At 40.5% G+C, this 57,671-nt stretch carries 64 protein-coding genes (1 of these 64 only partly in view); 35 read left to right on the top strand and 29 right to left on the bottom strand.

Translation table 11 applies throughout. From position 1 onward, the window contains the following. Positions 1-37 precede the first annotated feature (37 nt). The 4 genes from ACWIUE_RS06370 to ACWIUE_RS06385 all read left to right on the top strand — a co-directional run bounded on the left by ACWIUE_RS06370 (position 38) and on the right by ACWIUE_RS06385 (position 888). On the top strand, positions 38-178 hold the full coding sequence (locus ACWIUE_RS06370; RefSeq protein WP_454135878.1) for a hypothetical protein: 141 nt from the start codon (positions 38-40) through the stop codon (positions 176-178). A gap of 73 nt (positions 179-251) precedes the next feature. Continuing rightward, positions 252-596, top strand: a complete 345-nt coding sequence (locus tag ACWIUE_RS06375) for a hypothetical protein (RefSeq protein WP_454135879.1) — start codon at positions 252-254, stop codon at positions 594-596. Between the two features lie 11 nt (positions 597-607). Further along, positions 608-748, top strand: a complete 141-nt coding sequence (locus ACWIUE_RS06380; RefSeq protein WP_454135880.1) for a hypothetical protein — start codon at positions 608-610, stop codon at positions 746-748. Further along, a complete protein-coding gene (locus ACWIUE_RS06385; RefSeq protein ID WP_454135881.1) occupies positions 742-888 on the top strand; it encodes a hypothetical protein in 147 nt (48 codons plus the stop codon). Before ACWIUE_RS06380 ends, ACWIUE_RS06385 begins: the two co-directional genes overlap by 7 nt. Before the next feature lie 85 nt (positions 889-973). Here the strand turns inward: ACWIUE_RS06385 and ACWIUE_RS06390 are convergent, their stop codons facing one another. From ACWIUE_RS06390 to tig, 9 genes are all read right to left on the bottom strand, one after another. After that, the gene (locus tag ACWIUE_RS06390; RefSeq protein ID WP_454135882.1) at positions 974-1,357 is read right to left on the bottom strand and encodes a hypothetical protein; all 384 of its coding nucleotides are present in this window, start codon (positions 1,355-1,357) and stop codon (positions 974-976) included. 51 nt (positions 1,358-1,408) lie between these two features. Next, a complete protein-coding gene (locus ACWIUE_RS06395) occupies positions 1,409-1,690 on the bottom strand; it encodes a hypothetical protein (RefSeq protein WP_454135991.1) in 282 nt (93 codons plus the stop codon). After that, positions 1,608-2,213 (bottom strand): DUF1796 family putative cysteine peptidase, encoded by a 606-nt coding sequence (locus tag ACWIUE_RS06400; protein WP_454135883.1) that lies wholly within the window; start codon positions 2,211-2,213, stop codon positions 1,608-1,610. Before ACWIUE_RS06400 ends, ACWIUE_RS06395 begins: the two co-directional genes overlap by 83 nt. Beyond that, entirely contained in the window at positions 2,213-3,790 is a 1,578-nt protein-coding gene (locus ACWIUE_RS06405) for a single-stranded-DNA-specific exonuclease RecJ (RefSeq protein WP_454135884.1), read from the bottom strand. Before ACWIUE_RS06405 ends, ACWIUE_RS06400 begins: the two co-directional genes overlap by 1 nt. Beyond that, on the bottom strand, positions 3,774-5,417 hold the full coding sequence (gene pyrG, locus ACWIUE_RS06410; RefSeq protein WP_454135885.1) for a glutamine hydrolyzing CTP synthase: 1,644 nt from the start codon (positions 5,415-5,417) through the stop codon (positions 3,774-3,776). Before pyrG ends, ACWIUE_RS06405 begins: the two co-directional genes overlap by 17 nt. 72 nt (positions 5,418-5,489) lie before the next feature. Further along, entirely contained in the window at positions 5,490-5,720 is a 231-nt protein-coding gene (locus ACWIUE_RS06415; RefSeq protein WP_454135886.1) for a YdcH family protein, read from the bottom strand. Between the two features lie 110 nt (positions 5,721-5,830). Continuing rightward, positions 5,831-6,928, bottom strand: coding sequence for a GGDEF domain-containing protein (locus tag ACWIUE_RS06420; protein WP_454135887.1), 1,098 nt, complete (start codon positions 6,926-6,928; stop codon positions 5,831-5,833). Continuing rightward, positions 6,925-7,608 (bottom strand): ATP-dependent Clp endopeptidase proteolytic subunit ClpP, encoded by a 684-nt coding sequence (clpP, locus tag ACWIUE_RS06425; RefSeq protein WP_454135989.1) that lies wholly within the window; start codon positions 7,606-7,608, stop codon positions 6,925-6,927. The genes ACWIUE_RS06420 and clpP overlap by 4 nt, the downstream gene beginning before the upstream one ends. Next, complete coding sequence (gene tig / locus ACWIUE_RS06430; protein WP_454135888.1) at positions 7,529-8,968, bottom strand: trigger factor; 1,440 nt, start codon at positions 8,966-8,968, stop codon at positions 7,529-7,531. Before tig ends, clpP begins: the two co-directional genes overlap by 80 nt. 82 nt (positions 8,969-9,050) lie before the next feature. On the opposite strand from tig, the gene fliI reads away from it, so the two are divergent. After that, on the top strand, positions 9,051-10,367 hold the full coding sequence (gene fliI, locus ACWIUE_RS06435; protein ID WP_454135889.1) for a flagellar protein export ATPase FliI: 1,317 nt from the start codon (positions 9,051-9,053) through the stop codon (positions 10,365-10,367). Here the strand turns inward: fliI and ACWIUE_RS06440 are convergent. From ACWIUE_RS06440 to hisF, 10 genes are all read right to left on the bottom strand, one after another. Then, on the bottom strand, positions 10,360-11,337 hold the full coding sequence (locus tag ACWIUE_RS06440; protein ID WP_454135890.1) for a rod shape-determining protein MreC: 978 nt from the start codon (positions 11,335-11,337) through the stop codon (positions 10,360-10,362). The two genes, fliI and ACWIUE_RS06440, sit on opposite strands and share 8 nt — an antisense overlap. Positions 11,338-11,343: 6 nt before the next feature. After that, positions 11,344-12,381 carry a rod shape-determining protein gene (locus ACWIUE_RS06445; protein WP_454135891.1) on the bottom strand — a complete coding sequence of 346 codons (1,038 nt, stop codon included), beginning with the start codon at positions 12,379-12,381 and terminating at the stop codon, positions 11,344-11,346. A 10-nt stretch (positions 12,382-12,391) separates the two neighbouring features. Beyond that, positions 12,392-13,675, bottom strand: a complete 1,284-nt coding sequence (gene clpX, locus ACWIUE_RS06450; protein WP_454135892.1) for an ATP-dependent Clp protease ATP-binding subunit ClpX — start codon at positions 13,673-13,675, stop codon at positions 12,392-12,394. Between the two features lie 15 nt (positions 13,676-13,690). After that, positions 13,691-14,479, bottom strand: coding sequence for an acyl-ACP--UDP-N-acetylglucosamine O-acyltransferase (gene lpxA, locus ACWIUE_RS06455; protein WP_454135893.1), 789 nt, complete (start codon positions 14,477-14,479; stop codon positions 13,691-13,693). Between the two features lie 58 nt (positions 14,480-14,537). Further along, positions 14,538-14,990, bottom strand: coding sequence for a 3-hydroxyacyl-ACP dehydratase FabZ (fabZ, locus tag ACWIUE_RS06460; protein ID WP_454135894.1), 453 nt, complete (start codon positions 14,988-14,990; stop codon positions 14,538-14,540). A gap of 134 nt (positions 14,991-15,124) precedes the next feature. Then, entirely contained in the window at positions 15,125-15,421 is a 297-nt protein-coding gene (locus ACWIUE_RS06465) for a hypothetical protein (RefSeq protein WP_454135895.1), read from the bottom strand. A 45-nt stretch (positions 15,422-15,466) separates the two neighbouring features. Then, positions 15,467-16,561 carry an epoxyqueuosine reductase QueH gene (locus ACWIUE_RS06470; RefSeq protein WP_454135896.1) on the bottom strand — a complete coding sequence of 365 codons (1,095 nt, stop codon included), beginning with the start codon at positions 16,559-16,561 and terminating at the stop codon, positions 15,467-15,469. 135 nt (positions 16,562-16,696) lie between these two features. Next, entirely contained in the window at positions 16,697-17,785 is a 1,089-nt protein-coding gene (gene rlmN, locus ACWIUE_RS06475) for a 23S rRNA (adenine(2503)-C(2))-methyltransferase RlmN (RefSeq protein WP_454135897.1), read from the bottom strand. After that, positions 17,782-18,417 carry a 5'-methylthioadenosine/S-adenosylhomocysteine nucleosidase family protein gene (locus ACWIUE_RS06480; RefSeq protein ID WP_454135898.1) on the bottom strand — a complete coding sequence of 212 codons (636 nt, stop codon included), beginning with the start codon at positions 18,415-18,417 and terminating at the stop codon, positions 17,782-17,784. The genes rlmN and ACWIUE_RS06480 overlap by 4 nt, the downstream gene beginning before the upstream one ends. 70 nt (positions 18,418-18,487) lie before the next feature. Next, positions 18,488-19,288, bottom strand: a complete 801-nt coding sequence (hisF, locus tag ACWIUE_RS06485) for an imidazole glycerol phosphate synthase subunit HisF (RefSeq protein ID WP_454135899.1) — start codon at positions 19,286-19,288, stop codon at positions 18,488-18,490. A 144-nt stretch (positions 19,289-19,432) separates the two neighbouring features. Between hisF and rsmA the strand changes: the two genes are divergently transcribed. The 4 genes from rsmA (at position 19,433) to ACWIUE_RS06505 (ending at position 24,807) form a co-directional block, all read left to right on the top strand. Further along, positions 19,433-20,275: a 16S rRNA (adenine(1518)-N(6)/adenine(1519)-N(6))-dimethyltransferase RsmA gene (rsmA, locus tag ACWIUE_RS06490; protein WP_454135990.1), complete on the top strand. Its 843-nt coding sequence runs from the start codon at positions 19,433-19,435 to the stop codon at positions 20,273-20,275. After that, positions 20,262-22,736, top strand: coding sequence for a ribonuclease J (locus tag ACWIUE_RS06495; RefSeq protein WP_454135900.1), 2,475 nt, complete (start codon positions 20,262-20,264; stop codon positions 22,734-22,736). The genes rsmA and ACWIUE_RS06495 overlap by 14 nt, the downstream gene beginning before the upstream one ends. Positions 22,737-22,986: 250 nt before the next feature. Next, a complete protein-coding gene (locus ACWIUE_RS06500; RefSeq protein ID WP_454135901.1) occupies positions 22,987-24,525 on the top strand; it encodes a hypothetical protein in 1,539 nt (512 codons plus the stop codon). A 36-nt stretch (positions 24,526-24,561) separates the two neighbouring features. Then, positions 24,562-24,807: a hypothetical protein gene (locus ACWIUE_RS06505; protein WP_454135902.1), complete on the top strand. Its 246-nt coding sequence runs from the start codon at positions 24,562-24,564 to the stop codon at positions 24,805-24,807. Here the strand turns inward: ACWIUE_RS06505 and ACWIUE_RS06510 are convergent. The 4 genes from ACWIUE_RS06510 to ACWIUE_RS06525 all read right to left on the bottom strand — a co-directional run bounded on the left by ACWIUE_RS06510 (position 24,743) and on the right by ACWIUE_RS06525 (position 27,721). After that, entirely contained in the window at positions 24,743-25,636 is an 894-nt protein-coding gene (locus ACWIUE_RS06510) for a homoserine O-acetyltransferase/O-succinyltransferase family protein (RefSeq protein WP_454135903.1), read from the bottom strand. The two genes, ACWIUE_RS06505 and ACWIUE_RS06510, sit on opposite strands and share 65 nt — an antisense overlap. Positions 25,637-25,749: 113 nt before the next feature. Beyond that, positions 25,750-25,911 (bottom strand): hypothetical protein, encoded by a 162-nt coding sequence (locus ACWIUE_RS06515; protein WP_454135904.1) that lies wholly within the window; start codon positions 25,909-25,911, stop codon positions 25,750-25,752. An 84-nt stretch (positions 25,912-25,995) separates the two neighbouring features. Continuing rightward, positions 25,996-27,411 carry a hypothetical protein gene (locus tag ACWIUE_RS06520; protein ID WP_454135905.1) on the bottom strand — a complete coding sequence of 472 codons (1,416 nt, stop codon included), beginning with the start codon at positions 27,409-27,411 and terminating at the stop codon, positions 25,996-25,998. Positions 27,412-27,541: 130 nt separating this feature from the next. Then, positions 27,542-27,721: a hypothetical protein gene (locus ACWIUE_RS06525; RefSeq protein ID WP_454135906.1), complete on the bottom strand. Its 180-nt coding sequence runs from the start codon at positions 27,719-27,721 to the stop codon at positions 27,542-27,544. Here ACWIUE_RS06525 and ACWIUE_RS06530 point away from each other — a divergent pair, their 5' ends adjacent. Continuing rightward, positions 27,722-29,353: a sugar phosphate nucleotidyltransferase gene (locus ACWIUE_RS06530; RefSeq protein WP_454135907.1), complete on the top strand. Its 1,632-nt coding sequence runs from the start codon at positions 27,722-27,724 to the stop codon at positions 29,351-29,353. Then, positions 29,350-30,237 (top strand): DMT family transporter, encoded by an 888-nt coding sequence (locus tag ACWIUE_RS06535; RefSeq protein ID WP_454135908.1) that lies wholly within the window; start codon positions 29,350-29,352, stop codon positions 30,235-30,237. Before ACWIUE_RS06530 ends, ACWIUE_RS06535 begins: the two co-directional genes overlap by 4 nt. Here the strand turns inward: ACWIUE_RS06535 and ACWIUE_RS06540 are convergent. Continuing rightward, positions 30,196-31,521 carry a ComEC/Rec2 family competence protein gene (locus ACWIUE_RS06540; protein ID WP_454135909.1) on the bottom strand — a complete coding sequence of 442 codons (1,326 nt, stop codon included), beginning with the start codon at positions 31,519-31,521 and terminating at the stop codon, positions 30,196-30,198. The genes ACWIUE_RS06535 and ACWIUE_RS06540 overlap by 42 nt on opposite strands. A 102-nt stretch (positions 31,522-31,623) precedes the next feature. Between ACWIUE_RS06540 and ACWIUE_RS06545 the strand changes: the two genes are divergently transcribed. The 16 genes from ACWIUE_RS06545 (at position 31,624) to ACWIUE_RS06620 (ending at position 49,919) form a co-directional block, all read left to right on the top strand. After that, entirely contained in the window at positions 31,624-31,833 is a 210-nt protein-coding gene (locus tag ACWIUE_RS06545; protein WP_454135910.1) for a hypothetical protein, read from the top strand. A gap of 223 nt (positions 31,834-32,056) precedes the next feature. Further along, entirely contained in the window at positions 32,057-33,028 is a 972-nt protein-coding gene (locus ACWIUE_RS06550; protein ID WP_454135911.1) for a CDP-glycerol glycerophosphotransferase family protein, read from the top strand. After that, positions 33,018-35,714 (top strand): YidC/Oxa1 family membrane protein insertase, encoded by a 2,697-nt coding sequence (locus tag ACWIUE_RS06555; RefSeq protein ID WP_454135912.1) that lies wholly within the window; start codon positions 33,018-33,020, stop codon positions 35,712-35,714. Before ACWIUE_RS06550 ends, ACWIUE_RS06555 begins: the two co-directional genes overlap by 11 nt. Positions 35,715-35,725: 11 nt before the next feature. Further along, entirely contained in the window at positions 35,726-36,460 is a 735-nt protein-coding gene (locus ACWIUE_RS06560) for a class I SAM-dependent methyltransferase (RefSeq protein ID WP_454135913.1), read from the top strand. Further along, positions 36,457-39,267, top strand: a complete 2,811-nt coding sequence (locus tag ACWIUE_RS06565; RefSeq protein WP_454135914.1) for an adenylyl-sulfate kinase — start codon at positions 36,457-36,459, stop codon at positions 39,265-39,267. Before ACWIUE_RS06560 ends, ACWIUE_RS06565 begins: the two co-directional genes overlap by 4 nt. Next, a complete protein-coding gene (locus ACWIUE_RS06570) occupies positions 39,264-39,854 on the top strand; it encodes a gamma-glutamyl-gamma-aminobutyrate hydrolase family protein (RefSeq protein ID WP_454135915.1) in 591 nt (196 codons plus the stop codon). The genes ACWIUE_RS06565 and ACWIUE_RS06570 overlap by 4 nt, the downstream gene beginning before the upstream one ends. Continuing rightward, positions 39,851-40,678, top strand: a complete 828-nt coding sequence (locus ACWIUE_RS06575) for a phosphocholine cytidylyltransferase family protein (RefSeq protein WP_454135916.1) — start codon at positions 39,851-39,853, stop codon at positions 40,676-40,678. Before ACWIUE_RS06570 ends, ACWIUE_RS06575 begins: the two co-directional genes overlap by 4 nt. A 31-nt stretch (positions 40,679-40,709) precedes the next feature. Next, positions 40,710-42,005 (top strand): phosphoenolpyruvate mutase, encoded by a 1,296-nt coding sequence (aepX, locus tag ACWIUE_RS06580; RefSeq protein ID WP_454135917.1) that lies wholly within the window; start codon positions 40,710-40,712, stop codon positions 42,003-42,005. Positions 42,006-42,159: 154 nt separating this feature from the next. Then, the gene (locus ACWIUE_RS06585) at positions 42,160-43,065 is read left to right on the top strand and encodes a TylF/MycF/NovP-related O-methyltransferase (RefSeq protein ID WP_454135918.1); all 906 of its coding nucleotides are present in this window, start codon (positions 42,160-42,162) and stop codon (positions 43,063-43,065) included. 20 nt (positions 43,066-43,085) lie between these two features. After that, positions 43,086-44,303, top strand: coding sequence for a phosphonopyruvate decarboxylase (aepY, locus tag ACWIUE_RS06590; RefSeq protein ID WP_454135919.1), 1,218 nt, complete (start codon positions 43,086-43,088; stop codon positions 44,301-44,303). 42 nt (positions 44,304-44,345) lie between these two features. Beyond that, entirely contained in the window at positions 44,346-45,398 is a 1,053-nt protein-coding gene (locus ACWIUE_RS06595; protein ID WP_454135920.1) for a phosphonoacetaldehyde reductase, read from the top strand. A gap of 79 nt (positions 45,399-45,477) precedes the next feature. After that, positions 45,478-46,677, top strand: coding sequence for a glycosyltransferase (locus ACWIUE_RS06600; protein ID WP_454135921.1), 1,200 nt, complete (start codon positions 45,478-45,480; stop codon positions 46,675-46,677). 162 nt (positions 46,678-46,839) lie between these two features. Further along, a complete protein-coding gene (locus tag ACWIUE_RS06605; RefSeq protein ID WP_454135922.1) occupies positions 46,840-48,279 on the top strand; it encodes an O-antigen ligase family protein in 1,440 nt (479 codons plus the stop codon). Further along, entirely contained in the window at positions 48,272-48,457 is a 186-nt protein-coding gene (locus ACWIUE_RS06610; protein WP_454135923.1) for a hypothetical protein, read from the top strand. The genes ACWIUE_RS06605 and ACWIUE_RS06610 overlap by 8 nt, the downstream gene beginning before the upstream one ends. Positions 48,458-48,493: 36 nt before the next feature. Further along, the gene (gene nhaA / locus ACWIUE_RS06615) at positions 48,494-49,795 is read left to right on the top strand and encodes a Na+/H+ antiporter NhaA (RefSeq protein ID WP_454135924.1); all 1,302 of its coding nucleotides are present in this window, start codon (positions 48,494-48,496) and stop codon (positions 49,793-49,795) included. A gap of 1 nt (position 49,796) precedes the next feature. Further along, the gene (locus ACWIUE_RS06620) at positions 49,797-49,919 is read left to right on the top strand and encodes a hypothetical protein (RefSeq protein ID WP_454135925.1); all 123 of its coding nucleotides are present in this window, start codon (positions 49,797-49,799) and stop codon (positions 49,917-49,919) included. Between the two features lie 127 nt (positions 49,920-50,046). On the opposite strand, the gene ACWIUE_RS06625 is transcribed toward ACWIUE_RS06620, so the two are convergent. The 5 genes from ACWIUE_RS06625 to ACWIUE_RS06645 all read right to left on the bottom strand — a co-directional run bounded on the left by ACWIUE_RS06625 (position 50,047) and on the right by ACWIUE_RS06645 (position 52,770). After that, entirely contained in the window at positions 50,047-50,187 is a 141-nt protein-coding gene (locus tag ACWIUE_RS06625) for a hypothetical protein (protein ID WP_454135926.1), read from the bottom strand. 220 nt (positions 50,188-50,407) lie between these two features. Next, positions 50,408-51,313 carry a hypothetical protein gene (locus tag ACWIUE_RS06630; protein WP_454135927.1) on the bottom strand — a complete coding sequence of 302 codons (906 nt, stop codon included), beginning with the start codon at positions 51,311-51,313 and terminating at the stop codon, positions 50,408-50,410. 8 nt (positions 51,314-51,321) lie between these two features. Beyond that, positions 51,322-51,879, bottom strand: coding sequence for a tetratricopeptide repeat protein (locus ACWIUE_RS06635; RefSeq protein WP_454135928.1), 558 nt, complete (start codon positions 51,877-51,879; stop codon positions 51,322-51,324). A gap of 3 nt (positions 51,880-51,882) precedes the next feature. After that, positions 51,883-52,287 carry a hypothetical protein gene (locus tag ACWIUE_RS06640; protein ID WP_454135929.1) on the bottom strand — a complete coding sequence of 135 codons (405 nt, stop codon included), beginning with the start codon at positions 52,285-52,287 and terminating at the stop codon, positions 51,883-51,885. 3 nt (positions 52,288-52,290) lie between these two features. Continuing rightward, positions 52,291-52,770 (bottom strand): PH domain-containing protein, encoded by a 480-nt coding sequence (locus ACWIUE_RS06645; RefSeq protein ID WP_454135930.1) that lies wholly within the window; start codon positions 52,768-52,770, stop codon positions 52,291-52,293. Between the two features lie 102 nt (positions 52,771-52,872). Between ACWIUE_RS06645 and ACWIUE_RS06650 the strand changes: the two genes are divergently transcribed. From ACWIUE_RS06650 to leuS, 8 genes are all read left to right on the top strand, one after another. Beyond that, on the top strand, positions 52,873-53,208 hold the full coding sequence (locus ACWIUE_RS06650) for a helix-turn-helix domain-containing protein (protein ID WP_454135931.1): 336 nt from the start codon (positions 52,873-52,875) through the stop codon (positions 53,206-53,208). A gap of 290 nt (positions 53,209-53,498) precedes the next feature. Beyond that, positions 53,499-53,630 carry a hypothetical protein gene (locus ACWIUE_RS06655; RefSeq protein ID WP_454135932.1) on the top strand — a complete coding sequence of 44 codons (132 nt, stop codon included), beginning with the start codon at positions 53,499-53,501 and terminating at the stop codon, positions 53,628-53,630. A gap of 21 nt (positions 53,631-53,651) precedes the next feature. Next, positions 53,652-53,942 carry a preprotein translocase subunit YajC gene (gene yajC, locus ACWIUE_RS06660; RefSeq protein WP_454135933.1) on the top strand — a complete coding sequence of 97 codons (291 nt, stop codon included), beginning with the start codon at positions 53,652-53,654 and terminating at the stop codon, positions 53,940-53,942. Positions 53,943-53,964: 22 nt separating this feature from the next. Beyond that, positions 53,965-55,662: a protein translocase subunit SecD gene (gene secD, locus ACWIUE_RS06665; RefSeq protein ID WP_454135934.1), complete on the top strand. Its 1,698-nt coding sequence runs from the start codon at positions 53,965-53,967 to the stop codon at positions 55,660-55,662. Further along, positions 55,662-56,633, top strand: coding sequence for a protein translocase subunit SecF (gene secF, locus ACWIUE_RS06670; RefSeq protein ID WP_454135935.1), 972 nt, complete (start codon positions 55,662-55,664; stop codon positions 56,631-56,633). Before secD ends, secF begins: the two co-directional genes overlap by 1 nt. Next, positions 56,614-56,769 carry a hypothetical protein gene (locus ACWIUE_RS06675; protein ID WP_454135936.1) on the top strand — a complete coding sequence of 52 codons (156 nt, stop codon included), beginning with the start codon at positions 56,614-56,616 and terminating at the stop codon, positions 56,767-56,769. The genes secF and ACWIUE_RS06675 overlap by 20 nt, the downstream gene beginning before the upstream one ends. 8 nt (positions 56,770-56,777) lie before the next feature. Next, positions 56,778-57,116 carry a DUF6394 family protein gene (locus tag ACWIUE_RS06680; protein ID WP_454135937.1) on the top strand — a complete coding sequence of 113 codons (339 nt, stop codon included), beginning with the start codon at positions 56,778-56,780 and terminating at the stop codon, positions 57,114-57,116. Positions 57,117-57,126: 10 nt separating this feature from the next. After that, positions 57,127-57,671, top strand: partial view of a leucine--tRNA ligase gene (leuS, locus tag ACWIUE_RS06685; protein WP_454135938.1) — the start only. It continues 1,960 nt past the right edge of the window; the window shows 545 of its 2,505 coding nt (coding positions 1-545); the start codon lies at positions 57,127-57,129; its stop codon lies beyond the right edge, outside the window.

The raw sequence follows: 57,671 nt of genomic DNA on the forward strand, positions 1-57,671 counted from the left end.
AATTTTGCGGTGTGGCAATTTGTTCTGGGGTAATCATTTGGATTATTTTTGCATAAAACCGCGCTCGATGGACGCACAAGTCCTATCTCGCTTGTTTCACGCAAAAATAATCCAAAGCACCACCGCCATTACTTCGATTGTTTGTAACGCTAATTGTCATATTGAGCGAACGAAGTGAGCGAAGAATCTTAAATCCGCAGAATCTAAAAATTTTTATGCTAAAATCTTAAAAAAAATTTAAGGATTTTAAAATGGCATTGGCGGTAAGTAGAAGCACTCAAATTTTGATAGAAAATTTCGTAAGCACATATTTTTCTAGCGTTTCAAACGATAATCGCGCGAAAATTAGAGATAGTGTCGTAGAAATCGCAGATTCGATTTTGGAGCAGAGCAATAAGGATTTGGATAAACTCGCCACAAAGGGCGATATCGCGATGTTAAAAGATGAAATTGCGCTTGTGCGAAGCGAAACAAAAGATGAAATCAAAAAGTTAGAATTAAAAATCATCGAATCAAAATATGATTTATTGAAGTGGTTAGTAACGGCGCAACTTGCGATTGCGGGACTACTTCTAGCGATGATTAAGTTAATTTAACGCAGAATTTTTTGGCAATTTGTGTCTTTGATAATCATTTGCGTTGTTTTGACACAAAATTTCGCTCGATGAACCCATCAGTTCTATCTCGCTCATTTCGCGCCAAAACAACGCAAAGCACTACCGCCATTACTTCGATTGTGATTTGCTAACGCAAATCAGCTTTAATATTTTCGTCATTGTAAGATTCGGCAACGCCGAATCGAAGCAATCCAAAAAAAATTGTTATATTAAGCGAGTGAAACGAGCGAAATATCTCAAATTCTCCCCCTCCCTTTCGGAGGGGGATTAAGGGGGTGGGTAAAAATCCGTAATTATAAAATTTCGTGTGAATCGCAGAATCGTGGCAATCTATCTTAAAATCCGCAGAATCTCCCCTAAATCCCGTCAGATTCTGCGTTTTTAGTTTCTAGCGCAGAATCTATCTTATTCTCCGCCAAATCCCCCGCACACTTATAAATCTCGCCTTTTACCTCCATCTCCCATCCGCCAAGCGCATAATCCCATTTTTTCTCCGCACTTAAAATCAGCAACGCATCGCCGCCCACTTTCACACTTCGCTCTCTTAAATAATCCATCGCTTTCTCTCTCATCGCATTATCGCTCATCGCACCAGAGACATCCACAATCGCACCTTTTGCACTTTCAAGCATTTTGCAATCATTTGGTTTCTCACTCAAAAGCAAAATATTCTCCGCCAAAGGCGACAATCCCCCACACGCAACAAAAAACACTGCTAAAATCGCCCCAAAAAATCTCATAAATCCCCTTTTTTGTGAAAAAATATCAACGCAGATTTTAATAAAAATTGCTTAATTTATCGTCATTTGGCATATTATTTTGTGCCACGCAAGGGTATTGCCCAAATGTGGGCGTTTGCCATTGATAGTTGTATCATTGCAAAGAAATTCCACCACGCACAATCCATCGCAAATATTGTGTATTTTGCGCTCCACGCGATTTTTTGCAAAATCATCTTTGTGGCAAATATTTACAATGATGAGCGATTTTTTACAAAATTTTTCCCCCCCCCCAATTTTTAAACAACATTTGCATTTTGCACCCAAAATCAGCGATTTTATCCACGTTATCATTCCTTGACGCCACCAAAGCGATGGTTTGCGAATCCAAAATCTTTGCTTTGATTTTTTGAAATCGCCTTTGCATTTTTGCCCTAAATGTCGGCAAATATTCATCTAACGCGACATTTTTAGGAAATGCGTGAATGCTTATCATTTCATCATTGCTAATCGAAACGACATTGCGCTCTTTGCCCTCCGCACTTCCACTATCATAGCATTTTTCAAAAAAGTCGCCAAATTCCACGCAAAAGCACCTATGCGCCTCATCTAGTGAATAATTCATCATCCAATCAAGCGGAGATGATAATTTTCGCAATCCATATTCTCTCAAATGAAGCGCGGGTTTGCACGCATCGCCTACGCTTATGAAAATGTCTGCTTTGATTAGATTTTGCTTTGATATTTGGCAAATGTGGCGTGAGATGATAAAGGGCAGATTTCGCGCATTTCGGCGTAGATTTGCATTTGGAATGAGTGCGGAGATGATTTTAAAAACTTTAAGCGCAATGAAAAGCAAAAAAGGATAAGGATTCATTATATTTGCCTTATATCGGCTATTTGCGCTTCGATTTCGTTATAAAAATTGCGCTTTATGTGGTAGTGGATTCGCACTTTTTGCCCCACAAAATCTTGCGTATTATTAAACAAAATAGCCCTAAATGTCGCATTTTTAAAGCTTAACTTTTGGTGCAAATCTTTGATAATTTGCGAATCGCGCACCACAGCAATAGATTCAAAGCAAATCATCGCATTTTCATTGCCATACGGCTCGTAAGCTTCCAAAATCTCCAAAATCTCCATATTTATTTCATTTAGATTCGCGCTTATTGCGGCGGATTCAGCGCATTTTTCGCTAAAAATTAGATTTGATTCAAGCGAATCTATGAAAGATTCTAAATTTTCACTCTTTAAATTTAGCCCAACCGCCCCGCTATGTCCGCCAAATCGCAATAAATGCGCACTGCATTGCTGAATCGAAGCGATGAGATTTACGCCATCTCTTGCGCGTCCAGAGCCTTTTAACTTGCCGTTTTTTAGATTAAAGCAAAACGCGCTTTTGCCAAATTTATCGGCGATTCGCGCTGCTACAATGCCTATCACGCCGTCATTCCATTGTCCTATGGCATAGGCGATTTTTTCGCGCTCAACGGCGCATTCAAGCGATTGCGCGAAAACTTCGTTTGTTAGTTTTTTGCGCCATTCGTTTGTTTCTCTTAAAATTTGTAGCAAATTTAGCGCGATTTTGGGATTTTTGGCGGTTAGAAATTTAAAAGCCAAACGCGCATTTTTTACGCGCCCAGCGGAGTTTAAAAGCGGTGTGATATAAAAGGCTAATTTTTGTGAATCTATTATTTTATTTGTTTTGAATCTCTCGCCAAATTCCTCTCGCAAAAGCGCAAAAACGCCGTTTTTTTCGCTATTGATTCGCTTCACACCTAATTTATAAAGTGTGCGATTTAACGAAGTCAAAGGCATAATGTCGCTAATAATCGCAAGGCTCAAAAACGGCGTAAATGCGAGCAAATCGATATTTTTTGCGCGTGAAATCCCACGCTTTGCGAACTCACACTTAATCCCAGCGCAAAGATACCACGCCACAACCGCCCCACAGACTTCCTTTTGCAAAAAGTTGCATTTGCGCTGATTTGGGTTTATAATCACGCTTGCCTTTGGGAGAATCTCCGCGCCATTTTCAATCAAAGGTTTATGGTGGTCGGTTATGATTAGAATCTTGCCACGCTCTGCGCAAAAATCCGCCACTTCAAATGCTGTAATGCCGTTATCTACGCTAATATAAATGTCTGTGTTGTAAATTTTTACCATTCGCGTGGAGATTCCATAGCCATCAATGAATCTATTTGGGATTTTTATGATGAAATTGTGATAGCCCAAAGCCTTAAAAAAGCCCTCCATTATGCAAGATGAGCTTACGCCATCGACATCATAGTCGCCTATGATTGCGATTTTTTTGTTTGATTCAATCGCGCTAACGATAATCTCACTAGCCTCAGCGATACCGCTCATCGTGGCGGGTGCGGGGATATTTTTGGATTGTAGTTCGCTTAAATTGCGCGATTCAAAAATGCTTAAAATTTTATCTTTTAGGCTCATTTTTAGCGCATTTTAGGGATTTTGCCTGTTTTATAAATTCCAAAATGATAGGATTTGGGCTTTGGAGTTTGGAGGTAAATTCAGGGTGAAACTGCACGGCGACAAACCAAGCGTGATTTTTTAGCTCGATTGCCTCAATTAGCCCATTTGATTCGCCACTAATGATGACGCCATTTTTTTCAAAAATTTCGCGGTATTTCACATTTGCTTCGTAGCGGTGGCGGTGGCGTTCTTTTATCAAATCGCTGTTATACGCGCTATGAATCTTTGTGCCTTTTTTTAGGTGGCAGGGATATTCGCCAAGTCGCATAGTGCCTCCCATAGGCGAATTGTGCGTTCTAAATTGACTTTTGCCATTTTGGTCGATGAAATCTTCGATGAGGTAGATGATAGGCTCATCTGTATCTTTGTCAAACTCCGCGCTGTTGGCATTTTTTAACCCCAAAACATTTCTAGCAAATTCGATTAAGGCAAGTTGCATTCCAAGGCAAATTCCCAAAAACGGCACATTGTGCGTCCTAGCGTATTCTATCGCCAAAATCTTGCCATCGATTCCGCGCTCTCCAAAGCCCCCGGGTATTAAAATCCCATCAATATCGCGCATTTCATCATCGATATTTTTGGATTTAAGCTTAGAGCTATCAATCCACTTAATGTTGATTTTTGTATCCGTGTGCGCCCCGCTGTGCGTGAGAGCTTCGATTAGCGATTTATACGATTCCTTTAAATCCAAGTATTTGCCGACAAATGCGATTTTTACCTCGCTATTTGGGGAGATGATGCGCTTTACTAGCAAATCCCAATTTTGCATTTGTGGTTCAATGGGCGGGATATTAAAGTAACGCGCAATGGGCGTTAGGATATTTTCTCTCATCAGATTTAGCGGGACTTTGTAAATGCTATCAGAGTCTTCTACCACAATCACGCAGTCATTATCCACATCGCACGACATTGATAGCTTTTGCTTTAAATCGCGTGAGAGTGGGCGTTCGCACCGCGCCAAAATGATTTGCGGACTAATGCCGATTCGGCGAAGTTCTTGCACGGAGTGCTGCGTGGGCTTTGTTTTTAGCTCCCCTGCGGCTTTTATTAGCGGGATTAGCGTTACATGAATGCTAATCACCATTGATGAGCCTAACTCGTGTTTGAGTTGCCTCATCGCCTCCAAATACGGCATTCCCTCAATGTCGCCAACCGTCCCACCAAGCTCAACAATCAAAAATTCGCTGTTTTTCCCCGCGTCTTTTATGCGCTCTTTGATTTCATCAACGATATGCGGGACGATTTGAATCGTTTTGCCCAAATAAAAGCCACTGCGTTCTTTTTCGATGACGGATAGATAAATCTGCCCTGTGGTGAAATTGTGCTTCGCGCTTAAATTTATATCCAAAAATCGCTCATAATGCCCCAAATCCAAATCCGTCTCCGCGCCATCATAGGTTACAAAAACTTCGCCGTGTTCAAGCGGACTCATCGTGCCGGGGTCGATATTTATGTAAGGGTCGATTTTTAGGATAGAAACCTTGTGATTTGCGTGTTTGATAAGTGTGGCGATTGACGAAGCGGATATGCCCTTGCCAAGAGAGCTAAGCACACCGCCTGTAACGAAAATATATTTGGGTTGCATTTGAATCTAACCAATATCTTGCGCGAATCTTGCCTAAATTGTGCCGAATCTTTACTAAAATCTAGCGCAAATCTACTTGCCCTGATTTTTCTTAAACTCTAACACCATCGCGTAAGCTTCGTCTTTTAGGCGCAATTTTTGCTTTTTCATCGTATCTAACTCAAACTCATCGACATATTCGCCCCCGCCTGCTTCGACTTCTTTAATCCTATCATCTAACTCATTGTGTTCTTCAAAAATCCTAGCAAAATGTGGATTTTGCGCCTTTAATTGCGCGATTTCTTCTCTATATTCGTGTAGCATTTTTACCTCCAATTTTTAAAATGCGAAATTATACTTTGTGAAACTTAAAAATATTTGTAGATTCTGCGATTCGCTTAAATTATCGCAGAATCTCACAAAATTCGCAGAATCTACCCGCCATCCTCTTCATAAATATTATAAGGTGCATTTTCCCTTTGTGCCTTTCGTAGGGCGTTTATGGCGAAGTTTAGCGTAGATTCTGCGTTGCGATTTGGGAGCAATTTTGCAATGCCAATATTCAAATCCAAGCAAATCTCTCGCCTCCCCAAAAATACATTCGTATTTTGCATTAGCGCAAGAAGTCGCTCGCTTGCATTTTTACTCGCCAAAATATCGCAGTTGCGGAGCAGCATCGCAAAAATCCCATTGCCGATATATCCAATAATATCGCTTCGGCGGGAGGTTTTTAGCAGTAGTTTTGCGACGGTTTTCATCACCACAAGGGCGGTTGTTTGGTCGTTTTGCAAATATCTCGTGACACCAAGCGGAAGCGACATCATTATAATCGTGCTCGCGTGGGCGAACTTCTCCACCATTTTTTGCTCATTTTGCACTAAATAAATAAAATATCGCTTGTTATAAGTGTCGAAATTTTGGTCATACATCGTGTTTGTGTTGATATTTTCCAAAATTTGATTGCATTTTTGGTAGAGATTTTTCAACTGATTTATTTGCAAATCAATCTCATTTTGAATGCTTTGCGTTTCCTTTGAAAAGTGATTTGCGCTTCTATTGTGCGCTAAATCCAAACTCCACTTTTTCTCAATATCATTCATAATGATGAGATTTTTATAAATATTTTGCGTGCATTTCAAAATATCGCGAGTGTTTGCAAATGCGCTGTGTATGCTCTTTTCAAAGGTTATGTTCCGCTCGTCATTCTCCACGCCACTTTCAGTCATCGCGCTAATTTGCTTTTGAAACTCGATACTTTTCGTATTTAAAAGCGTCTCAAAATAAGTTTGATAATTTAGCGGAAGTGGCGGGATATTTTTGCTAAGAAGCGTTTTGAAAACTTGGGTAGAAAAGTCCTCGATAGATTCTGCGTTTTGCGAAGATTCTGCGCTAAAATTCGCAGAATCTCCGCCATTTGCAGAATCTAAATCCGCAGAATCCGCAGAATCTAACTCGCAAACTTTATCCGCCATTTCGGCAGATTCTGCGGTGGATTCTGCGCCTAAATCTACTTCCGTTTGCAGTCTAATCATTTCAAACTTTTTCCCAAAACATCATCGATTATGCCATAATCCTTCGCCTCTTTGGCACTCATAAAAAAATCCCTATCGGTGTCGGTTTGGATTTTTTTAATGCTCTGCCCCGTATTTTTCACCAAAATTTTATTTAACTCGCCCTTTATTCGCAGAATCTCTTGTGCGTGGATTTGAATATCGCTTGCCTGTCCGCTCGCTCCGCCAAGCGGTTGATGAATCATAATCCTAGCATTTGGCAAAGCATATCGCTTGCCCTTCGTCCCGCTACTCAAAAGAAATGCGCCCATTGACGCCGCCTGCCCGATGCAAATTGTCGAAATATCAGGTTTTATATAATTCATCGTATCATAAATGCTTAATCCGCTTGTAACCACGCCACCGGGCGAATTTATATAAAGAAAAATATCTTTTTGCGGGTCCTCCGCCTCCAAAAATAGCAACTGCGCGACAATCGAACTCGCCACAAAATCATCAATCGCCCCGCTAAGCATTACAACCCTATCTTTTAAAAGTCGCGAGTAAATATCATAACTGCGCTCCCCGCGAGAAGTTTTCTCAATCACATAAGGAATATAGTTCATTTTTTCGCCCCTTTTTTTATTTAGATTCTGCGTTTTGCGTGGATTCTGCGTTTTTCGTGCGAGATTCTGCGTTAGCAGAATCGTGGCAATCTTTATTTTTTTGGATTGCCGCGTTCGCTTCGCTCTCTCGCAATGACGAATTAGACGCACTTTTCGCAGAATCTGCTTTTTTCGCCAAATCCGCAGAATCCGCAGAATCTAAAATATGATTTAGCACTTTATTTTCCAAAATCGTCATTTTTATCGCCGGAAACATTCCGCTTTTTTCGTAACTATCCGCCAAATCCTTTGGATTTTGCCCACTCATCATCGCTTCGTAATAAAGCATTTGATAAAGTTCGCCATCCGCGACTTTGATATTATTCGCCTTTGCGTAGGTATCGACTATGAAAGTCAATCGCACACTTTTTTCCGCCTCCGCGCGGTGCGTCTCGCGCTTCTCTTTTGCCTTTTGCTTGTTTTCTTGCAGTTCTTTTAACTCGCCTTCATTTAGTTTGTGCAGGGCGTTTCTAAACACTATATCCATTTCCTGCTCGATGATATTTTGCGGTAAATCAAATGTGAAATCTTTTAGCAGATTTTCGACAAGTGCGGGTTTTACCTCGTTAAATGCGGTGCTTTTCGCCTCGCTTTCTAACTGCGTTTTGATAAACGCTTCCAAATCCTCTAACTTCGCCTCTGCGTTATTTGAAAGCACCTTTTTTGCTAAATCATCGTCTATCGGCGCAGAATCTCGCTTTTTAATGGCGTTGATTTTGACTTTGAATTCGCATTTTTTCCCTGCCAAATGCTCCGCATAATCCTTTGGAAACTCCAAATTTAGCGTTTTTTCATCGCCTTTTTTTGCGCCAAGCAGTCCGCTTTCAAATCCATCGATGAAAGATTTACTGCCGAGTTCCAAGTCAAATCCTTTCGCACTTCCGCCCTCAAACGCGCTCCCATCGATAAATCCTTCAAAGTCGATATTTGCAATGTCGCCAGATTCTGCGTTTTTATCCACTTCGATTAACTCGCCACTATTTTTTGCAAAAATCGCTAATCGCTCATCAACCGCCTTTTTGTCGATTTTTTTGAGATTTATTTGCGGGATGGACTTTTTCAAATCTGCCAAATTTATTTCAGGCAAAAGTCCTAATTTCGCCTCAAACTCAATATTTCCATCCGCCACTTCAAATTTATCAAAAATCGCACTGCCAATCACGCTATTTTGCGCGATATTTGCGTCTTTTAGGTGCTTTTGAATGCAGTCATTTAATGCTTCGTTTTGCGCCTCTTGGGTAATTTGCTCTTTGTGGCGCGATTCTACGACTTTTATGGGAACTTTGCCTTTTCTAAAACCATCGATTTTTAGATTTTTTGCGAGATTTTGCGCGATTTTATTTCGCTTTAAATCCACTATGCTACAATCGATTTTGTCCTTAATTGCGATATTTGCGCTGTTTAGTTTCTCAATCATATTTCAATCCTATTTTTAAAAATAAAGTGGCATTTTATCACAAATATTATCTATAATTCCAAAAAATATTTTAGGATTTTCAATGCCACTCTCAAAGTTAAAAGAAAAACTGCAAGATAAAATCGACTTATCGCCCTATTTTGGGGAAGTCGTGCAAATAAATGAAGATGTAATCAAAGCGCGAGGTTTAAGAACCTCAATTGGCGATATAATCCGCATTCAAAACGCAGAATCTACCGCAGGTGACGCGCTAAATGGCATTGTAAGTGCAATCAATATCGATACATTTTCCATTATCCCCTTTACCTCCACGCACGGATACAAAATCGGCGATAAGGTTTTTCTCTCGCAAAAGGGACTTAAAATCGGCGTGGGAGACGCGCTTTTAGGGCGAATCGTAAATACTTTTGCAAATCCCATCGATGGCAAAGGCGAGATTAAAAAAGATGAGTTTGTCCCCATTTTAAGCGCGCCGATAATGGCGATGAAGCGCGGACTAATCGATGAAATTTTTAGCGTGGGGATAAAAAGCATTGATGGACTTTTGACTTGTGGCAAAGGGCAGAAAATGGGGATTTTCGCGGGAAGTGGCGTGGGAAAATCCACGCTTATGGGAATGATAGTGCGCGGAAGCAAAGCGCAAATCAAAGTTGTCGCGCTCATCGGCGAGCGAGGGCGGGAAGTGCCGGAGTTTGTAGAGCGAAACTTGGGCGGAGATTTAAGCAACACAATAATTGTCGTGGCGACTAGCGATGATTCTGCGTTTATGCGAAAATATGGCGCATTTAGCGCGATGGCGATTGCGGAGTATTTCAAAAATAAAGGATGTGATGTGCTTTTTATGATGGATTCCGTCACGCGATTTGCCCAAGCGCAGAGGGAAATTGGACTATTTTTAGGCGAGTCGCCTGCGAGTAAAGGTTATCCGCCATCGGTGTTTTCTTTGCTTCCGCAGTTGATGGAGCGAGCGGGAAAGGAAAAGGGCAAAGGTTCGATTACGGCGTTTTTTACGATTTTGGTTGAGGGCGATGATTTGAGCGACCCAATCGCCGACCATAGCAGAAGCATTTTGGATGGGCATATCGCGCTATCGCGTGAGTTAAGCGAAAAGGGGATTTACCCGCCTATCGACATTCTCGCTTCAACTTCGCGTGTGATGACAAAAGACTTGGTTTCGCAAAAGCATTTGGAGAGTGTGGCAAAATTCCGCAAGAACTACGCACTTTTGAAGGATAATGAGATTTTAATCCGCATCGGTTCATATCAAAAAGGTAGCGACAAAGAGTTAGATTCTGCGATTGAGAAAAAAGAGAGGATGGAGCGATTTTTGGAGCAAGATTCGCAGAATCTTAGCGATTTTGATGAGATTTATAGGCAGTTAGAGGCGATTTTTAGTTAGATAAATCCACCATCCAAAAATACCCAATTTCATCATTTTGATTATACAAATCCACCTCCGCCACGATATAGCTAAACTCATCGCGCACATTTTTCACTCTCCCCACGCCAATGCCCTCAAAAAAAATGCCATCCAATCCGCTTGTGATGACTTCATCGCCCTCTTTTATGTCCTGCCACGCGGCGATGTATTTCACTACGACATTTCCACTGATGTCCGTTTGTAAAATGCCTATATTTTTGTTTTCGCCTACAAATACGCCGTAGCTGACTTTTGAGTCGCCATTCAAAATCCCTTGCAATAATCCATCTTTGTAAAGGGCGATACCAGCGGTGTAGCCGTCTTTTATAAGTCCGTAAATCTTTTCTTTTGCGGGGGGATTTGTGGGATTTGGCGTGGAAACTTTTTTCGCAGAATCTAGTGTGGGGTTTTTCGCAGAATCTAGTGTGTTTGGTGTGAAAAATTGCCTAGATTCTGCGATTTTTGGCGCAGAATCTAGTGAAAAATTATTCGCAGAATCTCGCGCATTCGCAGAATCTAATTTTGGCGCAGAATCTACCGCAGATTCTGCGATTTTCGCGGGATTTTGCACTTTTAGCCACACTCGCAAATACTGCCCCATCTCTACAAATGAATACGCGCGCACGAGCGTTGCACTGACTTCGAGTGGCTTTATGTTTGTTTGCGTTAGGGAGCGCATTTTCGCCACTTCGCTTTGTAGGTTTGCGATGATTATGTCGTTTTGCTCTTTTTGGATTTTTATGTTTTTAAGTTCGCTAATTTGCGCGCTTTGATTTTTGTAGGTGGCGAAAGTCTCGCTGATTGCGGAGGTGGCGTCATTTATATTGTCTCTAATTTTATTTCCAAACGCCACGCCGTAGCGAAAAATATCATTATTCACTCCCGCCAAAAATAAAATAAAAACAGCTAAAATACAGCTCCACAGCCAGATTCTGCTCCGTTTTTTCAAGCGTCATTAGTCCTCATAGAATAATTGCTCGAAAATCTCATCATCCTCCATCGCCTTGCCTGTGCCTTTTGCCACGCTCAAAAGTGGCTCATCCGCGACATAAACGGGCAGTTTCACAATCTCGCTTATGTATTTATCAAGTCCGCGAATAAGAGCCCCGCCACCCGTTAGCACCACGCCATTTTCCACAATATCGCCCGATAAATCCGGTGGCATAACTTCAAGCACAGATTTTAGCACATCGACAATGTCGCGCAGTGGCTCTTTTATCGCGTCTCTTATGTCCTCGCTAGTTAGCTCAATGGTATTTAGCAGTCCGCTAACTTGGTCGCGCCCCTTTACCTGCATACTGATGGTTTTTTCAAGTGGGTAGGCACAGCCGATTTTTAGCTTGATTTCCTCGCCTGTGCGCTCGCCAATCAAAAGATTATACTTTTTGCGGACATAATCGACAATCGATTCATCCATCTTATCCCCTGCCACGCGAATAGATTTGCTAATAACAAGTCCGCCAAGTGAAACCACGCCAATTTCAGTAGTCCCTCCGCCGATATCCACTATCAAGCTTCCCTGCGGGTCTTTGATAGGCAAACCTGCGCCGATTGCCGCTGCCATCGGCTCATCAATCGTTCCTACTTTTCTAGCACCAGCACTCATAGCGGACTCAATGACGGACTTTTTTTCCACGCTTGTAAGCCCATAAGGGACGCAAACAGCAATGCGAGGGCGGATAAATCGCTTTCTATCGTGCGTCTTTTCGATAAAATAGCGAATCATCTTTTCTGTCATCTCAAAGTCCGCAATCACGCCATTTCGCATAGGGCGAATCGCCTCAATGCCACTTGGCGTTTTGCCTAACATTTCCTTTGCTTCTTTGCCGACTGCTAGGACTTTGCTTCGCCCGTATTTGTTATTTTGCACCGCGACAATGCTAGGCTCGTTTATCACAATGCCCTTGCCGCGCACCAAAACAATCGTATTTGCCGTCCCCAAATCTATCGCAATATCTTGTGAAAATAGCCCTATGATACTATCTAAAATCATCTTTTTCCTTTCAAATAATTTCTTTTTTCTTTGCTTTGTTTTTTATGAGCGTAGGCGCGCTTTTGCCCGTCACAAAGTCGCTTGTGATGACTAATTTAGCATTTGCGTAGTCTTTTATATCAAACATTAAATCAACCATTAAGCCCTCCATAATCGCACGCAACGCCCTTGCGCCCGTTTTGCGCTCGATTGCCTTTTGGACGATTAGTCTTAGCGCACTTTCCTCAAACTCCAAAGCGACATTATCTAACGCAAAAATCTTTTGATATTGGCGAATGAGCGAGTTTTTGGGCTTTAAGAGAATATTTAGCATTGCCCTTTCATCAATCTCATCAAGCGTAGCGATAATATGAAGTCGCCCGATTAGCTCAGGTATCATTCCATAATTCATCAAATCGCTTGAATCCACCAAATGAAAGTAATTTTCGTCATTGTTAATCGCCTTTTTCTCAGTGGTGAATCCTAACATATTGCTACCCAAACGGCGTTTGATAATGTCATTTAGCCCATCAAACGCGCCTCCGCAGATAAATAAAATATTTTCGGTGTTTATTTGCACGAACTCTTGGTGCGGGTGTTTGCGCCCACCTTGCGGAGAAATATTTACCAAACTGCCTTCGATTATTTTTAGCAATGCTTGTTGCACGCCCTCGCCAGAGACATCGCGGGTAATGGAGCGATTTTCGCTAACACGCGCGATTTTATCAATCTCATCGATGAAAATTATGCCCTTTTCTGTGCGCTCTATATCGTAATCTGCCGCTTGATAAAGGCGTGTGATGATATTTTCCACATCTTCGCCCACATATCCCGCCTGAGTTAAGCTCGTGGCATCGCTTATCGCAATAGGCACATCTAAAAATTTCGCAAAAGTCTGCGCCATAAGCGTTTTGCCACTGCCTGTGGGACCGAGCAATAAAATATTTGACTTTGCGATTTCTACGCCATCATCGCTAGATTCTGCGTTTATTTGCGAGATTCGCTTATAATGATTATAAACGGCGACTGAGAGCAACTTTTTTGCCCTATCCTGCCCTATCACATAATCATCAAGCGCGGCTTTCAAATCCTTTGGCGAAATGGCGCTAAAATCGACTTCTTCGTGCTCGTGTGTGCGAAAATTGCCCTGCATTGCGACTTGCGCCATAAACATTCGCAGTGTATCCTCACTAGCGAAAATCGCCTCGATTTCTTTATTCGAATAGCAACTTTTGCAAACAAAAACGCCTTTTTTGGTGTGAATGGGATTGTTGCTTGAATCCTTGCAGTGGCAAAAATAGCATTCTTTTTTCATAAAATCTCGCCTTTTTTAGTTGTCATCGTCATTTAACTCGCCACGCACGAAAGGAATCCCCCGCTTGGTGCTAATTATAAATTCGCATATTTTTTTTATGCTTTCAGATTCTGCGTTTTTAAGCAAATCTTGTGCCAACTCTTTTATCGGTGCTTTACCCGAAAAAAGCACTCTATAAGTTTGCGAAATTTCATCAATCTCATCTCGCTTAAAAAGTTTTCGCAAGCGATATTTATTTAGTCCGCGAATCACGGCGTGATTGCCCTGCGCTATGCAAAATGGCGGTATATCTTGACTTAGCGCACTCGCCCCGCCAAGCATCGCTCCATCGCCGATTTTGACAAACTGATGAATGGCACTCATCCCGCCGATATTCACATCATCGCCGATTGTGATATGTCCGCCCAAAGTCGCGCAGTTCGCCAAAATGCAGTTATTGCCAATAATGCAATCGTGCGCAATGTGCGTGTATGCCATAAATAAATTATTATCGCCAATAATAGTTTTGCCCCCGCCACCGCTAGTGCCCGGGCTAAACATTGTAAATTCGCGGATAAGATTATTTTTGCCGATGATTAGCTCTGTCTTTTCGCCCTTATATTTCAAATCCTGCGGTTCATTGCCAAGTGCGGCGTGAGAAAAAACCTTCGTCCCATCGCCGATTGTCGTGTAGCCATCGATGATTGCGCCATCATAAATCTTGCAATTTTTGCCGATTTTGACATTTTCGCCAATCACGCAAAAATTCCCAATCTCCGTGCCTTCGCCAATATTTTTTGATTTTATAATCGAAGTTTTTGTCATATTTGTCCTTAAAAGATTCTGCGTTTAGATTCTGCGATTTTCGCCCTAGATTCTGCGACTAATCCGCAATCATCGCTTTTAGCTCCGCTTCTGCTACGAGTTTATCATCGACAAACGCCTTGCCATCAATTACCCAAACCTTGCCTTTATTTTTTAGCACTTCAACCTTATATACGAGCTTATCGCCGGGCTTTACCATTGAGCGAAATTTCGCCCTATCGATACTCATAAAATACACCAAACGCGAACCATCATTCACAGAATCTTCGCCAAACGCACTCTTAAACGCCAAAATCCCGCCTGTTTGCGCCATCCCCTCAATGATATAAACGCCCGGATAAATGGGACTTGCGGGAAAATGCCCCGCGAAAATCGGCTCATTAAAAGTGATATTTTTGTAGCCTTCAATGCGCGTGCCAAGCTCTAAATGCGTGATTTTATCCACGAGCAAAATGGGATATCGATGGGGTAGAATCTGCATAATCTCTTGAATATCGATTGTCCTCTCCATAATTCACTCTCCAAAATTGTATTTTGCAAAAATGGTAATTGTAGCATAAAATCCTTAATTTGCGCTAAATTTGTGGATTTATGTCGCAGATTCTGCGATTTTGCGCAAATCAAAGCATTACGCGAATCAAAGCATTATTTGTTTTGTTTGGATAGGATTTTAGCGATTACTACCCCGCCCCACGAGATTATCGGCGCACTAACCAAACCTAATGCCAAAGCAATGCCCGATTGCACTTCAAATGTAGCAATAATCGATATGACAAACGAAGCGATGGCGATGATTGAAGCTACGATGATTATCCACCCAGCTACGCGAGAAGCGAAACTTTTTGCTTTGAGTAGATTTTCACCAAAGACTATAATCAAAGGCACGATAGCGACAAACAATAAAAATACAATAAACATTATAGCTGTAACCAAATCACTCATTTTTCACTCCTTAAAAAAGCCAAATTATAGCGCAAAATTTTGGATTCACAACTCTATGATTTCAAAAATATCTGTGCTTTGAAAAATGGCATTTATGTTTATAGTGAGATTTTCAGCTGTTGCCAAATCTACCGCAATTATGGGCTTTATGCTATCGCTTCCCAAAAGTTTTGCGCGAAGTTTTAGCTCATCATCAAATTTTGGCGGATTGTAGCGCAAAGAAAGTGCGTTTTTGTGATTTGTGCCAAAGATTTTATTTGTAGATTCGACACTCAAAAATAGCGCGTTATCGGCGAATCCTACGGCAATTTTTTTACTATCCACGCTAATTTCGTGCCATTTTATATTGCGAATCTTTTGATTTTTCATCGCCTTTGAATGCGCGAAAATGTATGAATTTATCACTTCGCCATTGATTTTTTTTACATTTGCGTTTAGAAGTCGCCACGCATTTATGGTATTTTTTTGCAAGATAAACGCCCTACCCTTGCGCTCCAAATCCCACACTTTGGCAAAAATCTCACTATGATATTTCGCGCTCCCCTTTAACGCCCTGCCCCCGATTTCATCAAATAATTCAAGCGCGATTGCACCTTTGCGCTCCCTTTGTTTGGTAAGCGCAAACACACACCCGCAGTAATTCTGCCGATAGAGATTCGCGCTCTTTGCCAAATCCGCCTGAATCTGCGTCCCGCCATTGCTACGAAAATCCACTTTGATAAATTCTAATCCGTATTTTTGGGCGACATTATCGCCTAGCGCAAAAAGCTCATTTTGGGATTTCATCGGGCTTGTTAGAAGTGTGGTTGTGATTTTGGATTCGCCTAAATTCAGTGCCAAAAGCGCGGTTTTGTTTAGACGCGATTCAAAGCAAATACTGCAACGCTCACCCTTTTCGTCAGCGCATTCAAATCCCGCTACGGATTCAAGCCACGAATCTATTTCATATTCGCCACAAATTAGCGAGATTTGCAGATTTTCGCAACTGCGGCGGACTTCTTGCAAACGCAAATCATATTCATCGCTTGGGTGAATGTTTGGATTGTAAAAAAAGCCGATGAGATTTTCGTGCGGGTAGATTTCGCGCAGTCTTTGCAAAAAATAGTGGCTATCCACAGAGCAACAAATATGCACTAGCATTACAAATCCTTTTTATACGCATAGAGTAAAAATCCAGCGATGCCCACCGCAAAAACTACGCCCAAAAATATAAACAAACCATAATCCAATGTCATTTTTCACTCCATTTAAAATTTTGTTTCATATGAAACATTTTTAAGATTCGCGCGAATCCACACGCAAATCCAAATCTCGCCTTGCCTTTAACTGCCCACACGCCGCGTCAATATCCGCGCCTTTTGATTGCCGAATCGTAGCCATTATGCCCTTGCTGATTAAAAAGTCCGCGAATCTCTCCGCATTTTCTTTTAGCGGACGCGCAAATCTCGCGCCACTAAATTCATTAAACAAAATGATATTGACTTTTGCCTTTATGCCATCTAGCAATCGCACCAAATCCTTTGCATTTGCCAAATCATCGTTTATATCTCTAATCATCAAATATTCAAAAAGGACGCGTTTGCGCGTATTTATGGGGAATTTTCGCACACTCTCAATTATGCTTTCAATATTGTATTTTTTATTTATCGGCATAAGTTTATCGCGCACAGCGTCATTTACCGCGTGTAGCGAAATGGCAAGATTCACGCCCAAATCCAAACTCCCAAGTCGCTCAATCATCGGCGAAATGCCACTTGTAGAAATCGTCTGCCGTTTTGGCGAAATGGATAGCCCATCAATATCGCTGATGATTTTTATCGCCTTTGTTACGCACTCAAAATTATCCAGCGGTTCGCCCATACCCATATACACGATATTTACGCGCTTTTGGGGCGGAATGTCATTGTCTTTTTTAATCGCTACAATCTGCTCGACAATCTCGCCTGTGGCAAGGTTTCGCTTAAATCCGCCCTCCGCTGTTTTGCAAAATTTGCACCCGATTTTGCACCCGATTTGTGAGCTAACGCAAATACTCCATTTTTCACCTGCAATCATTTTGCCATTTTCATCGCTTTGCGATTCGCGCATTTTTATTAGCACGGATTCAAAGCTCTGATTGTCAATCGTTTTAAAGAGATATTTTTTTGTGCCGTCATTACTTTTTTGAATCTGCTCGATTTGCAAATTTTTTGCGCTAAAATTTTGGGCTAATTTTACACGCAAATCTTTTGGGATATTTATCATTTTGTCAAAATCATTTTCGTAATTCACATAAAGCCACCGCCAAATTTGCTTTGCACGAAATGGTGGATTTAGATTTGCTTTTAGCTCATCAAGTGTGAAATCAAAGATATTTTTTGTCATAAAATCGCCTTTGGATTCGCCCCAAAATTTGCCAAAATGTCTCGTGCGAATGCCTCTAATTTTTTATGCGCATCTTTGTGAAGTGCGATGAAATTTTTATGCGCATCTTTGTCGCAGTGATTTGTAATGCAAAAGATTCCAAGTGCGGGAATCTTAAAATAATCCGCGACTTTGAGCACAGAAAAAAACTCCATATTTTCTAGTAAAATCCCCGCATTTGTCATTTTGTGTGCGAAAATTTCGTCCGTGCAAATGTAGTTGCTACTATTGACAATCGCACGGGGGCGTGAATCCAAAATTGCGGTTAGATTCGCACCTAGATTCGCGCCCAAATTTTTAGATTTGCCATTAGATTCGCCCAATGTTTCATATGAAACAATTTCGATTTTGCTATCTAGTGGCGTGTAAGATTCGCCCTTACTAAATGATGATTCGATTTGCGTGGCGGAGTTGCTTACAAAAATATCTAGTAATTTTATGTCCTTGCTATACGCTCCCGCACTGCCGATGAAAACCAAATATTGCGGATTTTCGCGCAAAATAATCGCCGTTAGCTCGATGGCAGATTCCACCAAGCCCACGCCAATATCTTTGGCAAAGTTAAAATTTTCACCCCTAGCACAGATAAACATTTTTGTCCTTTTTTAGATTTGTGATTTTAGATTCGCACCACCAAGATTCGCAGATTTTGCACCAAAAAATTCATAACCGAATCGGCACACCATTGTCTGCCAAATATGTTTTCAAATCAGCGATTTGGATTTCATTGTAGTGAAATATACTCGCAGCTAATGCCGCGTCCGCACCATTTTGATATGCCTCCAAAATATGCTCCATTTTTCCAGCACCTCCACTTGCAATCAGCGGGATTTTCACATTTTTTGCGCTCCATTGTAGCAAGGGCAAATCATAGCCATTTTTCGTGCCATCGCTATCCATACTCGTTAGCAAAATCTCCCCTGCGCCAAGCGATTCGACTTGTTTTGCCCATTTAAAATAATCAATCCCCGTATCGATTCGCCCACCATTTATAAAAACGCTCCATTGCGATTGATTTTCAATGCGTTTGACATCAATCGCCACCACGATACATTGAGAGCCAAATCGCTTCGCGCCCTCTTCGATAAGCGCGGGATTTTTAATCGCAGCAGAATTTATGCTAACCTTATCGCACCCCGCATTCAAAAGCGCGTAAATATCATCTAAATTTCGCACACCGCCACCCACGCTAAATGGGATAAACACTTCTTTTGCGACTTTTTTCACCACCTCCAAAATCGCGCCACGATTTTCCACGCTCGCCGTAATATCCAAAAACACAATCTCATCTGCGCCTTTGTCATTATACGCCTTTGCGATTGCCACAGGGTCGCCTATGCTTTGCAAATCTACGAAATTCACGCCCTTTACCACTGCGCCATTTTTCACATCAAGGCAGGGGATTATGCGAAATGCTAAATTGCTATTGTTGTGTTTGCTTGAATCGCATTTTTTTTGCTCCATAAAATCTCCAAAAATTCCTTTAAAATTTGACTTGATATTTTATCAAAAAAAAGATAAAATGCGCGAAATTTTTCCCAAAGCATAGTTTTAAGGGGGCGTTCTATAAAATCGCAATCTAAATTTTTACACAAAAGCAAAAATGCCATTAAACCAAAAAAGCACTTGGGACAAAATTTTTTAAAAGATGAATTTTACTTAAATCAAATCATCGAATCTGCTTCCAAATTACGAAGCGACATCACACAAAGCGCGGGATTCGCGCCAGAAGTTGTCGAAATTGGAGTCGGCTTGGGTGATTTAAGTGCAAAGCTGTTAAATCATTTTGATTTGATAGCTTATGAGATTGATGCGCAATTATGCGAGTATTTGGCGGATAAAATCCCAAATTTGATAAACAAAGATGTTTTGGAGATTCCGCTAAAAAGCGGGTGGCTTTGTGAGATGCCATATATTTTGGTTTCAAATCTGCCCTATTATATCGCTACCAAAATCATCTTAAACGCGCTAAAAGACGATAAATGCGCAGGATTCGTGGTGATGACGCAAAAAGAAGTCGCGGAGAAATTCTGCGCTTCTGTGGGGGATAGCGAGTTTTGTGCGCTATCTGTGATGACGCAAACTTTAAGCAAAAGCGTTCATCTTGTAGCAAATGTCCCGCCAAGCGCATTTACGCCACCGCCAAAGGTGGAGTCTAGCGTTTTTTGCGTAGAAAAAAATGACAAAAAATGGAGCGCGGATTTTGAAAAAATGCTAAAAATCGCATTTTCTGCGCCACGCAAAAGAGCGATGAAAAATTTGGAGTCGCTTTTATCTAATGGGCGCGAGAGGCGCGAAATTTTTGGCGAATCTAATGGCAAATCTAGCGCAATTAGCGCGATTTTTGCGGATTTGGGGATTTCTCAAAATGCAAGGGCGCATCAAATTAGCACGGAGAATTACCAAAAAATTTTTATAAAAATGAAAGGATTAAACTATGGACAAAAATGAAAACAACGCGCCAAATGGGGCGCAAAATAACGATTCGCGCGAAATAAAAGGCGAATCAAAACCCGAAAAAAAGTCATTTTTTGGGCGGTGGAGGCGAAATAGCGCAGAATCTAGCGCAGATTCTGCGATGGGGCGAGATTCTGCGAAAAACGCAGAATCTAAAAGTAATTTTGCGTCAAAAAACGCAGAATCTAAAATCCCCCCCTCCCTTGCGGAGAGCGACATTGGGGGTGGGTTAAAAGCACAAAATAATAACGCAAAGTTTTTAAATAATAAAAATACCCACCCCCTAGCCCCCTCCGCAAGGGAGGGGGGAGAAGCACGCTCAAACTCCGCAAGGGGAGGTTTGAATGTATCCGCAGATTCTGCGAATTCTGCGCCACATTCAAAGGCAGATTCTGCGAATTTGGGCGAATCTAGAAGCAGTGCAAGGCATTTCAAACCCCATCATAAAAATTCGCAGAATCTAGCGCAAAATGCAGATGGCAAACATTCGCACAGCGCAAATCGCAAACCTTACAATAGGGTAGGGCGAGACTTGAATCGCAATGCAGATTTAAGAGATTCGCGCAACTCGGCGCACGAATCAAGAAATTTTTCGCATAATTCGCACGATTCAAGGCAAAATCATCAAAAACATTCCGCAGAATCTAATCACACAGATTCTGCGAATCTCATCTTGCAAGATGGCATTAGTGGCGTGAGCGAGGGGCTAAATGAGAAGTCAAATTTGGGGCTTCATAAGGATTTGAAAAAGGTTGTCGAGCTAAATAGCAAAAATCACAAATCATCGCTAAATCCCCACTACAAGCTGGATTTAAACACAAAGGCAAAGATTCGCATTACGCCACTAGGCGGACTTGGCGAAATCGGGGGCAATATCACGGTGATTGAGAGCCAAAACTCCGCGATTATCGTTGATGCGGGTATGAGCTTCCCTGAGGCGGATATGCACGGCGTGGATATTTTAGTGCCCGATTTTAGCTATCTCCACAGCATAAAGGACAAAATCGCGGGGCTTATCATCACTCACGCCCACGAAGACCACATAGGCGCAGTTCCGCACCTTTTCAAACAGCTGCAATTCCCTATTTATGGGACGCCATTGCCACTTGGTATGATTGGCAATAAGTTTGATGAATGTGGGCTAAAAAAATTCCGCTCATCGTTTCGTATCGTTGAGAAGCGAAAGCCCATAAAAATCGGCGAATTTGAAGTGGAGTGGATTCATATCACGCACTCTGTGATTGATGCAAGTGCGCTTGCGATTCGCACGGAGGCGGGGGTGATTTTCCACACGGGCGATTTTAAAATCGACCACACGCCTGTGGATAATTTCCCCACAGATTTGCATAGAATCGCGCATTATGGGGAGCAGGGCGTTATGCTTTTGCTAAGCGATTCGACAAACTCGCACCGCGCAGGTTATACGCCTAGCGAATCAAGCGTGGGACCATCATTTGAAAATGTCTTTAAAAACACGCAAGATAGGATAATTATGAGCACTTTTAGCTCAAATATCCACCGCGTTTATCAGGCAATCGAGCACGGCATAAAATACAATCGCAAAGTGTGCGTAATCGGGCGTTCTATGGAAAAAAACTTAGAAATCGCCCGTCAGTTAGGCTATATTCATATCCCGCAAAATGTTTTCATCGAAGCGCACGAAGTGGAGAAATATAGCGACAATGAAGTGCTTATCGTTACCACAGGTTCGCAGGGCGAGACGATGAGTGCGCTTTATCGAATGGCAACCGATGAGCATCGCCATATCAAAATCCGCGAGGGCGATACGATAATTTTAAGCGCAAAGCCAATCCCGGGCAACGAAGGCTCTGTCTCAAAAGTCATAAATTTTCTAATGAAAAGTGGCGCAAAAGTCGCATATCAGGATTTTAGCGAGATTCACGTAAGCGGACACGCCGCCCAAGAAGAGCAAAAACTAATGCTTCGCCTAATCAAACCCAAATTTTTTCTCCCCGTGCACGGCGAATACAACCACATCGCAAAGCACAAAGACACGGCGATAAAGTGCGGTGTGCCAGAGCGAAACATTTTGCTTATGGAGGATGGCGACCAAATTGAAGTCTGCCCTGCGTATATGAAAAAGGTGCGTAGCGTGAAAACGGGCAAACTTTTTGTGGATAATCAAGCGGGTAATATCGTGGATAATATGACGATTTTGGATAGGCAAAAACTAGCCGAAGACGGGCTAATCGTCATCGCAATGCAGGTGCAAAAATCCACTCTAAAATATGATGCGAGGATTCAAATAATGGGGCTTGATGATAGATTTTTCGCCAAAGAAGTCGAAAATGAGATAAAGCTCCATATCACGGGCGCGAAGCCTGAATCGATTGTCAAAACGCTTGAAATGGGACTAAAACAGCATTTGCGCAAATTTGCATTTAAGAAATTTAAACGATACCCGACAATTATTTTGAATGTGTATTTTGTGTAGATTTTGGGGCGTTGTTTAAGTCTTTTTGGCAATCGTTTGAATGATTTTGCATAAAACTGCGCTTAATTTGCAGAATCTAAATTGCAAAATGCGAGGCAGATTCTGCGATTTTACGGAGATTCTGCGATTTGCGTGAGATTCTGCGATTTTCGTGCGAGATTCTGTGAATCGCAGAATCTATTTTAATTTTCGCAGAATCTCTAAATATTTTTTGCTAAAATTTCGCAAATAAAATTAAAGGACACAATCTTTGAAGCACACAAATAAATCCGCAAACTACGCCATATTCACAATCTTTGCATTTGAATTTGCCCTGCTTATGCTATTTTATGCGTATTTGTATCCATACACTCCCTTTTGGGGCGATGATTTGCAACATTTGAGCGATTATGCGGGAAATCAAGCGCAAATTCGCTTTACGATGAGCGGATGGGTGCCTACGCGCGTGTTGCCAAGCTATTTTGACGCGCTTGTGGGTCTTGTGGGGGCGTATCTTTTGTCTCCGCTATTTGCGCTAAATTTACTAGATGCGCTAAATATTTCACACGCGATTTTTATCAGTGGTGGGTTTGTGGTGGCGCATTTTTGCCTATATAAGGTCGCTTTATCGCTTTGTGCGCGTGTTTATGCGCTGATTGCGTCTTTTGTGTTTATGCTTTGCGTGGCATTTGCGATGAAACCTAGCGCAATGCCACTTTTGCTCCCAGCGGAAAATTATATGCAAAATCATTATTCGATGAATATTGCAAATTGGTATCTTTTGCCTTATTTGTGTAATTTGGTGCTTGTGGGCGGACTTATGATTGCGCTAATTTATCGTGTTAGATTCTGCGCCTTCAATACTCATTCTGCCCCCCCCAATTCGCTAAATATCGCAGAATCTAGCGCGTTTTACTCGCTTTTTTCATCGCATAAATATCTTTTTTTAAGCGTCATTATTTATTTTGTGTATTTTTGCGCTTTCTCAATCGCGTCTGCAAGTGTGATTGGCGCGTGCTTTGCCTTTGTGTGCCTTGCTTTTTGCGCTTTTAAAAATGGCGTTTCTATAAAAGCAGTCTTTAAATCCATCGCAAACTTTGGCGCATTTGAAGCGGTGTGCGTGGTAATTTTGGCATTTAGTGCGTTTGCGATTTTGGGTGAAATCAAAAGTGATAGGGCGGATTACTGCGAGTTTAGCGGGATGAACTTTGCCTTTGGGGTGGAGTTTCTAATCGCTCAATTTAGAAAAATCAGCAGATTTTGGCGCATTATTTTGATTGCATTTCCCGTTTTGATGGCAATTTATTTTGCGATAAAGCGCGGTGCGTGGGAGCGCATTATATTTTTTATGAGTTTAGCGTGGATTATGTTGCTTTGTGTGGCGTTTTTTTTGATTTGCAGTAAATGTGGTGCGACTTATCATCTAATAAGTGGATTATTTTTATCGCTGTTTTATGCGCTTGGCGTGTGGCTTGGCATTTGTTTTAGGGTGCATAAAATCTTTTCTTTCATCATTCCATTTTTGCTAATTTACGCGCTTTTGCAAGGTGGATTTAAGGCGTATGATGAGCGTCCAAGGGCGTCTTATTGGGCGCATAGGCAGTGGGTGCAAAAGTGGCTAGATTCTGCGAAAAGTGCCGATGGTGCGGGATTTGACTTCGTGGATTTTGAAGTGCCATCGCACTTTCAGCATTTGCGCGAGGAATCGTGGCTTTGGGATAGCTTCTCGCGCACACTTTACACTTATGGCATTACCAAAAAACGCCTAAAAGTGCGCTTTGTCAAATCTAGCACAGCCAAAGAAAAATAATTTTACGCTACAATCGCGCACCAAAAAAGGAAAATTATGGATTTTTTAAGAAAGATTTTAGATTCTGCGAACGCACGAGTGGAGCGAGAAAAAGCGCGAATTTCTTTTAATGAAATGCGAAGAGATGCGGAGGCGATTTACAAAGCGCAAATCGCAGAATCTACCACACAAAAGCACAAATTTCGCAGAATCTCACCGCACAAAATTTTTCACAAACTCACAGCACAAACGGCGTATCTTGATATACGCAAAAATTCAGCCAATTTGCAAATATCACACTAGAATCCGCCCGCCAATCATAGCGCACCGCGCCGTTTGTGTCAAAATAATTTATCGGCGCGCTAATCTCTATGCCCTTTGCCTTGTCGCGCTCATATTCGCCCTGCAATGTGAGTTTGCCATACTCGGGGTGTCCTAGCATAAAGATGTCTTTTTCATCTTTTAGCACGCTTATGCCAGATTCCGCGCCTTTTAGCAAAATATCTAAGTTTGATTCCCCAGCCACGCGCTCCGCCACTGCTTCATCTACGCCACTATACCTTGAGTGCGGGATTTTCACAATGTCGCCTAGCCCCGAGAGTAGCACATTTGGCGTGATGATAGAGTGCTCATAAATGCCTGATAGCTTCGCGCTTAGCGCGATTTTTGGGACTTTGTGAAAGTGATAGAGCCCAGCCATCGCCCCCCAGCATAGATAGAGCGTAGAAGTGCATTTAGCGCGTAAAAAGTCCATTATCTCACGCAGCTCAGCCCAATACTTCACTTCCTCAAACTCCAAATGCTCGATAGGCGCACCTGTGAGTATCGCACCATCGAAATTGCGCTCCCTCACGCGCTCAAAATGCACATAAAATTTATCCAAATGGCTTTGTGGCGTGTTTTTCCCCACATAGCTTTGCGTGGTAAGAAGCGTGATATTGATTTGCAAAGGCGAATTTGCCAAAAGCGATAAAAGCTGATTTTCGGTTTGGATTTTGGTAGGCATTAGGTTAATGATGAGAATCTCTAACGCGCGAATGTCTTGGTGCTTGGCACGCGCCGTATCCATCACAAACGCGCTTTTTTCTAGCTCACTAAACGCAGGAATGTCCTTTGGGATAATAATTGGCATAAAAAATCCTTATTTTTTAAATTTACATATCGTATTTTGAGATTTTAGCATAAAGTTATAAAAATTTTCACTTAATCGCGCTTAATCGCACACGAAAAAATCAAAACTATGTGTTAAGTGGTAACAAAATGAAATTCGCAGAATCTAGCGCAGGAAAACAAGAATTTCGCAGAATCTAGCGTGGAAAAAGCACCGCAAATCGCAGAATCTGCGTTGATTTTTGATGGATTCTGCGTTTTTGTGGCGATTCGCAGAATCTGCTTTATTTCTTTCATAGATTCTGCGTTTTTCGTTCGAGATTCTGCGTTTCAAGCACATTTCACAGAATCTACCACATCTTCCCACAAACCAAATCCCATTTACCACTGCATACACGCGCCTACGCTGTAAATGAAGTTTGATTCTAGTGAATATGGGATTGTCGTTTTTATCGCACACGAACCGATATTGCTGTCTTTTAGTGTCGGCACTTGCGAGGTTTTCATCGCGTTTAGATATAGCAACCACGCATTATTTATATCAAAGTAAATAATGCCCTGCAAAGACCAATCCTGCGTGGCGAGATTCTGCGAGATGGTGTTATTCACCACCGAGTGAAACAAGTCATTTCTATCATAACTGCCATTTAGCAAAAACCGCACTCTGCTATTCACGCGCTGCGTATATTCGGCAAAAATAGTCGTGCTAATGTCGCTAGTGGCACTGCTAGTTCGCAAAATCTCCCGTTCCTCGCCCCATTTCATACTTGTGTATTTGAGATTATCCCTCCGTCCATTTACGCCAAGTCGCAGTTCCATCCCATCCATCGGCATAAACGCCACACTTCCTATAAATCCCCAGCTATAATTATCCGTGCTGTTTTGATACGGGATATTTGCGTAAATGCGCCCTTCGCCCCCGCCGATAATGCGCTCATTGCGAGAAATGTTAAGAAAACTATTATAATAAAGTTTTGATTTCAAGCGGACGGATGGCAAAATCGCAGAATCTCCGGCAATATACGCAGATATTTTGTCGTAATGTGGCGTGTGCCACACGCTTTGAAAGTCGCCGTAGGTTTTTAAAAGTCCGCTTTTTTCGCCCTTTTGATAGGTGAAGTTTATGCTGTATTTGTGCTTTTTGTTATGATTTAGTCCAAATCTTGCGCGGAGTGCGTGGTTTGTGTAGATTGCATTTGATGACAAATCCGCATTGCTAAAATCATATCCAAGCAAAAAATCCCATTTGTAAAAACTGCGCGCGAGGTTTGCCTTTATGTGGTGCTCGGTGTTTGAAAGCATTGTGTATGCGCTTGTTAATTGCAGTTGCTGAAAGGGAAGCGTGTATGCTTGGGATATGCTAACCTCATCAATGCGTGAAAATGCCGCTCTGCGCGCAGAATCTAGCGCAATTTCGCTTAAAAATACGCCATTTTTGCTTTTTCCACGCACTTTGACGCGCGCACGGTGTGGTTTTAGTGGCATTAAGTTTGGATTTATCAAAAAAGTGGAATTTGGTTTTTTAGGCGCAGAATCTAGCGCGCTTTGGGAGGATTGCGCGTTTTGGGCGAAGATGAAATTATGGATAAAATATTTTGTCGGGATAAATGGGCATTGCAAATCATTATAGAGCGCAGAATCTAGCGTGGATTCTGCGTTTTGATTTGCAGAATCTAATGCGATTTTTGGTGCAGATTCTAATGTGTTTTGGGGAGATTCTGCGATTTTTGGTGCAGAATCTGCGGAATATTCTGCGTTTGCAAGACAAACAAAAATCGCCATAAAAATCCATCGCATAGCACCAACCTTAACTTTTGCAAATTATAATAAAATCGTCATAAAATATTAAATCCGCAGAATCCATCCAAACTTCATTGCCATAAATTCAATCAAAAATCCGTTTTTTTAAGTTTATTTTCCCTAAAATTCAACTTTTATTTTTCCAAAAAAGGCAGACTTTGATTACAAAAATACCAATTCCTATAAATCCCCCCCCCCTATTTGATTTAGCAAGATTCTGCGCCTTTATTAGATTCTGCGATAAATGCGATAGATTCTGCGAATCGCAGAATCTGCGTTTTAAAAATATATTTGCAGGACAGCACAAATGCGAGCGATAATCCTTTGTGCTGGGCTTGGGACGAGACTTGCGCCAATCACACTAACTAAACCAAAACCATTGCTTGAAATTCGCGGTAAAAGCATTTTGCAAAATACCATCGAGCACCTACATAGCGCAAATATCGATGATATTATTGTCGTTTGTGGCTATAAGGCTGAGCTGTTTGAGCCATTGCGTGAAAAGCTCAAATTTCAACAAGTGATTTTCCCGCATTTTGCTACCAAAAATAGTGTGGCAAGTCTAAAATTTGTAAGCGATTGTATCACCAAAGGGACGCTTATCCTAAATGGTGATTTGTTTATCACGCAAGACTTCACGCAGAATCTGCATTTTGGCTGCTCGCAATTTTTAGGACAAGAAATCAAGCAAGGGAGCTTTTGGGGTTATATCACCGATGAAAATGCCAAATTGATGGATATTGACACAAATGCGACAAGCGGATTTGGCGCAAGTAATTTTGGAGACGGCATTGCATTTTTTGACAATGAAGCAGATTTAGGCGTTATCAAAGATTCACTAAATAAATGCGATGATAAGCAGTATTGGGAATCGTGCATTTTAGGCATTTTGGATAAAATCAATTTTTACGCATTTAAGTCGCAAACGCCATTTTACACAGAAATTGATTCGATTCAAGACGCACTCAATGCAAATTTACTCACACCCGAAGAAATCGCACAGCAATGCGCTACGGATGGTAAAGCAGAGCGATTAAAGGGCATTACAAATATCAATTACAAAATAAACTTCAATGGCAAAGAACAAGTCTTGCGAATCCCAAGCCCAAACACGGATAAATGTATCGATAGAAGTGCAGAAAAACGCATTTTAGAGATTATCGCACCGCTAAATCTAACGCCAAAAAACGACTTTTATGCAAGCGATATAAAAATGAGTGATTTTCTAAGCGAGTTTAGAAGTGCGGAATTTAGCGATATAAATGACGCATTTTTACGCGCGGTGGTAGCACAAATGAAAAAACTCCACGCCATAAAATATGATTCGCGTTTGAATATCCCGCGCGTTACGATGCTAGGCGAAATCCAAAAATATGAAAATCTTTGCAAAATCCCACTTACCACGCCAAAAGAACATAAGATTTTGCTTAATATTGCAAGGGAATTGGATAAAAGCGAGTTTGTGCTGTGCCACCGCGACTTGCAACTACCAAATATTATGATAAGGGACAATTCATCTCTTGCGCAATCTTCGCGGGAGTTTGAAAAAAACGATAGCGCAGATGTATCTTTGAGTGATTTTGTGGGTTTTGGAGTGCGGATGCGCGAAAATAGGACATTAAGTCCATTGAGCGCAAACGCACGAACAATCCCGCAAAAGCACCAAAGAGACACTGCGATTAAATTCGTAGATTTTGAATATGCTGGTTTTAGTCCTATTGCTTGGGAATTAGGCAATTTTAGCGCGGAACTTCTTTTAAGCAAATCACAAATCAAAACTCTATCAACAATCTATGGGGACATAAGCGAAGTTGAGATTGTCAAAGGGCAGTTGCTCTCAAACTACATTTGGGCGTTGTGGAGCTGGATATATCATCGAATCGACTTGGGACGGGATTATTTGGCGAGATTTGATAAAAATTTAAAGGATTTGGCGTGAGTGGCAAAACATTAGGACACGCCCTTGCGCTAGGGAGTGTGGGAATTTGGTCTAGCCTTTATGTGAGTGTGAAAATCTTGCTAGAAGCATTCAATCCACTTGAATTGCTCTTTTTGCAATCTATTTTGGGATATGTGTTTTTGTGGATTATGAAGCCAAAATGCCTTAAAATCCCACTAAAAAATGAGCTGTATTTCGCTTTGTGCGGACTTTTTGGCATTACGATTTATAATCTCTTTTTAAATCTCGCAATGGAGCGCACTCTCGCTTCAAATGTCAGCGTTATCATCACCACTGCGCCACTATTTGCTGGGATTTTGAGCTTTTGCTTTAAGTTAGAAAAGCCATATTTGAATTTTTTCGCAGGGTTTGCGCTATCGATTATTGGCGTGTATTTGTTAAGCGGGGATGTCAAAATACACATTTTAGGCGATATTTTGGCTATCATTTCTGCGGCTGGGTGGGGTGCGTATGCGGTGCTTGTAGCAAAAGTGATGAATCTAAAATATGATATTTTTCTAACCACTCGCAGAATCTTATTTTGGGGGATTGTTTTTATCGTCCCTAGCTTTTTATTTTTTGATTTTGCGCCAAATCTCAATGCGCTAAAAGAGCCAAAAATCGCCCTAAATTTATTTTTTGTCGCGCTTTTTGCAAGTGCGCTATGCTTTATAATGTGGAATAAAGCGACACAACTAATCGGCGTTGTTCGCACAAATATCTATGTCTATCTAACTCCCGTATTTACGATAATTGCATCAATTTTGATTTTGGATGAGCGGCTTGGAGCTGTCGCATTTGCGGGGGTTGTTTTAGTTTTATTTGGCGTATTTATTTCAGAGCTACGCCAAAAATCGCGCCAAAAGAAATCCCCAAAATCCTAGCGCACAAAGTAGCATAAGAATATAAATCTTTTTAGACGCAATCGCGCCAAAGCTGAGTGCCACATAAATTAGCGCGAACGGCAAGGGTAGATAATAATCAATGCTAGGAATCTCCGCATTTACCACCATATCAAGCCATCTATCAAAAATCCCGCCAAATCCAAAAATATGTAGCACAATCACAAGCGGGAAAAACACCACAAACGCCACGCTTACGGGAATGCTGACTAATTGATATGGCGAAAAATAAGGGAAAAAATAATGCACGATGGGCGTTATGCTAAAAAAGATTGCCAAATTAAATAGCGCAAAATACGGCAAGATAGGCATTTTTGGGCAGTGGCGCACGAATAAAAATATATAAAACACCCCCGCCATCGATAGCGCAAAGCCGATATTAAAAAGCGCGGTGGGGAAAATCGCAACGCAGATTAGCCCGACTAGCCCTAGCATTTTGAAGCTGATGAGCTCTAATCCCCAAAATAGCAATAAAAATCCTGCAATCCCCGCCACAAGCGCACGTAAGAAGCTCGGCGTCCAATCCAAAAGCACCAAATATCCGCACATACAAAGCAAAATAATCGCGCCTAAATCGTAAAATTCATTGCGGTAGCTAAAAAATCGCGCCTGAAAAAATCGATACACAGGCGCAAAAATCGCAAACAAAAACGCACTCAAAACGCCCAAATGATAGCCACTTATAGCGATGATATGCGCCAAACCCAAGCGATTCGCCACATCTCGCCACTTTTTATGCAATGAATCCGCGAAAAATAGCGCACCAAAGAGACTTGCTTGAATCGCATTTTCGTGCTGCGAAGCAAAATACTCTTTCAAAGGCGCGCTAAACTCGCGCTGTGGCATTAAAGAAATCGAAAACGCAATAAAAAAGCAGGATTTAAAATAATCCACAAAGTCGCATTTTTTATCCACCTTGCCCCACACACGCACGAATCGCCCCTGCAAATCCTTCAAATCATCGCGCGAAGTGATATAAAAAATATGCCCTTGCGAATCTAACTTCATCACAAAATAGGGCTTATCAGGCTTCTCGGGCTTTGTCTTTTGATATTGCAAAAGCACCTGCGCTTGGATTTCAGCGGGATTTTCAAAGGGCAAATTCGCGTATTTGTGATACTCCCACCCTACCCTAGCGATGAAAACTAGCGCAAACACCGCAATCACAAAAGCCCACTGCTTCGCCCCGCTAATTAACGGAATATTATAAGGCGAATCTTTTGACTTCCCGCGCTTTTGGGATTTGAAAGAGTTGAAAAATGTCATTTTGCCTCGCTTAAAAACTCGCTTAAAAAAATATGAATTTTACATTAAAAATTTTTATGCTACAATTTCGCTTTTTTAAAAATCTCAAAAAAAGGACATATTTTGCCATTTATTTTCGCAATCTTGCTTTTTTCGCAGAATCTAAATGCCTATTTAGACCCCGGCACGGGTTCGCTTTTGTTGAGTTCGCTTGTGGCGATTTTTGCCTCTGCTATTTATTTTTTCAAAAATTTATTTTATAAAATCACTAGCTTTTCATCGCAGGGATTGAGATTTTCGCTAACTAAAACGGGGGGGGGGGCGAAGCACTAATTGCGCAGATTCTGCGTTAAACGCAGAATCTATCACTTTTTACTGCGAGGGAGCGCGATATTATGGCACTTTTAAGCCCATTTTAGACACGCTAGATTCGTTAAATCACCCTTATACTTATCTCACCAGCGATGAAGCCGACCCCGCATTCAAACGCAAATCTAATAATTTTAGCATTAAGGAATTTATCGGCGTTGGCAATAAGGCATATACACGCCTAAATATGCTAAATGCCGATATTTGCATTCTCACAACGCCTAGCCTCCAAGTCTTGCAGATTAAGCGGAGTCGTGGCGTAAAGCATTATTGCCATATCGTGCATTCACTCACGCCGATGACTTATCGCACCTTTGGGGTGGATTATTTTGACTCGGTGCTAGTTACAAATGAAGTGCAAGAAAATTTCGTGCGTGAAGTTGAAAAGGCGCATAATATTAAACGCAAATATATCGCCATTGTCGGTTCGACATATTTAGATGAATTGGCGATTTTGCGTAAATCTATCAAAGAAAAAGCACACAAAAAAGGCAAACCTACCATTCTCATCTCGCCATCTTGGGGCAAAGAAACGCTACTTAGCAAATATGGTATGCGACTTTTAGAGCCTTTGGCAAAATCCCCCTATAATATCGTTATCCGCCCTCACCCACAAAGCCTAATAGGCGAAACTGAAAGCGCAAATATCAAATATCTCCAAGACGCACTCTCAAATTATAGCAATGTAGAGTGGGACATCGGCACGCCAAATGTCATCGCATTCGCAAAAGCGGATTTAATGATTAGTGATTTTTCAAGTGTGATTTTTGATTTTGTGTGTTTGGAGGGCAAGCCTGTGATTACGATGGATTTTGCCTTTGATAGCGCGGGATATGATTTGGCAGATATTTATGATTCGACTAATATAGGCGAATTTTGGACTTTTAAGGCATTGAAGCAAATCGGTGGCAAAATAAATGAAAATGATTTTGCAAACTTGCAAACTATCATCGATTCTGCGCTTTCGCAGAATCTAGCGCAAAAATCCATCGCAAATCTACTTTGGAAGCATCCATTTTGCGCCGGTAAAAACGCCGCATTAGAGATTCTGCAAATCCAAAAAGAGATTTTAGAGGCGCGACTAAATCCATCCATTTTAGCACAGCGAGACTTCGCAAACACCGCCATTTCTACATTAAAGGACAAAAATGCAGTTTGATATCATTGAAGCGTTATATTTTTTATTTATTTTCCCTTTGCAATTCACTCTAAATCTCGCGCTAGGTTATATTTTCGCGCTTGTGAAGTCGTGGGGGATAAGCATTATTCTTTTGAGTTTGTTTGTCAATATTTTTTTGCTAAAAATTTTCATTTGGGCGGATAAAAAGGCAGGTAAATTTAGCGCACTCAAAGCGCAATGCGACACAAAAATCGCTGAATTTAAGCGCGTATTTAAGGGCGCGGAGTTGCAAAGCTATATCCGCACGCTTTATAAGCAAAAGCATTATCACCCCATTTTCGCGCTATCTGCGCTTGGTGGTTTGGCATTGCAAGTGCCGTTTTTTATTGCGGTGCTGTGTTTGCTGAATGAATTTGATGGGATTAGGGGCGTTTCATTTCTTTGGATTGCTGATTTAAGTGCGCCTGATAGTGTGCTTGGTGTGCATTTGCTCCCTATTTTGATGACAATCATTTCGCTTGCAAATGTGTGGATTGTGGCAAAAGATAGGGGTGCGAAGATTCAAGGTGCGTTAATTTCGCTCATCTTTTTGGTGCTACTTTATCAAATGCCTAGTGCGTTGGTATTATATTGGACGACAAATATGGCGTTTTCGCTGTTACGGGCATTGTGGGCGAAATGGCGTAGCAATTCTAGCAATTCGGGTAATCATTCCGCAGATTCTGCGAATCGCACGAAAATCGCAGAATCTCGCAATGACAAAAAAACGCGCAATTTCGCAGAATCTACCACATTTTTTAGGAAAATCCTTGCCATTTTTCGCATTTTATTTAATGGCGATGATTATAAAACATACCGCCAAATCGCCGCTTACGCCGTCCTTTGCATTGCGTTTCTCATTTGCGTTTTTAATCCCTACGCGCTTTATAAAAGCGATATTACGCAGTTTGATTCATCGCAAACGATTGCCACGCTATCTGCGCTATTTGGGGCGTTTTTGCTAATTAGTGTTTTTGCGATTTATGTGCTTAATTTCATCCCAAAGCGCATTTGCAAAATCTATGCTTTTATGATGAGTTTTGCCCTATTTGTCGGCATTGTGTATAGTTTTGTTTTGGTGGGCGATTATGGTGCGATGGATAGATTTGTCTTCCAAAAAACATTATTGCCGTTTAATGACCCGCAAATGCGCCTTAAACGCTTTGTGGAGTTTGGCATTGTGGCGTTTGTGGGGGCGATATTTTTGCTATTTATGCTAAAAAGATTACGCCTTGCGATGAAAATAATTTTTGCCACGCTATTTGTTGTAAGTGCGCTAAATGTGGCGCAAATCCTAAATAAGCGATTAGATTCTGCACTTCAATCAAAAATCGCAGAATCTACGCAAAATTCTGCAAACAATTTCGCAGAATCTCCCACTACGCCATATCAAAACGAACTTTTTTCGTATTCCAAAACGCAAAAAAACATCGTAATTTTTGTATTAGATATGTTTAGTGGGTCGCATATGCCTTATATTTTGGAGCGATTTCCGCATTTTAACACCGCGCTTGATGGATTTACACTTTTTCCAAATGCGATTTCTAGTGCGAATGCTACGATTTATTCGCTACCTTCGCTTGTGGCGGGTCCCTACTATACGATTTATAATATGAATGCGCGTGGCGATAATACCGCAGAATCTAGCGCAAACGCCTATAAAAATATAGGATTATCTTTCGCGGATGCGGGATATTTGGTGGGATTTTTGATGTTTCACATCCAAAATAGAAATGCGCTAATCGCAGAATCTAATATATTTTGGTTAGACAATCACGAGCATTTTAAAAAGTATTTTTTATCGCAAAATCCATCTTTGAGCGAAAAGCTAAATAGTGGCAAATACTTTGATATATGGCAGATGCTTGGTTTTGGGCTGTTTAAGTTTATGCCTGAGGCGTATTTTAGAGTGCGTATTTATAATAGAATGCAATCTCACAGGCAAAAGGGCATAGATAATAATACGGTTATAAATCACATTTCCACACTTTATGCTGCCACGCACATAGGCGATACAAACGCTACAAAACCTACATTTAAATTTTTTCATAGTTTTATAACGCACGCACCTTATGGAATTTATGCAAATAATGGAGAGTGCAACTACCTAAATCAAAACACCATTTGGGAAAATAATAATCCACACAAGCCATCGATGCAAAAAGGGCGCTATTCCTATCAGCATTTTGATACGGAAGTTTGCGCACTGCAATATATTTCACGCTACATCGCGTGGCTAAAAGATGAGGGCATTTATGATAACACGCAGATTTTTATTGTAAGCGACCACGCTGGGGATGATAGCATAAATATACCGATGGATAAGCTAAAACCCCGCACCATAGGACCGGATATAATTTTCCTATTCAAAGATTTTAACGCAAAAGGCGCACTAAAAGTGGATAATCGCCTAATGGCAAACTATGATATTTCTAGCATTTTTTGTGAAAATCTGCCAAATGGTTGCCAAAAAGTCGGAAAAAATATCTTGCAAAACTATCCCAAAACACGCGAAATAATCCACGCACGACCAGATGACAGCTTTAAACACGAGCCAAATAAATGGCTAATTTATGGTGCTTACAAAATAAATAGCAATAGCGTAACGGGGGGGGGGATTTATGTTGAGAAAAATTGGACGGACATTAGCGATGAGAAATACGGCATTGTTAATATGAAAAAATAAGGGGCGAGTGAATGGACAAAAGCTATTGGAGTAAATTTTATACAAAACACAGCGGGAGCGAAAAGCCGTCATTGTTTGCAGAGTTTGTATGGGAGAATTACCTAGCATTGCGTGGTAATAACTTAAAACTTATCGAATTAGGCTGTGGCAATGGGCGCGATAGTGTGTATTTCGCAAAGCAAGGCATAAGCGTTCTAGGCATTGACCAATGCGAAAATATGATTGCCACACTAAACAAACGCCACAAAAGCGCGAATCTATCGTTTCAAAGCGGTGATTTTACGGCATTGCCAAACGCAGAATTTGCATTTGACGCAATATACTCACGCTTTACGCTTCACTCGATAAACGCCACACAGCAAAGCAATCTCTTTAAATGGATAGCGCAGAATCTAAGCGGGATTTTGGCAATCGAATGCAGAGGATACAAAAACTCACTTTACGGACGCGGTGAAATGGTAGAAAAAGACGCATTTATTTATGACAATCATTACAGGAGATTTGTGGATTTTGAAGCGTTGTGCGAATTTTTAAGCGATGATTATGAAGTGCTTTTTGCCAAAGAGGACAAGGGCTTTGCACCATTTAATGGCGAAGATGATTACTTTTTCCGCATAGTTGCTATTGGGGGGGGGCAGAATCTAATTTTTGCAAAAATTAGATTTATCTTATTAGATTCTGCGACAAATTCATACAAAATCGTAGAATCTATCCCAGATTCTGTGCCTCTAAGGTTTGTGGCGTGATAATTTGGATTTGCGGACTTAGTGGTTCAGGAAAAACAAGCACTGCACTTGCTTTAAGTGCTCTTTTTGACAAAGTAAATAAGCAAAATTTAGTTCTTGATGGCAATCATTTGCGAAAAATTTTCAACGAAAAGGGTTATGATAAAGCATCGCGCATCGCACTTGGTATAAAATATGCACAATTAGCACACGCATTAAGCGATGAAAAAATTATAATAATTGCCGCAAATGGAATGATTGGCGAAGTTAGTGCGTATTGTAGGGAGCATTTGGGTGATTTTGTCGAAGTATTTTTAGATGTGCCTAGCGAGGTGCTTTTTAGGCGCGATTCAAATAATCTTTATTCGCGTTTTAAGGCGGGAGAAGCGCATAATGTAAGCGGACTTGATTTACCCGTTGATACGCCAAATGCGGATATTTGCTTTAAATATAATCCTAAAAAATCCGCCACTCAAATCGCAAAAGAAATTTTTACTTTTTTGCAAAATAAAAGCACAAAAAATATAGCACATAAAACTAAACAAAACGCGATTTTATCAACAAAAGCACAAACTTTGCAAAACCTGCAACCACTTTTAAAACTAGCAAAAATTCTACCAATTTTCACAATAACAAGAGGCGATTTACCGAAAAAAACGCAGAATCTAAAAGAGATTCTGCGCCAAAGCAAAGAAAAATCTTTTATTGTGCGTTCAAGTGCTAACAATGAGGATACGCTAAATAGTTCAAATGCGGGGGCATTTTTAAGCATTGCAAATGTCCAAATTAAAGACATAGAAAGCTCGATTAAAAAAGTCCTAAATTCTTATAGCGCAAAATCTAAAAATGATTGCGTTCTAATCCAACCAATGGCAAAAAATATCGCGATAAGTGGCGTTGCATTTAATTATGAACCAAAATATTTTGCGCCATATTTTGTTATCGAATATGCGTTAAATTCAACAAGTGCCGTTACTTCTGGTGCAAATAATGTAAAAAAATACACACACTCACGCATTGCTAAAAATTTACCAAAAGATAAATTTATGGCAAAAGTTATTGCTCTTTTTAATGAAATAGAAGCATTAATACCGCAAACTGCGTTAGATTTGGAGTTTGGTATCACTAAAAATGGCGAAATTTATTTATTTCAACTTCGCCCCTTAATTATCAAAAATACGCCAAAAGAGATTGATTCACACACGCTACTTACACTAGAAAATAAAATTAGTGCAATTTTAAAAAAGCAAATTTTTTTGCAAGGCAAAAACGGGATTTTAAGCGTGATGAGCGATTGGAATCCTGCTGAGATTATTGGACTTCATCCACGCACACTTGCTTTTAGTCTTTATAAAGAGTTGATAACTGATAGCATTTGGGCGCATTCTCGCGCATCGTTAGGGTATAAAAATGTCGCACCACACCCGCTTATTTATAATTTGCAAGGATTTGCTTTTGTGGATGTAAGGGCAAGTTTTAATTCTTTTTTACCGCAAAATCTAAATGAAAAAATCGCAGAAAAATTAGTAAATTATTATTTAGAGCAACTACGGCAAAATCCACATCTGCACGATAAAATTGAGTTTGAAATTATATTTTGCGGATATTATTTTGATAGCGACAAAAGATTGCAAAATTTGAAAAATTTTAATTTTTTAAAATTTGAGATTGATGAAATTCGCGCATCTTTGCAGAATCTTACTTGCGAGATTCTGCGAAATAAACCATATTTAGAAGCAATAAGGCAAATTGATATTTTATCATCGCGGCGAAAAAAGGCATTAACACTAGAAAATAAGAGCGAAGCAATTTTTTGGTTATTAGAGGATTGTAAGGTTTATGGGACGAAAAACTTTGCCATTCTTGCGAGAATGGGATTTATGGCAGTTAGATTTTTGGATGCGCTTTTAAATCTTGGCATTTTAAAAAAAGAGCAAAAAGATAATTTTATAAATTCTTTGCAGGGCATTACTACGGAGTTTAATGCCGATTTGGCAAATCTCACAAAAGAAGCATTTTTAGAAAAATATGGGCATTTGCGTCCGGGCACTTATGATATTTTGTCGCCAAGTTACAATGAAAATTATGACATTTATTTTAAAAATATCACTAAAAATAAACACACCAAAAAAGCGGAGTTTAATCTCTCCCTAGCGCAAATAAAACAGATTGAAAATATGCTGTCAAAAGCAAATCTTGATATTAGCGTGGTTGAGTTTTTTGAATTTATTGCAATGGGGATTTTACAGCGAGAACGCTCAAAATTTGAATTTAGTAAAAATATAAGTGAGATTCTGCGACTAATTGGAGAAATTGGCGCGGAATTTCGCCTAAGCAAGGATGATTTGAGTTTTTGTGATATTGGTGTATTTACCAAAGCATTTAGCACAAGTGAGAATATACAAAAATTGATTTTAGAATCTATTAGTAAAAATAAATCCACGCATTTCAAGCAACAAGGACTTTTAATGCCTTCAATAATTTTTAATGCGAATGATATTTATGGATTTTATGATTTGGATTGTGCGCCTAATTTTATCACTCAAAAGCGCATTCGTGCAGAAGTTTTGGCATTTAGCAAAGCGCAGAATCTAGATGACAAAATCATCTGCATTGAGTGCGCAGACCCGGGATTTGACTTTATTTTCTCGCATAATATTGCTGGGTTAATTACGCGTTTTGGTGGAGCAAACTCGCATATGGCAATTCGCGCAAATGAACTTGGTATCCCCGCTGTTATTGGTTGTGGTAAGAATTTTGATATGTATAAAAACGCCAAAATATTAGATATAAACTGCGCAAATGCAAAGGTGGAGATTGTTTTATGATAGTAGGAATCACACAAAGAGCATATTTTCACGCACCATATAATGAACTTTGGGAGTGCGTAGATTCTGTGCTGTATGAGTTTGTTGCAAATTTGGGTTTTATGGGTGTTGGAATAAGTTTTACAAATAACATTGAATGCGTTTTGAGACTTTGCGATAGCATAATTTTAAGCGGCGGAAATGATATTGGCAAATGTGAGAGGCGTGATAAATTTGAAAAAGCACTTTTAGATTCTGCGATAAGGCAAAATAAAAAGGTGCTTGGCATTTGCCGTGGAGCGCAAATAATTGCTACACATTTTGGCATAACACTTCAAAAATCGGCACATAAAATCAAAGATTTTTACGCACTGCAAGGCACATTAAATCACAAAGTGCGTTGCTTTCATAAATATTGTATTAAAAATAATGAAATTTTAAAGCAAAATAATTTTGAGATTTTGGCAACAAGTGCGACAAGTGCAAATTGTAGCGAGATTGAGGCATTTACAAAAGAAAATATTTTAGCATTTATGTGGCATCCCGAGAGGGAGAAAAATAGCGTAGATTCTGCGATTATTGGCACATTTTTAAAGGGGGAAAAATGAAAGCGATTATTTTGGCGGCAGGGCGCGGAAGTAGAATGAGAAGTTTGACAAATAATTCGCCAAAATGCTTAGTTAAAATCTTTGGAAAGACACTTTTAGAATGGCAAATAATGGCGTTAAAAAATGCTGGTGTAGAGCAAATTGGCATTGTTGGTGGATATAAAAATGAAGCACTAATACCTTTTATAAAATCGCAGAATCTAATTGCGTTTCATAACAAAAATTGGGAACAAACAAATATGATTTCATCGTTGCTTTGCGCAAGGGAGTGGATTAGCGGGAGTGAATTTATCATTAGTTACAGCGATATTTTTTATAAAGCAAACGGGATTAGGACGCTAATAAATTTGCCTTGTGATGTGGGTATTTTGTATGCGAAAAATTGGAAGGCGATTTGGGAAGCACGATTTGGGGAAAAAATATTAAGTGATGCGGAGAGTTTTAAGATAGATTCTGCGCTAAATTTAATTGAAATTGGCAAAAAAGTAAAGGATATTAGCGAGATTCAAGGGCAGTTTATGGGGATTTTAAAATTTGGCAAAGATGGGTTTGAGAAATTTTTAGAGGCAATTAGTGTGTTAGAAATCGCAAAAATAGATACGACTTTTGCATTACAAAAATTTTTAGAGGCTGGGAATAATATCAAATGCGTTGAATTTGATGGAGCGTGGGGAGAATGCGATAATGAAAACGATATAAAGATTTATGAAAAAATGTATAACAAAAATGCGTTAGATTCTGCGAAAAACGCAGAATCTACATTCGCAGAATCTAAAAATTTCACAGATTCTGCAAATCCCCCCCCCCCATTTTATAATCCGTAATTTTAATCACAAACCTAAAATCTATGTCGCAATGTCTGCGGATTTAATCCACCCCGGACATATCAATATCCTAAAAATCGCCAGAGATTACGCTGACAAAGTGCGTGGCGAAGTAGTCGTGGGACTACTCACAGACAAGGCAATCGCCTCTTACAAACGCTTACCCTATATGAACTACGACCAACGCAAAGCCGTGCTAGAATCTATCGCGCTAATCGATAGAGTAATCCCGCAAGACACACTAAGCTATGAGGGCAATATCCGCGCTTTACGACCCGCATTTGTCATTCACGGCGATGATTGGCAAAGTGGCGCACAGGCAAAAACCCGCCAAAATGTGATAGATACGCTAAATGAGCTAGGTTGCGGGGAGCTAGTTGAGCCACATTACACGCAGGGTATTAGCTCCACACAGCTAAACGAAAATGCCCGTGCCATAGGCATTAGCACTAATGCTAGATTATCGCTACTGCGCCGATTGATTCACGCTAAAACACCATTGCGATTTATCGAAACCCATTCGGCTATTTCGGCACTCATCGCGCAAAATGCCTTTGTGAATCAAAACGGCACAAAAATCGAATTTGATGGCTTTTGGAGTAGTTCGCTGACTGATTCTACTTCGCGCGGGAAGCCAGACATCGAAGCAGTGGAGCTACAAAGTCGCCTAAATACGATAAATGAGATTTTTGAGGTAACCTCAAAACCGCTGATTTATGATGCCGATACGGGCGGGAAAATCGAGCATTTTGCCTTTGCAGTGCGGAGTTTGGAGCGCACGGGGGTTAGTGCGTGTATCATCGAGGATAAGACAGGATTAAAGAAAAACTCGCTTTTAGGCAATGAAGTGGCGCAAACGCAAGATAATATCAATGACTTTTGCGACAAGATTCGCGCGGGCAAAGATGCGCAAATCACGCAGGATTTTATGATTATCGCGCGGATTGAATCGCTGATTTTAGATAAAGGAATGGAGGACGCGCTAAATCGGGCGTTCGCCTATGTCGATGCGGGGGCTGATGGGATAATGATACACTCGCGCCACAAAAGCCCAAATGAGATTTTAGAGTTTATCGCCAAATTTCGCGCCAAAAATACGCTAACGCCTATCGTAGTCGTGCCGACAAGTTTCAACGAAATCACCGCGCAAGAACTTGGCGAAGCGGGGGCAAATATCATTATTTATGCAAATCACTTGCTAAGAGCTAGTTTTGTAGCGATGAAGCAAGTCGCACAGGGGATTTTGGAAAATGACAGAAGCGCGGAGATGGAGGGGCAATGTATGAGTGTGAAAGAGATTCTCTCACTAATCCCGGGCACGATATGACAAATTAAAAATACCCCACCCCAAACCCCTCCCGCAAGGGGAGGGGTTTTCTCTATCTCCCCCTCCCTTGCGGAGGGGGATTAAGGGGGTGGGTAATTTAGATTCACAAGCGAAAACTTGTAAAACTAAAAATTTAAAATTTAAAGGAAATGCTATGAGTAAAATCGTAATTTTCGGTGCAGGCAACTGCGGACGGCTAATCGCGCAAAATCTAGCCCAAAAGGGCGAGCAAATTTTGTGCTTTATTGATAACGACCCGTTAAAAGCAAATTCTAGCATAACGCTAGATTCTAACGGGGGGGGGGGGAATAGTGCTTTGAGTGCGCCATTAACCTTTCAAATCCACCCAAGCGAAGTGCTACAAAAACTAGATTTTGATTCTATTGTCATCGGCACTTTCACGGGATTTTATGAAATCCGCGCACAGCTTGAATCGCTAGGCATAGCGCGGGACAAAATCGATGTGAGCCATATCGAGCTAAGCGTTCGCGCAAGAGAAATATTTTTAGAAAATTTCGCCAAAGAAATAAAAGCACAAAATCTAGCAGGCAATGTCGCAGAGCTAGGCGTCTATCGTGGGGATTTTGCACGGCGTATAAATGAATGCTTCAAGGACAAAATTTTGTATTTATTTGATACATTTGAGGGCTTTGAAGACAAAGATTTGGCTCAAAGCAAAGACGGCGCAATGGGCGCAAGTCTAGGCAAAAAGCACTTTTCAAACACAAGCGTAGAACTCGTGCTAGGCAAAATGCCCTACCCAAAGCAATGTGTGATAAAAAAGGGCTGGTTTCCACAAAGCGCAGAAAATGGATTAGAAAATGAGAAATTTTGCTTTGTCAATCTTGATGCGGATTTATACGAGCCGATTTTGGCGGGGCTAAAATTTTTCTACCCCAAAATGGTGCGCGGTGGCGTGATTTTAGCCCACGAATATTTTTCGGCTGGATATGTGGGCGTGAGAGAAGCAGTGAGCGAGTTTATGAGTGAATGTGGCTTATCAAACGCACAAAAACTCCCCATAGGCGACAATCTAAGCATAGCAATAATAAAAAATTAACATTTCAAAAAAGGGGCAAAATGCGGACAGAGGATTTTGGAGCGGAGCTAAAAAAGCTAGGATTTAGCGATTTTGCGGGTGTACCGTGTAGCTATCTTGCACCACTGATAAACTGGGCAATCAATGAAAATGCCTTTATAATGGCAAATAATGAAGGCGAGGCGGTGGCAATCGCAAGTGGAATAAGCCTAAATTCGCTTTGTAATGAATCGCAAAATTTTGGCGTGGTACTAATGCAAAACAGCGGATTAAGCAATGCGCTATCCCCGCTTACAAGCCTAAATCACACTTTTAATATCCCTATACTTGGCTTTATCTCCCTGCGTGGTGAGCCAAATGATAGTGGAGAAAATACCGATGAGCCACAGCACGAATTGCTAGGAAAAATCACCGATAAACTTTTGCAAACTTGCGAGATAGAATGCGCATTTTTGGTTTCTAATTTTGAAGTGGCAAAACAGCAATTATCCCACGCAAAAGCCGTGCTAAAATCTAATAAAAGTTTCTTTTTTATCGTGCGAAATCATTGCTTTGAAAAAGTCGCTTTGACAAATTCGCCTATACTTTGTCATATTGAGCGTAGCGAAATATCTCAAAACAATAGAGATTCTTCGCCTACGGCTCAGAATGACAAAATAAGGCACGACGCCAAACCCACACGATTGCAAACTCTGCAAATCATTCAAAATCTAGGGCAAAATTGCGCCCTACTCGCCACCACAGGCAAAGCGGGGCGCGAACTATACGAGCTAGGCGACAAAGAAAATCAGCTTTATATGGTAGGCTCTATGGGCTGTGTAAGCGCGTTAGGGCTTGGAATCGCGCTAAAATCACATAAAAAAATAATAGCCATCGATGGCGATAGTGCGCTTTTAATGCGACTTGGCGCACTTGTCGGCAATGCGTATTATGCAAGGTGCGCAAACAAGGGCAATTTCTGCCATATTTTGTTAGATAATCAAAGCCACGATAGCACGGGTGGGCAGTTTAATCTCTCGCCATTTGTGGATTTTGTGGCAATCGCAAAATCCTGTGGCTACGAAGTGGCAAAAAGGGCGCAAAATTTAGATGAATTTAGCGAAATTTTGGGCGAATTTTTAGAGGCGCAAAATGGCGGGGCATATTTTATTTACCTTGACATTGCAAAGGGGAGCAAAAAGGATTTAGGACGCCCTAAAATCACGCCAAAGCAAGTGGGACAGCGATTTAGTGCGTGGCTAAATGATAAAGAAGTTTAAATTTTAAAGCGTGTTAAATTTAGGCTTATTTTAAGGAACAAAATGCAATTTACTTATTTTAATCCCGTGAAAATCCGTTTTGGCGTGGATTATTTAGAAGCGGTTAAAAGCGTGGCGAATCGTTTGCAAGGTGCTAGGTTTTTGCTCGTTACAAGCAAGGGATTTAGCAAAAGAGGGTTAAGTGAAAAAATCGCAAACGCGCTAGGGACGCAACTTATAGGCATTGTAGATAAGATTACGCCAAATCCGCAATTAAAGCATTTGCAGGGGATAAAATCTGCGTTGGCAGAATTTGATGCGATTATCGCACTTGGTGGAGGGAGCGTAATTGATAGCGCGAAGTTTTTAAGCGTGGATAGTGTGCTTGAAAATGGGAATTTTATAATCAAATCGCAACCTAAATATCTCTATGCTCTGCCGACTACCTCTGGCACTAGCTCCGAGCTCACACACTGGGCGACTATTTGGGATAATGACGCCTTTATCAAGCATTCTTTAAGCGATGAAATTCTCTATCCAAAAGAGGCGATTTATGACCCACGCTTGACGCTAAGTCTGCCCCGTGAAACCACCATACACACGGCACTTGATGCGCTAAGTCATAGCTTTGAATCTATTTGGAACAAAAGCGCAAATCCCATATCCACGCATTACGCGCTAAATGCGATAGAAATTATCTTGCGTGATTTGGTGGCATTGACACAGAATCTAGATTCACTCCCCCTGCGAAGCAACATAATGCAAGCAAGTATGTATGCAGGACTTGCCTTTTCTAACACCCAAACCGCCCTAGCACACGCGCTAAGCTATCCGCTTACTATGCGTTTTGGCACTCCGCACGGATTGGCGTGTAGTTTTAGTCTGCCTTTGCTACTAGATTGTCTGCCAAAGACAAGCAATGCAAACGCGCTTTTATCGCCTTTTAGGGCGCGACTTTTAAATCTTTTTGAAAAGCTAGAAATTTCTACAAATCCAAAAAAATATGGGCTAGATTTGGCATTTATCGATGAGATTTTCGCCACGCTAAACCCCCGCGCAAAAAACGGCATTTTTGATATAGATTCTGCGAAAAAGGCAATCTTAAAAAATCTATAAATTCGCAGAATCTACTTGTATTTTCATTTGCGATTATGGCAAATTTTGTGCTAGAATCGCGCCTTTAAAAAGGACAAAAATGCAAATTTTACTCACTATAAATGACATTTCCATCACAGGCGGGGCGGAGCGCGTGTGCGTCAATCTCGCAAATGCCCTCGCAGAATCTGGGCATAATGTCGAAATTTTGAGTTTTTATAGGGCGCATAAATCCCTGCCTTATGCTATAAAAACGAAGTGTTCTTTTGAGTATGAGTGCGATGAAAATAGTATGCGAGATAGATTCTGCAAAAATCCACTTTTGAAGCTGTATTTTAAAAATTTTCATAAGATTTTCATCAGCTTTAAGATATGGATGCGATACAAACACGCCGATATGATTATCACAAATGATTGGACTTATGCGCCGTTTTTTAGGCGAAAGCGGACAAAATATCTTAAATTGCATCATTTGCGATTTGCGAAATATAATAAGCGAAATGATATGTTTGACACACTTATCATTTTAAGCAAAAATGAACTCTCTATCTGGCAAAAATATCATAAAAATGTCTTTGTAATCCCAAACTTTTTGCCACAAATCCCGCAAAAAAGCACAGATTCTGCGCAAAAAGTAGTTTTAAGCGTGGGGCGAATGGATAATGGCGACCAAAAAGGCTTTTTGCGGTTGATTGATATTTGGGGAATGGTGCAAAGCTATTGTCATACTAGCCACACATTTTGTCATTCTGAGTGTAGCGAAGAATCTCAAAAATCTACAAATAGAGATTCTTCGTTTTCTACGAAAACTCAGAATGACAAAGATAACCTAACCAAATGGAAGTTAGTCCTCGTAGGCGATGGTGTCCTAAAAAGCGAGATACAATCCAAAATCAAATCCCTAAACTTGCAAGATTCTATAATCTTAAAGCCATTTACCAAAGAAATCGAGCGCGAATATTTGGGAGCAAGTATCTATGCAATGGCATCGCACTTTGAGGGCTTCCCTATGGTGCTAGTGGAGGCGAGTAGCTACGCTTTGCCCTGCATTGCTTTTGACATTGCCACAGGACCTAGCGATATTATCGCGCATAATAAAAGTGGCTATTTGGTGAGCGATAATGACTTGGAGGCTTACGCAAAGCATTTGATAAAGCTAATGAGCGATGAATCTAAGCGCATTGCATTTGGAGGTGAAGCAAAAAGGCTTGTGGGGGAGAGATTTAGCAAAGAAGTGGTGATGGAGAAGTGGGAGGAATTATTGCGAAAAATCGCAGAATCTAGCGAAAAAATCCATTAGATTCTGCGACTCGCAATGACGAAAATTGTGCGCTAGATTCTGCGCCTCGCAATGACAGAGTTTCTTCGCTCATAATGACAAATTAAAACAGATTCTGCGAATGGGTGAAAAATCACTAAATTTTTGATACAATTTTCATAAAATTCATTTTGGGAGCATTGCTTGGATAATCTAAAACGCACTTTGCAGTTTATAAAAAATCATAATGAGATTATTGTGCTGACTTTGCTTTGCGTGGGTATATTTTTCTATGCTATCGGCGTTAGCAAAATTTTGAATAATTTTCGCGCGCAAAGTTTTATTTTCATCGCTGGGGCGATTTTTGTGCTGTGTAATTTTAGGCGATTTTCTAAAAAAGATTGGCAGATTCTGCGAATTCCAGCGGTTTGCATTGGGATTTTGATTGCACTTGGATTTATGACTTATTTTAACTCCGTATTGCCGCCAAAGAATTTTGGCGCACTGCTTAGAGCGATAAATCAGCATATTGTGGGATATTTTGCGCTATTTTGCCTGTGCTATTTTTTTGGCAAATATGCAAGTCAAAAAGTATCGTGGAGGGCGGTGCATTTTTTCGCGCTGATGTGCGTGGTAAATGTGATTGCGATGTGTTATTTGATTAGCAAAAATGGATTTTATCACGAGAGTTTTGTCCAAAATATTCCATTTTTCTTTAAGGCGATTTTTACTTACAATATTTGGATTTTAGCGCCGATTGCGATAAGTTTGGCGGGGATTTTTGTGTGTAAAAATTTATGGCGATGGATTTTTGTGCTGTGCTTTATTTTTAGCATAGTGGCGATGATTGGCAATGGTGAGCGAAGTTTTTTTGTGGCGTTTGGTGTGATGATTTTTGTGCCATTTATTGTTTATAAATATCATTATAAAAAGTGGATTTTGCTTGCGTTTTTGGGGATTTCAAACATTGCGATTTATGGTTTGTTGCATTTTAGCAAGGATTTGCCGATGCGGTATAATGCCTATAATATTATTAGCAATGTCAGCGAAGTGTGGCAAACTACGCCCGTTGAGATGGGGAAATATGACCCGCTTTGCTTTGGTGCAAAATGGTTAGATTGCGAGGAAGAAAGCACGAAAAACGGACTTAGCGAAATCAATTTAGACCACTCCACACTTTCTCGCTTAAATATGACAAAATCCACGCTTTTGGCATTTTGGGATAATCCATTCAAACCGCATATTGTAGGTCCATTTCAAGTGGGCGAATATTTATGGCATTATTATAATTTATACAATCCGCAAAATCGCTCATATATTATTTTCTCAAATGAAAATTCAAATTATCAGCAAAATGGATACAATCATCCGCATAATTTTGTCGCAAGTCTTGCGCTGTGCTATGGCATTATTGGATTGCTTTGTATTGCGATTTTGCAGGGATTTTTGTTTTATAGTGGCACAAGGGCGATTAAGACAAGCGATAATCAAACAAAATTTATAGGATTGGGATTGTGTATTTTTGTGTGCGGAATGTGTGCGCAGAGTTTTTTTGATGGGTTTTATCATAATATTTTGGAGACTATTTTTATAATTCAGGGCATTTTAATAGGACTAATGTGGCGCAAAATATCTTGTGAGTGATTTTAGATTCTGCGATTTGCGTGAATTTCGCAGAATCTGGTGTGAATTTCGCAGAATCTACACTAAATTCTGCCAAAATCGCACAAAATCGCAGAATCTCAGTGCAAAAATCGCAGAATCTACACTAGATTCTGCAAAAATCTCCCACACATTTCGCAGAATCTGTCGTATTTTATGATAAAATTCCCATTTTTACATTTCTTGGAGGCAGTTTATGAGTAAGATTAAGGCGTTTTTTGGTAGTGAGATTGCGGGGGGTGTGCTACTTTTTGTGTGCGCGGTTTTGGCGATGATAGTGGCAAACTCGCCTTTATCTAGCGGATATTTTCACCTATGGGAGATACCTGTGGGCGTGAAAATCGGCGAAACTTTCATCGGTATGAGTTTGCACCACTTTATAAATGATATTTTGATGTCGTTTTTCTTCCTTGTGGTGGGACTTGAAATCAAAAAAGAATTTCTCTTTGGCGAGTTAGTCGGCTTTAAAAAGGCGGCGTTCCCCGTGTTTGCGGCACTTGGCGGTATGATTGCGCCGGGCATTATTTATTTCACGCTAAACTTTGGCACGGCGTCTCAAAATGGCTTTGGGATACCGATGGCAACGGACATCGCCTTTGCGCTTGGCGTTATGATGTTGCTAGGCAAACGCGTCCCTGTCGCGCTAAAAGTCTTTTTGGTAACGCTTGCGGTTGCCGATGACTTGGGCGCAATCATCGTAATCGCGCTATTTTACACGAGCGACTTTTCGTTTATGTGGTTTGGATTGTCGCTTGGGTTGCTTTTGGTGCTGATTTTGTTTAATAAGCTTGATATTCGCGCACTTTTCCCCTACCTTGCGGTGGGCGTTTTGCTGTGGCTATCGGTGCATAATACAGGCATACACGCTACAATCGCCGCTGTGGCACTCGCATTTACCATCCCCGTGCGCCCAAAGATAGAAAGCAAGTCCTTTGGCGTGGCGGTAAATGACGCTGTGGCGCGCTTTTTAGGCAAAGAAAAAGAGCGAGAAAATCTTATGCTTTGCGCTAAGCAGATGGAGTGCGCACACGATATTATCAAAAATGCAAACGCCGTGCAAAATCCATTTTTACGCTTGGAGCACGCAATCGCGCCGTGGAGTAACTTTTTCATTATGCCACTTTTTGGCTTTGCGAATGCGGGAGTGGCGATAAGTAGCGACATAAACTTTCACATCGACCACATAATGCTTGGGATAATTTTGGGGCTAGTCATCGGCAAGCCAATCGGCATTACGACTTTTACCTTCATTTGTGACAAAATCAAAATCGCCAAAAAGCCTGAATCTGTGAGCTGGATAAATATCTTTGGCGCGGGTATGCTAGGGGGGATTGGCTTTACGATGGCGATTTTCGTGGCAAATCTTTCATTTCCAAATAATATCCCAAGCACGGATTTAGCGAAGCTCTCAATCATCATCGCTTCGCTAACGGCGGGGATTTTAGGCTCACTTTTCTTAATCATCGAGCATATCGTAGAGCATAGAAAAAAATCGTAAAATGCGAATCGCAGAATCTAATGTGGGATTTTGCGAGATTCTGCGAAATTTGGGCGATTCGCAGAATCTAGTGCGATTTTTCGTTATTGCGAGATTTGACAACGCCAAATCGTGGCAATCCTAATGGATTGAGCGAAGCGAAATATTTCAAATTCTCCCCCTCCCTTGCGGAGGGGGATTAAGGGGGTGGGTATTTTGTGAATTAGATTTTGCGATTTCGTGCGAAAATCGTTTTAATACAAGTCTAGATTCTACGATTCACAAAATCTAATCCAAATTAAAGCGAATTGCCATAATTTCGTCATTGCGAGAAAATGCGTAGCATTTTCGTGGCAATCCAAACCACGCGAATCTAAAAGAAAAATAAAATCAATGTCCCAAATTTGAATCAATAAATTATTTACATTTAGATTCGCCCAAAGTAAGCGATTCGCCTTTGATTTACAAGTCTCATTAGTGGATTGCTTCGTTGTTTTCGCTATCGCTCAAACTGCCTCGCAATGACAGCGTGAAAAAATCGTCATTGCGAGAAAATGCGTAGCATTTTCGTGGCAATCCAAATCACGCAAATCTAAAAGCTAGATTCGCGCAATGATAACCAAATTAAAATCCTTACCACTCTTTAAAAGTTTTTATATCACTTAATCTTAAAGTGCGCTCCGATGGCACTTCGCTTTTTTCTAATTCTCTATTTAAGTCGTGGTTGCCGATGACTTCTGGCGGATTCATTTTAAATTGTTTCATAAAGTCATAACTTGCTTCTATTACAGGCTGTCCTTCTCCATATAAATAGAGCCTATAATCAACCATTCCATAGCCTGATTCAACTACTCGCAACATTTGCATTCCGCCCCATATATTTACCAAATCGCCATCGCAATATCTCTTGCGATTGAGTTCAAAGCAAGGCAGATTATTTCTAAAATTGTTCTCTAAATTTTTTTTAAAGTTTTCGTGTTGATTGCGCATTTTTTTGATATATAGCGAATCGGGCTTGTAAATATACCCATCATAATAAACGCCCGATACTTTTTCTAGCGAATAGGCGGTGATTTTTATATCTTTTTCTATCACTTTGCCTTCTTTGGTTTTTTGTGCGGTATATAGTTCTTTTGTAACTTTAACACTAAAATCATTTACTCCACCGCCATTTACGGCGAATAACTTATCGCTCGCTGTGGTGCTAGTTACTTCTAACACATTGCAATAAAACTCATCTGAAAACTCGTTTGATAATTTGCCTTTTTTCTCATCTAATATTTTAATGTTGCGTTTGTAAGATTTGTAAGCAATCATATCTTTTTCCAATTTCGCTAAATTTGCACCTTCAAAGTTTTCGCAATCTATTTTCTCTTGCGCTGTGGCTTTTTTGGATTTTTCTACCGCATAATTTATGCCATATCCTGCTCCCACGATTCCTGCGACACCTAGTGCTATTCCGCTATATAATAATTCCACGCACCCACTAAAAAATATTCCACATAGCGCAATGCTAACTATTTGACTAATTTTTTTCATACAATCCCCTATTTTAGATTGTCGCTCAATCTCTCATAATTAGCGCACATTTTATTTTGCTGACAAACTTTTTTATAAACTCGCAAAGCAGATTCTATGTCTTTTAGTTCAAATTCATAAAAAACGCCCAAACTATTACAATGCAATTTTGGTTGCAATTCACAAGCTTTGATATAGTAGCTTGTAGCTTTATCTAAATCTACTTCTACGCCATCGCCCTTTTTATACCAATAGCCCAAATTTGAGCAACTAGTAGCACTGCCAAAATCGCAACCCATAGTCGCATATTTTATTTTCTTTTCGTCATCTTTTATTTCACTATATTGTTTTAGCCCCGTATATTCAAAGTAACCTGAATATATAGTCATTAACAACTCGCAAGATTTTGCTTTGTATGATTTTTTGGCTTGTTTTGATTCGCATACTTTTTCAAGCGATTCGATAGCTTTATCAACTTTATGCGCATTAAGATATTTTTCGCCTTGTTTTAGCAACGCCTGATAATTATCCGCATAAAGCAAATTGCTAGTAAATATCAAGGACAAAATAAACGCAATATTTTTCATTTTTTATTCTCCGTGTATAAGTTTTTTGATAGTGTCGCTAGATTCAGGTGATGCTTTATGAACAATTTCATTTAAAAAATGCTTGTCAATATTGCAGGTATTTTTATGTTTTAATTCTTTACAGCCTATTTTATATGCAGCACTCATTAAATCAGCCCCAAACAGCATTTCATCTTGGTTTTTGCTTCCTAGCCAACCAATTATAGCTATTGAATATTGAGCCTCACAAGCATTGCCTATTTTCTTTATCAAACAATCATCTAAAACAGCCTTGCAACTTTTTGTATCATTTTCTTTTATACATTTTTGTTGCAACTTGCCATATTTAGTATTTACATTAAATTGATATGAAAAACCTTGTGTGGCTAAAAATCCACACATTAAAAACATTAAAATTAACTTTTTCATTTTTTACCCCTTATTTGTATTTTCATTATTCTCTTGCACATAGAGTAATTGTTGCCTAAATTCTAGCGGTTCAGCTATGAATCTTATAGGCGATGAGCTACCACCTGCGCCCACTACAATGATATTTCCATAATTCAAAATCCGCCCAAGTATGCCTTGATTTACTCTTATACTCTCTACTTTGCTATTTAGCATTTCTATCGTTTCACGCCGAATCAGCCCATATTTTGCTATGGTAAATTTTTGCGTTATGTAAAGCTCTGTAAAACGCACATAAATGAATCGTCTAACCAAAATAAATAAGCCTACAATAAAAAGCAACGCACCGATACTTGCCAAATTATAACCACTTGGTGAATTGTTAGTGGCAAAAATTAACAATAACCCAAAAAATATCAAAATAGTAGGTAAAAAATATATCCACCCGCTAATTTTAGCGCGATACACCATTCTATCAATATTTGTTTTCTCACTATATGCCATTTTTCATTTCCTTATTTTCTCAAAATTTTATCCCATAGGATATATAAAAGCGCATTTTATCTTTGTAAAGTTTAAAAAATTCTTAATCCCATAGGATAAATTTTGCAAAACAAAGATGACAAAAATTTCAGCAATAAAAATTTCGGCAATGCGAGTGGCGATGAGATTGCAAGGTTTTATGCAAATCTTGCGCGAAATGTGCGAATCTTGCGCGAAGGCAAGGGCATTTCACAGCTTGACTTGGCGTTAGAAATAGGCATAAAATCCGTAGCATTCTACTCAAACTGCGAGTGCAATCGCTACGGCAAACACTTCAATTTGGAGCATATCTACAAACTTGCAAAAGCCCTGCAAGTGCCGATATGTGAGCTTTTCAAAGACTGCGATTCGAGCGAAATTTGCGCTTTGCTTGGAGAAGGTGGAGAGAGATTTGATTAGATTCTGCGAATTACTTAAAATTGTCATATTGAGACTTTGAAAAAGTCGAAATATCTCAAAAATTTTTAAAAAAGAGATTCTTCGCTACGCACAAGTACTTCGATCAGAATGACAAAATAATAGATTGCCACGAAGTCGCCCAAAGTGCGACTTCTCGCAATGACGAAATTTTTTTGGATTTTTACCCACCCCCTTAATCCCCCTCCGCAAGGGAGGGGGAGATAGAGAAAGCCCCTCCCCTTGCGGGAGGGGTTTGGGGTGGGGTTCTCGCGCAAGGGAGGGGGAGAGATTTGGCTAGATTCTGCGATTCACGCAATTTCGTAGAATCTACCGCCGATTTTGCGAATTTTGGATTTTACAAATTTTGCAAATCATTTATTTTTAAATTTAAAAATGCTACAATCCACATTTTTAAAATCTAAAAATCAACAAAAGGACACATTATGAATAACAACATTTTGGTGCAACTTCTGCCCTTAATCGTGCTATTTGCAATCTTTTATTTTATCATCATTCGCCCACAAATCAAACAGCAAAAAGAGCATAAAGAAATGGTTGCAAACCTAAAAAAAGGCGACAAAATCGTCATAAACGGCGGTTTAATCTGCGAGGTTGTCAAAGTTGAAAATCACTTTTTCACAATCAAACTAAATGATGACACAATCGTGCGCTTGGCAAAAGAATTTGTCGCATACAAGTGGGAAGAGCCCACAGAGGCGGACTCCAAAAAATAGCGCAAAGGATTCACAAAGCACAATGAAAAAGTTTTTTAATCCCCGCACACTTGTTTTTTTGGCACTTTTTGTGTTTGGCGCGATTTTTAGTGTCCCATCCATTTTTGACACGAAGGGCTATAAAATCACGCTAGGACTTGATTTGCAAGGTGGCATTTATTTTCTTTTGGGCGTTGATGCAAATGAAGCCATAAAATCGCGCTATTCGCTAATCGCCACGCAGATAAATTACGAGACGCACGATAAAAATATCCTTATTGATTCGCTAAAAACGCTTGATGATGGGATACGATTTGAGCTGTTAGATTCAGCGCAAAGAGATGAATTAGAAAAACTTTTAGATAATATCAAAGGCATTATAATTGCGGAGAGTAGCGGGGTTTATGAGATTTCTTTTAGCAAAGAAGAGATGATTTTAATCAAAAACTCCGCAATCGACCAAGCAATCGATACGATTCGCAATCGCCTTGATATTTACGGGCTTACCGAGCCTAGCATTACAAAGCAGGGCGAAGAAAATATTTTGGTGCAACTACCCGGCATTAAAAGCCAAGAAGAAGAGCAAAACGCACTAGATTTGATTATCCGCCCCGCACAGCTTAAAATGATGGCAGTTGATGAGGATAGAAATGCACGAATTAGCGTGATAAGCGAATCGGAGGCAAGTAGCTATGGCGATGTGATTTTGCCTTTTGTGGATTTTGTCAGTGGCGAATCAAATGATAAAATTTTGCTAAAAGAAATCCCCATTTTAGATGGCAGTATGATTACCGATGCGCGTGTGGCGTATGATGAGCGGGGGCAACCTGTGATTAGTTTTAGCCTAAATGCAATCGGGGCAAAAATCTTTGGCGATTTTTCAGGCGCAAATGTCGGCAAGAGAATGGCAGTAGTGTTAGACAACAAAGTCTATTCTGCGCCTGTGATAAGAGAGCGAATCGGCGGAGGCAGCGGACAAATCAGCGGTTCTTTTAGCGCGGAGGAAGCGAAAAATATCGCAATCGCTTTGCGCTCTGGTGCGCTCTCTGCGCCATTAGAATTGCTAGAAAAGCGAAGCATTGGTCCATCTTTGGGCGCAGATTCGATAAAATCATCGCTAATCGCGCTATTTGGTGCATTTGGGATTATTATCGCTTTTATGGTGGTGTATTATGGATTTGCCGGTGTGATTGCGGTAAGTGCGCTATTTGTGAATATTTTGGCGATTATTTCTGTGATGAGCCTTTTTGGCGCAACGCTAACTTTGCCCGGTATGGCGGGGATTGTGCTAACGATTGGTATGGCGATTGACGCAAATATCATCATAAATGAGCGCATTCGCGAGGCACTCCGCAGTGGCAAAAATATCGTGCAATCCATTTCATTTGGCTATATTAACGCCACACGCGCGATTTTTGATGCGAATAATACGACTTTGATTATTGCGCTATTGCTTTATATCTATGGCACAGGTCCCATTAAGGGCTTTGCGGTTACGATGGGGATTGGCATTTTGGCGTCAATAATTACGGCAATCATCGGCACACAGGGCATTTATATATGGCTAGGCGAGAAAATAAATAATACGAAAAATATCAATTTTTGGTTTGGGATTCGCCTGAAAAATTATAATCCAAAAGGTGCAAATCCAAAAGACAAAAGCGCGAATCTATCCACAAATCACGCCACGAATCGCACTAAAAATCGCCCCACAAATCCCACTAAAAATGGAGCAAAATAATGGATTTTTTTAAACACGATAAAATTTATGATTTTGTAAAATATAGCAATTATGGCATTATCGCAAGTGCGCTAGTTGTTGTCGCGCTTGTGGTGGTATTTTTCACAAAGGGTGTGAATTTAGGCATAGACTTTGCCGGCGGTAGCGTGGCACAGATAAAATACGCGCAAGTTGAAGCGCCAATATCGCAAATCCGCGAAGATTTAAGTGCGAATCCATATTTCAAAGACGCGCAAATCACCGAGTTTGGCGCGAAAAATGAGATTATTATAAAGTTTGCTTTTGTGCAAGATTCAAGTGTGAAAATCGATGATGAGCTGAAAAATACACTGAAAAACACGGGCGACTTTGAGATTCGCCGAATCGAAAATGTCGGTCCAAAGGCGGGTAGCGAGCTCGCCAAAAAGGGCATTATTGCGATTGCACTCGCGCTTGTTGCGATGATGATTTATGTGAGTTTTCGCTATGAGTGGCGGTTTGCCCTTGCTAGTATCATCGCGCTAATCCACGATGTGGCGATTAGCGGGGCTGCGATAATGCTTTTTGATGTGGATTTGAGTTTAGATGTGATTGCCGCGCTTCTCACACTCATTGGATATTCAATTAACGATACGATTATAATTTTTGACAGAATCAGGGAGCAGATGATTGCGCGGAGCTTTAATGATGTGAAATTAGTGATAAATGACGCCGTTTCGCGCACGCTCTCGCGCACTTTGCTAACTTCGCTAACGGTGTTTTTTGTGATTGCGATTTTGTATGCGTTTGGCAGTGAGATTTTGAAAGGATTTACTTTGCCAATGCTTGTGGGGGCGATTGTAGGGACTTATAGCTCGATGTTTGTCGCACCAAAACTTGCCATAATGCTTGGCTTTGACATAAAAGAATACTACGCAAAAGAAGCGCGAAAACAAGCCAAAGCGCAAGAAAAAGAGCGAATGCGAAAAATGTATGAAAGCGGGCGAATCTAAAATGAAATCGCAGAATCTAATATTTGATTCGCAGAATCTAGCGCATTTTTCGCTAAATTCGCAGAATCTCACACGCGAATTTATCACAGATTTGCGATTCGCAGATTTGCGATTCGCAGAATCTAACCAAAATTAGGGGGCAAAATGGATTGGGGTAGAATCTTTTTTATATTTTTCACGCTGATGAGTTTGACTTCAACCATCGGCTTTTTGTATGAGCCAAATATCGTGCTTTTGTTTTTGGCAGCGGCGATAAATTTTATCTCTACGACTTTGCGAATCGGCACTCGCAAACTTTTGAGCGCGGAGCTTTTTGCAAGCTCGATTGTGGCGGACTTTCATCTAATCCCTGCGTTTTTGTGGTTTCAAATTTTGGGCGACTTGCAAGTGGCGTATGCCCTTGCTATCGGTGCTTTGGCGGCAAATGCGTTTTCTATTATGATAATTTTAATCGAAAGCGCAAAGGCAAAAGATTATCAATAAAGGGCGTAAAATGAGCTACAACGCAAGAATAATCGAGCAAAAATGGCAGAAAATTTGGGCTGATTCAAACGCATTTGAGCCTAGCGGTGATTTTAGCAAACCCAAAAAATACATTCTCTCAATGCTCCCCTATCCTAGCGGAAATATCCATATGGGACATACGCGGAACTACACGATTGGCGATGCGATTGCAAGGCATTATCGCAAAATGGGCTTTAATGTGCTTCACCCTATCGGATGGGATTCGTTTGGATTGCCCGCCGAAAATGCCGCAATAAAGCACAATCTCCACCCAAAAACTTGGACTTATGACAATATCGCTACTATGCAAAAAGTGCTTCAATCGCTTGGATTTTCATTTTCAAAAGAACGAGAATTTGCCACAAGCGACAATATTTACACAAAATGGGAGCAAGAGTTTTTTCACCAAATGTGGGACAAAGGGCTTGTGTATCGCAAAAAGGCGTTTTTGAATTGGTGTCCGCAGGATAAGACGGTGCTTGCAAATGAGCAAGTCATCGATGGCAAATGTTGGCGTTGCGATAGCCCTGTGGT

This window comes from Helicobacter sp. 23-1045 (genome assembly GCF_053654655.1).

Coding starts and splice junctions, on each gene's coding strand:
- ACWIUE_RS06640 (WP_454135929.1), bottom strand. CDS start 52,287: ATGAAAAAGTTAATTTTAATGTTTTTAATGTGTGGATTTTTAGCCACA.
- ACWIUE_RS06400 (WP_454135883.1), bottom strand. CDS start 2,213: ATGAATCCTTATCCTTTTTTGCTTTTCATTGCGCTTAAAGTTTTTAAA.
- ACWIUE_RS06510 (WP_454135903.1), bottom strand. CDS start 25,636: ATGCCAATTATTATCCCAAAGGACATTCCTGCGTTTAGTGAGCTAGAA.
- ACWIUE_RS06375 (WP_454135879.1), top strand. CDS start 252: ATGGCATTGGCGGTAAGTAGAAGCACTCAAATTTTGATAGAAAATTTC.
- ACWIUE_RS06495 (WP_454135900.1), top strand. CDS start 20,262: ATGGACAAAAATGAAAACAACGCGCCAAATGGGGCGCAAAATAACGAT.
- ACWIUE_RS06620 (WP_454135925.1), top strand. CDS start 49,797: ATGCGAATCGCAGAATCTAATGTGGGATTTTGCGAGATTCTGCGAAAT.
- ACWIUE_RS06630 (WP_454135927.1), bottom strand. CDS start 51,313: ATGAAAAAAATTAGTCAAATAGTTAGCATTGCGCTATGTGGAATATTT.
- hisF (WP_454135899.1), bottom strand. CDS start 19,288: ATGGAGCAAAAAAAATGCGATTCAAGCAAACACAACAATAGCAATTTA.
- aepX (WP_454135917.1), top strand. CDS start 40,710: ATGTCTGCGGATTTAATCCACCCCGGACATATCAATATCCTAAAAATC.
- ACWIUE_RS06480 (WP_454135898.1), bottom strand. CDS start 18,417: ATGTTTATCTGTGCTAGGGGTGAAAATTTTAACTTTGCCAAAGATATT.
- tig (WP_454135888.1), bottom strand. CDS start 8,968: ATGATTGAGAAACTAAACAGCGCAAATATCGCAATTAAGGACAAAATC.
- yajC (WP_454135933.1), top strand. CDS start 53,652: ATGAATAACAACATTTTGGTGCAACTTCTGCCCTTAATCGTGCTATTT.
- ACWIUE_RS06570 (WP_454135915.1), top strand. CDS start 39,264: ATGATAGTAGGAATCACACAAAGAGCATATTTTCACGCACCATATAAT.
- ACWIUE_RS06600 (WP_454135921.1), top strand. CDS start 45,478: ATGCAAATTTTACTCACTATAAATGACATTTCCATCACAGGCGGGGCG.
- rlmN (WP_454135897.1), bottom strand. CDS start 17,785: ATGACAAAAAATATCTTTGATTTCACACTTGATGAGCTAAAAGCAAAT.
- fliI (WP_454135889.1), top strand. CDS start 9,051: ATGCCACTCTCAAAGTTAAAAGAAAAACTGCAAGATAAAATCGACTTA.
- ACWIUE_RS06505 (WP_454135902.1), top strand. CDS start 24,562: ATGGATTTTTTAAGAAAGATTTTAGATTCTGCGAACGCACGAGTGGAG.
- ACWIUE_RS06575 (WP_454135916.1), top strand. CDS start 39,851: ATGAAAGCGATTATTTTGGCGGCAGGGCGCGGAAGTAGAATGAGAAGT.
- lpxA (WP_454135893.1), bottom strand. CDS start 14,479: ATGACAAAAACTTCGATTATAAAATCAAAAAATATTGGCGAAGGCACG.
- nhaA (WP_454135924.1), top strand. CDS start 48,494: ATGAGTAAGATTAAGGCGTTTTTTGGTAGTGAGATTGCGGGGGGTGTG.
- ACWIUE_RS06555 (WP_454135912.1), top strand. CDS start 33,018: ATGCAGTTTGATATCATTGAAGCGTTATATTTTTTATTTATTTTCCCT.
- secF (WP_454135935.1), top strand. CDS start 55,662: ATGGATTTTTTTAAACACGATAAAATTTATGATTTTGTAAAATATAGC.
- ACWIUE_RS06420 (WP_454135887.1), bottom strand. CDS start 6,928: ATGATTAGACTGCAAACGGAAGTAGATTTAGGCGCAGAATCCACCGCA.
- ACWIUE_RS06540 (WP_454135909.1), bottom strand. CDS start 31,521: ATGACATTTTTCAACTCTTTCAAATCCCAAAAGCGCGGGAAGTCAAAA.
- ACWIUE_RS06595 (WP_454135920.1), top strand. CDS start 44,346: ATGCAATTTACTTATTTTAATCCCGTGAAAATCCGTTTTGGCGTGGAT.
- ACWIUE_RS06520 (WP_454135905.1), bottom strand. CDS start 27,411: ATGCGATGGATTTTTATGGCGATTTTTGTTTGTCTTGCAAACGCAGAA.
- clpX (WP_454135892.1), bottom strand. CDS start 13,675: ATGAAAAAAGAATGCTATTTTTGCCACTGCAAGGATTCAAGCAACAAT.
- ACWIUE_RS06390 (WP_454135882.1), bottom strand. CDS start 1,357: ATGAGATTTTTTGGGGCGATTTTAGCAGTGTTTTTTGTTGCGTGTGGG.
- ACWIUE_RS06635 (WP_454135928.1), bottom strand. CDS start 51,879: ATGAAAAATATTGCGTTTATTTTGTCCTTGATATTTACTAGCAATTTG.
- ACWIUE_RS06645 (WP_454135930.1), bottom strand. CDS start 52,770: ATGGCATATAGTGAGAAAACAAATATTGATAGAATGGTGTATCGCGCT.
- ACWIUE_RS06465 (WP_454135895.1), bottom strand. CDS start 15,421: ATGAGTGATTTGGTTACAGCTATAATGTTTATTGTATTTTTATTGTTT.
- ACWIUE_RS06470 (WP_454135896.1), bottom strand. CDS start 16,561: ATGCTAGTGCATATTTGTTGCTCTGTGGATAGCCACTATTTTTTGCAA.
- pyrG (WP_454135885.1), bottom strand. CDS start 5,417: ATGCAACCCAAATATATTTTCGTTACAGGCGGTGTGCTTAGCTCTCTT.
- ACWIUE_RS06675 (WP_454135936.1), top strand. CDS start 56,614: ATGAAAGCGGGCGAATCTAAAATGAAATCGCAGAATCTAATATTTGAT.
- fabZ (WP_454135894.1), bottom strand. CDS start 14,990: ATGGAGAGGACAATCGATATTCAAGAGATTATGCAGATTCTACCCCAT.
- ACWIUE_RS06550 (WP_454135911.1), top strand. CDS start 32,057: ATGCTAAATGCCGATATTTGCATTCTCACAACGCCTAGCCTCCAAGTC.
- ACWIUE_RS06560 (WP_454135913.1), top strand. CDS start 35,726: ATGGACAAAAGCTATTGGAGTAAATTTTATACAAAACACAGCGGGAGC.
- aepY (WP_454135919.1), top strand. CDS start 43,086: ATGCGGACAGAGGATTTTGGAGCGGAGCTAAAAAAGCTAGGATTTAGC.
- ACWIUE_RS06395 (WP_454135991.1), bottom strand. CDS start 1,690: ATGATAACGTGGATAAAATCGCTGATTTTGGGTGCAAAATGCAAATGT.
- ACWIUE_RS06415 (WP_454135886.1), bottom strand. CDS start 5,720: ATGCTACACGAATATAGAGAAGAAATCGCGCAATTAAAGGCGCAAAAT.
- ACWIUE_RS06515 (WP_454135904.1), bottom strand. CDS start 25,911: ATGAAAGAAATAAAGCAGATTCTGCGAATCGCCACAAAAACGCAGAAT.
- ACWIUE_RS06405 (WP_454135884.1), bottom strand. CDS start 3,790: ATGAGCCTAAAAGATAAAATTTTAAGCATTTTTGAATCGCGCAATTTA.
- ACWIUE_RS06585 (WP_454135918.1), top strand. CDS start 42,160: ATGAGTAAAATCGTAATTTTCGGTGCAGGCAACTGCGGACGGCTAATC.
- ACWIUE_RS06445 (WP_454135891.1), bottom strand. CDS start 12,381: ATGATTTTAGATAGTATCATAGGGCTATTTTCACAAGATATTGCGATA.
- secD (WP_454135934.1), top strand. CDS start 53,965: ATGAAAAAGTTTTTTAATCCCCGCACACTTGTTTTTTTGGCACTTTTT.
- ACWIUE_RS06530 (WP_454135907.1), top strand. CDS start 27,722: ATGCGAGCGATAATCCTTTGTGCTGGGCTTGGGACGAGACTTGCGCCA.
- ACWIUE_RS06680 (WP_454135937.1), top strand. CDS start 56,778: ATGGATTGGGGTAGAATCTTTTTTATATTTTTCACGCTGATGAGTTTG.